At 73.9% G+C, this 55,441-nt stretch carries 55 protein-coding genes and 1 pseudogene (1 of these 56 cut by a window edge); 29 read left to right on the top strand and 27 right to left on the bottom strand.

From position 1 onward, the window contains the following. Positions 1-1,701, top strand: a 1,701-nt coding sequence (locus ABZ444_RS39685) for a response regulator (protein ID WP_358008782.1), incomplete at its 5' end; no start/stop codon positions are given. A gap of 19 nt (positions 1,702-1,720) precedes the next feature. Then, entirely contained in the window at positions 1,721-3,982 is a 2,262-nt protein-coding gene (locus ABZ444_RS39690; protein ID WP_358008784.1) for a SpoIIE family protein phosphatase, read from the top strand. A 32-nt stretch (positions 3,983-4,014) separates the two neighbouring features. Here the strand turns inward: ABZ444_RS39690 and ABZ444_RS39695 are convergent, their stop codons facing one another. Then, positions 4,015-4,608, bottom strand: a complete 594-nt coding sequence (locus ABZ444_RS39695) for a helix-turn-helix domain-containing protein (RefSeq protein WP_358008786.1) — start codon at positions 4,606-4,608, stop codon at positions 4,015-4,017. A 78-nt stretch (positions 4,609-4,686) separates the two neighbouring features. On the opposite strand from ABZ444_RS39695, the gene ABZ444_RS39700 reads away from it, so the two are divergent. Continuing rightward, the gene (locus ABZ444_RS39700) at positions 4,687-5,640 is read left to right on the top strand and encodes a zinc-binding dehydrogenase (RefSeq protein ID WP_358008788.1); all 954 of its coding nucleotides are present in this window, start codon (positions 4,687-4,689) and stop codon (positions 5,638-5,640) included. Between the two features lie 6 nt (positions 5,641-5,646). Here the strand turns inward: ABZ444_RS39700 and ABZ444_RS39705 are convergent, their stop codons facing one another. Both ABZ444_RS39705 and ABZ444_RS39710 read right to left on the bottom strand, forming a co-directional pair. Beyond that, a complete protein-coding gene (locus ABZ444_RS39705) occupies positions 5,647-6,822 on the bottom strand; it encodes an acyltransferase (RefSeq protein WP_358008790.1) in 1,176 nt (391 codons plus the stop codon). Between the two features lie 56 nt (positions 6,823-6,878). Further along, positions 6,879-7,712, bottom strand: coding sequence for a class I SAM-dependent methyltransferase (locus ABZ444_RS39710; protein WP_358008792.1), 834 nt, complete (start codon positions 7,710-7,712; stop codon positions 6,879-6,881). 47 nt (positions 7,713-7,759) lie between these two features. On the opposite strand from ABZ444_RS39710, the gene ABZ444_RS39715 reads away from it, so the two are divergent. From ABZ444_RS39715 to ABZ444_RS39725, 3 genes are all read left to right on the top strand, one after another. Beyond that, a complete protein-coding gene (locus ABZ444_RS39715; RefSeq protein ID WP_357969641.1) occupies positions 7,760-8,329 on the top strand; it encodes a helix-turn-helix transcriptional regulator in 570 nt (189 codons plus the stop codon). A gap of 113 nt (positions 8,330-8,442) precedes the next feature. Further along, the gene (locus ABZ444_RS39720) at positions 8,443-8,697 is read left to right on the top strand and encodes a hypothetical protein (RefSeq protein WP_358008794.1); all 255 of its coding nucleotides are present in this window, start codon (positions 8,443-8,445) and stop codon (positions 8,695-8,697) included. Beyond that, positions 8,687-9,004 carry a transcriptional regulator gene (locus ABZ444_RS39725; RefSeq protein ID WP_358008796.1) on the top strand — a complete coding sequence of 106 codons (318 nt, stop codon included), beginning with the start codon at positions 8,687-8,689 and terminating at the stop codon, positions 9,002-9,004. Before ABZ444_RS39720 ends, ABZ444_RS39725 begins: the two co-directional genes overlap by 11 nt. A 34-nt stretch (positions 9,005-9,038) precedes the next feature. On the opposite strand, the gene ABZ444_RS39730 is transcribed toward ABZ444_RS39725, so the two are convergent. Then, positions 9,039-9,380: a hypothetical protein gene (locus ABZ444_RS39730; RefSeq protein WP_358008798.1), complete on the bottom strand. Its 342-nt coding sequence runs from the start codon at positions 9,378-9,380 to the stop codon at positions 9,039-9,041. Between the two features lie 187 nt (positions 9,381-9,567). Here ABZ444_RS39730 and ABZ444_RS39735 point away from each other — a divergent pair, with 187 nt between their 5' ends. The 3 genes from ABZ444_RS39735 to ABZ444_RS39745 all read left to right on the top strand — a co-directional run bounded on the left by ABZ444_RS39735 (position 9,568) and on the right by ABZ444_RS39745 (position 11,641). Beyond that, a complete protein-coding gene (locus ABZ444_RS39735) occupies positions 9,568-9,996 on the top strand; it encodes an ATP-binding protein (protein WP_358008800.1) in 429 nt (142 codons plus the stop codon). Positions 9,997-10,061: 65 nt separating this feature from the next. Continuing rightward, the gene (locus ABZ444_RS39740; protein ID WP_358008802.1) at positions 10,062-10,430 is read left to right on the top strand and encodes a YciI family protein; all 369 of its coding nucleotides are present in this window, start codon (positions 10,062-10,064) and stop codon (positions 10,428-10,430) included. Beyond that, positions 10,427-11,641: a sigma-70 family RNA polymerase sigma factor gene (locus tag ABZ444_RS39745; protein WP_358008804.1), complete on the top strand. Its 1,215-nt coding sequence runs from the start codon at positions 10,427-10,429 to the stop codon at positions 11,639-11,641. The genes ABZ444_RS39740 and ABZ444_RS39745 overlap by 4 nt, the downstream gene beginning before the upstream one ends. A 103-nt stretch (positions 11,642-11,744) precedes the next feature. On the opposite strand, the gene ABZ444_RS39750 is transcribed toward ABZ444_RS39745, so the two are convergent. Continuing rightward, a complete protein-coding gene (locus ABZ444_RS39750) occupies positions 11,745-12,476 on the bottom strand; it encodes an ankyrin repeat domain-containing protein (protein ID WP_358008806.1) in 732 nt (243 codons plus the stop codon). 574 nt (positions 12,477-13,050) lie between these two features. Here ABZ444_RS39750 and ABZ444_RS39755 point away from each other — a divergent pair. Then, positions 13,051-13,392 (top strand): Lsr2 family protein, encoded by a 342-nt coding sequence (locus tag ABZ444_RS39755; RefSeq protein WP_358008808.1) that lies wholly within the window; start codon positions 13,051-13,053, stop codon positions 13,390-13,392. Between the two features lie 167 nt (positions 13,393-13,559). Here the strand turns inward: ABZ444_RS39755 and ABZ444_RS39760 are convergent. Both ABZ444_RS39760 and ABZ444_RS39765 read right to left on the bottom strand, forming a co-directional pair. Continuing rightward, positions 13,560-13,760 (bottom strand): annotated as a pseudogene (locus ABZ444_RS39760) (IS701 family transposase); the annotation flags it as partial. Between the two features lie 381 nt (positions 13,761-14,141). Further along, positions 14,142-15,791 (bottom strand): hypothetical protein, encoded by a 1,650-nt coding sequence (locus tag ABZ444_RS39765; RefSeq protein WP_358008810.1) that lies wholly within the window; start codon positions 15,789-15,791, stop codon positions 14,142-14,144. A gap of 175 nt (positions 15,792-15,966) precedes the next feature. On the opposite strand from ABZ444_RS39765, the gene ABZ444_RS39770 reads away from it, so the two are divergent. Further along, positions 15,967-16,158, top strand: coding sequence for a hypothetical protein (locus ABZ444_RS39770; RefSeq protein ID WP_358008812.1), 192 nt, complete (start codon positions 15,967-15,969; stop codon positions 16,156-16,158). Positions 16,159-16,686: 528 nt separating this feature from the next. Here the strand turns inward: ABZ444_RS39770 and ABZ444_RS39775 are convergent. Next, entirely contained in the window at positions 16,687-19,980 is a 3,294-nt protein-coding gene (locus ABZ444_RS39775; RefSeq protein WP_358008814.1) for a S8 family serine peptidase, read from the bottom strand. A 423-nt stretch (positions 19,981-20,403) separates the two neighbouring features. Between ABZ444_RS39775 and ABZ444_RS39780 the strand changes: the two genes are divergently transcribed. Then, positions 20,404-22,527: a SpoIIE family protein phosphatase gene (locus ABZ444_RS39780; RefSeq protein ID WP_358008816.1), complete on the top strand. Its 2,124-nt coding sequence runs from the start codon at positions 20,404-20,406 to the stop codon at positions 22,525-22,527. A 7-nt stretch (positions 22,528-22,534) separates the two neighbouring features. Here the strand turns inward: ABZ444_RS39780 and ABZ444_RS39785 are convergent, their stop codons facing one another. Next, positions 22,535-22,684 carry a hypothetical protein gene (locus tag ABZ444_RS39785; RefSeq protein WP_357969608.1) on the bottom strand — a complete coding sequence of 50 codons (150 nt, stop codon included), beginning with the start codon at positions 22,682-22,684 and terminating at the stop codon, positions 22,535-22,537. A gap of 76 nt (positions 22,685-22,760) precedes the next feature. Between ABZ444_RS39785 and ABZ444_RS39790 the strand changes: the two genes are divergently transcribed. From ABZ444_RS39790 to ABZ444_RS39800, 3 genes are all read left to right on the top strand, one after another. Beyond that, positions 22,761-23,630, top strand: a complete 870-nt coding sequence (locus ABZ444_RS39790; RefSeq protein WP_358008818.1) for a LysR family transcriptional regulator — start codon at positions 22,761-22,763, stop codon at positions 23,628-23,630. A 164-nt stretch (positions 23,631-23,794) separates the two neighbouring features. Then, on the top strand, positions 23,795-24,544 hold the full coding sequence (locus ABZ444_RS39795; protein WP_358008820.1) for a methyltransferase domain-containing protein: 750 nt from the start codon (positions 23,795-23,797) through the stop codon (positions 24,542-24,544). Between the two features lie 138 nt (positions 24,545-24,682). After that, on the top strand, positions 24,683-25,183 hold the full coding sequence (locus tag ABZ444_RS39800) for an anthrone oxygenase family protein (protein ID WP_358008822.1): 501 nt from the start codon (positions 24,683-24,685) through the stop codon (positions 25,181-25,183). Here ABZ444_RS39800 and ABZ444_RS39805 read toward each other — a convergent pair. Then, complete coding sequence (locus tag ABZ444_RS39805) at positions 25,161-25,712, bottom strand: AAA family ATPase (protein WP_358008824.1); 552 nt, start codon at positions 25,710-25,712, stop codon at positions 25,161-25,163. The genes ABZ444_RS39800 and ABZ444_RS39805 overlap by 23 nt on opposite strands. A 173-nt stretch (positions 25,713-25,885) precedes the next feature. On the opposite strand from ABZ444_RS39805, the gene ABZ444_RS39810 reads away from it, so the two are divergent. The 7 genes from ABZ444_RS39810 (at position 25,886) to ABZ444_RS39840 (ending at position 33,086) form a co-directional block, all read left to right on the top strand. Further along, positions 25,886-26,683, top strand: a complete 798-nt coding sequence (locus ABZ444_RS39810; RefSeq protein WP_358008826.1) for a hypothetical protein — start codon at positions 25,886-25,888, stop codon at positions 26,681-26,683. After that, positions 26,683-28,398, top strand: coding sequence for a peptidoglycan-binding domain-containing protein (locus ABZ444_RS39815; protein WP_358008828.1), 1,716 nt, complete (start codon positions 26,683-26,685; stop codon positions 28,396-28,398). Before ABZ444_RS39810 ends, ABZ444_RS39815 begins: the two co-directional genes overlap by 1 nt. Further along, on the top strand, positions 28,391-29,065 hold the full coding sequence (locus ABZ444_RS39820; RefSeq protein WP_358008830.1) for an ABC transporter ATP-binding protein: 675 nt from the start codon (positions 28,391-28,393) through the stop codon (positions 29,063-29,065). Before ABZ444_RS39815 ends, ABZ444_RS39820 begins: the two co-directional genes overlap by 8 nt. A gap of 2 nt (positions 29,066-29,067) precedes the next feature. Further along, positions 29,068-30,243, top strand: coding sequence for an ABC transporter permease (locus tag ABZ444_RS39825; RefSeq protein ID WP_358008832.1), 1,176 nt, complete (start codon positions 29,068-29,070; stop codon positions 30,241-30,243). 15 nt (positions 30,244-30,258) lie between these two features. Beyond that, entirely contained in the window at positions 30,259-30,945 is a 687-nt protein-coding gene (gene cseB, locus ABZ444_RS39830; protein ID WP_358008834.1) for a two-component system response regulator CseB, read from the top strand. Beyond that, a complete protein-coding gene (locus tag ABZ444_RS39835; protein ID WP_358008836.1) occupies positions 30,942-32,141 on the top strand; it encodes a HAMP domain-containing sensor histidine kinase in 1,200 nt (399 codons plus the stop codon). Before cseB ends, ABZ444_RS39835 begins: the two co-directional genes overlap by 4 nt. 81 nt (positions 32,142-32,222) lie before the next feature. Continuing rightward, positions 32,223-33,086 carry a serine hydrolase gene (locus ABZ444_RS39840; RefSeq protein WP_358008838.1) on the top strand — a complete coding sequence of 288 codons (864 nt, stop codon included), beginning with the start codon at positions 32,223-32,225 and terminating at the stop codon, positions 33,084-33,086. Positions 33,087-33,102: 16 nt separating this feature from the next. On the opposite strand, the gene ABZ444_RS39845 is transcribed toward ABZ444_RS39840, so the two are convergent. Continuing rightward, positions 33,103-33,378, bottom strand: a complete 276-nt coding sequence (locus tag ABZ444_RS39845) for a hypothetical protein (protein ID WP_358008839.1) — start codon at positions 33,376-33,378, stop codon at positions 33,103-33,105. A 214-nt stretch (positions 33,379-33,592) separates the two neighbouring features. Beyond that, positions 33,593-33,982, bottom strand: coding sequence for a RidA family protein (locus tag ABZ444_RS39850; RefSeq protein WP_358008841.1), 390 nt, complete (start codon positions 33,980-33,982; stop codon positions 33,593-33,595). A gap of 67 nt (positions 33,983-34,049) precedes the next feature. On the opposite strand from ABZ444_RS39850, the gene ABZ444_RS39855 reads away from it, so the two are divergent. Further along, positions 34,050-34,652, top strand: a complete 603-nt coding sequence (locus ABZ444_RS39855) for a CGNR zinc finger domain-containing protein (RefSeq protein WP_358008843.1) — start codon at positions 34,050-34,052, stop codon at positions 34,650-34,652. A gap of 36 nt (positions 34,653-34,688) precedes the next feature. On the opposite strand, the gene ABZ444_RS39860 is transcribed toward ABZ444_RS39855, so the two are convergent. Next, positions 34,689-35,297 (bottom strand): helix-turn-helix domain-containing protein, encoded by a 609-nt coding sequence (locus ABZ444_RS39860; RefSeq protein WP_358008845.1) that lies wholly within the window; start codon positions 35,295-35,297, stop codon positions 34,689-34,691. Positions 35,298-35,371: 74 nt separating this feature from the next. Between ABZ444_RS39860 and ABZ444_RS39865 the strand changes: the two genes are divergently transcribed. Together ABZ444_RS39865 and ABZ444_RS39870 are read left to right on the top strand one after the other, a co-directional pair. After that, positions 35,372-36,559 carry a cytochrome P450 gene (locus ABZ444_RS39865; RefSeq protein ID WP_358008847.1) on the top strand — a complete coding sequence of 396 codons (1,188 nt, stop codon included), beginning with the start codon at positions 35,372-35,374 and terminating at the stop codon, positions 36,557-36,559. 40 nt (positions 36,560-36,599) lie between these two features. Continuing rightward, positions 36,600-37,070: a VOC family protein gene (locus ABZ444_RS39870; protein ID WP_358008849.1), complete on the top strand. Its 471-nt coding sequence runs from the start codon at positions 36,600-36,602 to the stop codon at positions 37,068-37,070. A 17-nt stretch (positions 37,071-37,087) separates the two neighbouring features. On the opposite strand, the gene ABZ444_RS39875 is transcribed toward ABZ444_RS39870, so the two are convergent. From ABZ444_RS39875 to ABZ444_RS39900, 6 genes are all read right to left on the bottom strand, one after another. Beyond that, complete coding sequence (locus ABZ444_RS39875; protein ID WP_358008851.1) at positions 37,088-38,311, bottom strand: beta-ketoacyl-[acyl-carrier-protein] synthase family protein; 1,224 nt, start codon at positions 38,309-38,311, stop codon at positions 37,088-37,090. Continuing rightward, positions 38,311-38,562 (bottom strand): acyl carrier protein, encoded by a 252-nt coding sequence (locus tag ABZ444_RS39880; RefSeq protein ID WP_358008853.1) that lies wholly within the window; start codon positions 38,560-38,562, stop codon positions 38,311-38,313. Before ABZ444_RS39880 ends, ABZ444_RS39875 begins: the two co-directional genes overlap by 1 nt. A 91-nt stretch (positions 38,563-38,653) precedes the next feature. Then, positions 38,654-39,511, bottom strand: coding sequence for a lysophospholipid acyltransferase family protein (locus ABZ444_RS39885; RefSeq protein ID WP_358008855.1), 858 nt, complete (start codon positions 39,509-39,511; stop codon positions 38,654-38,656). After that, positions 39,508-41,733, bottom strand: coding sequence for an MMPL family transporter (locus ABZ444_RS39890; RefSeq protein WP_358008857.1), 2,226 nt, complete (start codon positions 41,731-41,733; stop codon positions 39,508-39,510). The genes ABZ444_RS39885 and ABZ444_RS39890 overlap by 4 nt, the downstream gene beginning before the upstream one ends. Positions 41,734-41,947: 214 nt before the next feature. Further along, positions 41,948-42,838 (bottom strand): lysophospholipid acyltransferase family protein, encoded by an 891-nt coding sequence (locus ABZ444_RS39895; RefSeq protein ID WP_358008897.1) that lies wholly within the window; start codon positions 42,836-42,838, stop codon positions 41,948-41,950. A gap of 199 nt (positions 42,839-43,037) precedes the next feature. Further along, on the bottom strand, positions 43,038-43,346 hold the full coding sequence (locus tag ABZ444_RS39900; RefSeq protein WP_358008859.1) for a hypothetical protein: 309 nt from the start codon (positions 43,344-43,346) through the stop codon (positions 43,038-43,040). 200 nt (positions 43,347-43,546) lie between these two features. Here ABZ444_RS39900 and ABZ444_RS39905 point away from each other — a divergent pair, with 200 nt between their 5' ends. Continuing rightward, the gene (locus ABZ444_RS39905; RefSeq protein WP_358008861.1) at positions 43,547-44,431 is read left to right on the top strand and encodes a phosphotransferase; all 885 of its coding nucleotides are present in this window, start codon (positions 43,547-43,549) and stop codon (positions 44,429-44,431) included. A gap of 15 nt (positions 44,432-44,446) precedes the next feature. Here ABZ444_RS39905 and ABZ444_RS39910 read toward each other — a convergent pair whose 3' ends face one another. Beyond that, complete coding sequence (locus ABZ444_RS39910) at positions 44,447-45,730, bottom strand: ArsB/NhaD family transporter (RefSeq protein WP_358008863.1); 1,284 nt, start codon at positions 45,728-45,730, stop codon at positions 44,447-44,449. A gap of 5 nt (positions 45,731-45,735) precedes the next feature. Beyond that, complete coding sequence (locus ABZ444_RS39915) at positions 45,736-46,194, bottom strand: CBS domain-containing protein (RefSeq protein WP_352351467.1); 459 nt, start codon at positions 46,192-46,194, stop codon at positions 45,736-45,738. 447 nt (positions 46,195-46,641) lie between these two features. On the opposite strand from ABZ444_RS39915, the gene ABZ444_RS39920 reads away from it, so the two are divergent. From ABZ444_RS39920 to ABZ444_RS39930, 3 genes are all read left to right on the top strand, one after another. Beyond that, the gene (locus ABZ444_RS39920; RefSeq protein WP_358008865.1) at positions 46,642-47,646 is read left to right on the top strand and encodes a histidine kinase; all 1,005 of its coding nucleotides are present in this window, start codon (positions 46,642-46,644) and stop codon (positions 47,644-47,646) included. After that, on the top strand, positions 47,643-48,287 hold the full coding sequence (locus tag ABZ444_RS39925; protein WP_357969538.1) for a response regulator transcription factor: 645 nt from the start codon (positions 47,643-47,645) through the stop codon (positions 48,285-48,287). Before ABZ444_RS39920 ends, ABZ444_RS39925 begins: the two co-directional genes overlap by 4 nt. 217 nt (positions 48,288-48,504) lie before the next feature. Continuing rightward, positions 48,505-49,416: a hypothetical protein gene (locus tag ABZ444_RS39930; protein ID WP_358008867.1), complete on the top strand. Its 912-nt coding sequence runs from the start codon at positions 48,505-48,507 to the stop codon at positions 49,414-49,416. A 29-nt stretch (positions 49,417-49,445) separates the two neighbouring features. On the opposite strand, the gene ABZ444_RS39935 is transcribed toward ABZ444_RS39930, so the two are convergent. The 6 genes in view from ABZ444_RS39935 to ABZ444_RS39960 are tightly spaced (at most 32 nt apart) and all read right to left on the bottom strand, a layout consistent with a single transcriptional unit that may run on beyond the window. Beyond that, the gene (locus tag ABZ444_RS39935; RefSeq protein ID WP_358008869.1) at positions 49,446-50,978 is read right to left on the bottom strand and encodes a family 20 glycosylhydrolase; all 1,533 of its coding nucleotides are present in this window, start codon (positions 50,976-50,978) and stop codon (positions 49,446-49,448) included. After that, the gene (locus tag ABZ444_RS39940) at positions 50,975-52,147 is read right to left on the bottom strand and encodes a GDSL-type esterase/lipase family protein (protein ID WP_358008871.1); all 1,173 of its coding nucleotides are present in this window, start codon (positions 52,145-52,147) and stop codon (positions 50,975-50,977) included. Before ABZ444_RS39940 ends, ABZ444_RS39935 begins: the two co-directional genes overlap by 4 nt. Next, complete coding sequence (locus tag ABZ444_RS39945; protein WP_358008873.1) at positions 52,144-53,349, bottom strand: family 1 glycosylhydrolase; 1,206 nt, start codon at positions 53,347-53,349, stop codon at positions 52,144-52,146. The genes ABZ444_RS39940 and ABZ444_RS39945 overlap by 4 nt, the downstream gene beginning before the upstream one ends. A gap of 32 nt (positions 53,350-53,381) precedes the next feature. After that, positions 53,382-54,212, bottom strand: coding sequence for a carbohydrate ABC transporter permease (locus ABZ444_RS39950; RefSeq protein ID WP_358008875.1), 831 nt, complete (start codon positions 54,210-54,212; stop codon positions 53,382-53,384). Continuing rightward, positions 54,209-55,171, bottom strand: a complete 963-nt coding sequence (locus ABZ444_RS39955; RefSeq protein ID WP_358008877.1) for a sugar ABC transporter permease — start codon at positions 55,169-55,171, stop codon at positions 54,209-54,211. Before ABZ444_RS39955 ends, ABZ444_RS39950 begins: the two co-directional genes overlap by 4 nt. A 3-nt stretch (positions 55,172-55,174) precedes the next feature. Then, positions 55,175-55,441, bottom strand: the end of a protein-coding gene (locus tag ABZ444_RS39960; protein ID WP_358008879.1) for an extracellular solute-binding protein. It continues 996 nt past the right edge of the window; the window shows 267 of its 1,263 coding nt (coding positions 997-1,263); the start codon falls outside the window, past its right edge; the stop codon is at positions 55,175-55,177.

The raw sequence follows: 55,441 nt of genomic DNA on the forward strand, positions 1-55,441 counted from the left end.
ACCAAGAACCTGGAGATCGAGCAGGCCAGGCAGGAGCTGGAGGACCGCGCCCACCAGCTGACGCTGGCCTCGACGTACAAGAGCGAGTTCCTGGCCAACATGAGCCACGAGCTGCGCACGCCGCTCAACTCGCTGCTCATCCTGGCCCAGCTGCTGGCCCAGAACCACACGCGCAACCTGACGCCCAAGCAGGTCGAGTACGCCGGGATCATCCATTCCGCGGGCTCGGACCTGCTCCAGCTGATCAACGACATCCTCGACCTGTCCAAGGTCGAGGCGGGCAAGATGGACATCAACCCCGAATGGGTGCCGTTGCGGCAGCTTCTCGACTACGTCGAGGCCACGTTCCGGCCGATGACGTCGCAGAAGAACCTCGACTTCCGGATCACCACCGGGCCGGGCGTGCCCGCCGACCTGCTCACCGACGACTCGCGGCTGCGCCAGGTGCTGCGCAACCTGCTGTCGAACGCGGTCAAGTTCACCGAGACCGGAGGCGTCGAACTGCGCATCGAGCCGGCCGCGCACGGCGAACTGCCCGCCTCGGTGCGCCCGCACGCCCCCGCCATCGCCGTGCGCGTCATGGACACCGGCATCGGCATCCCCGAGCAGCAGCTCGAAGTGATCTTCGGCGCGTTCCAGCAGGCCGACGGCACGACCAGCCGCAAGTACGGCGGCACCGGCCTCGGCCTGTCCATCAGCCGCGAGATCGCCTACCTGCTCGGCGGCGCGATCATCGTCCAGAGCACGCCGGGCCAGGGCAGCGTGTTCACCCTCTACCTGCCGGTCGCCCAGCCCGGCGCCGAGGGGCACGCGACCGGCGGCGCGCCCGCGGCCGTCGCGCTGCCGGTGGCCGGTCGGCCCCGGCGGCTGCTGGTGATCGAGGAACGCCCGCACGGGCTGCTGTCGCTGGTGACCGAGAGCGTGGTGAGCGGCCTGGCCGGGTCGCCCGACCCGCTGGGCGGGACCGTCCAGGTGGTCGAGGCGACGGGCGCGGAGGAGGCGGCGAGCCTGCTGTCCGCCGAGCCGTGCCACTGCGTCGTGCTCGACCTCGACCTGCCCGACCGGGCCGCCTACGGCCTGCTGGAGGCCATGGACGGCGATCCGGGGCTGCACGGCGTCCCGGTGCTGGCCTACAACAACTGGCGCTCCGGCCCGTCGCAGGAGGCGCGCATCGGCGACCGGCCGCTGGAGCTGCTGTCCAGCCTCGACGAGCTGCGCGAGCGCATCGCCCTGCACCTGACCGCCGACCAGCCCGGCGACGTGCTGCCGCTGGTCAGGTCCCGGACGGTGGGCGCGGCGTCGGGCCGGGAGATCGACGACACGCTGTCCGGGCGCACGGTCCTGGTGGTGGACGACGACGCGCGCAACCTGTTCGCGCTGACCAGCATGCTGGAGATCCACGGCATCGACGTGCTGCACGCCGAGAACGGCCGCAAGGGCATCGACACGCTGACGGCCCACCCCGAGACGGACCTGATCCTGATGGACGTGATGATGCCCGAGATGGATGGCTACACGGCGATCGAGACGATCCGCGAGATGCCCGGCTACGCCGACCTGCCGATCATCGCGGTCACGGCCAAGGCCATGCCGGGCGACCAGGAGAAGTCGCTGGCGGCCGGAGCCAGCGACTACGTCACCAAACCGGTCGACGCCGACCAGCTGATCGGACGCATCCAGCGCTGGATGGATCCGGCCTGACCCGATGAGGATTCGCGCCATGGGGAGTTCAGCCGAGGAGACGGGCCTGGCCAGGCTGGCCGCAACCGTCGAACGCCTGCGCGCCGAGCTGCACGAGGTCCGCCGCGCCGCCGACGACCGCGCGCTGGTCGAGCTGGCGAAGGGCATCCTGGTCGAACGCCTGCGCTGCGCCCCGGCGCAGGCCGCCGACCAGCTCGCCACGCTCGCGGCCAGGACCGGGCGGTCGCAGGCCGAGCTGGCGGCCGACGTCGTGAACCGGGCCGCCGACGACTCCATCGCCGACGCGTCCCTGACCGACGCCGCCGGGCTCGACGGCGGTCCCGAGCCGCTTGCCGGGCACGCGGAGGCGGCGGTGCGGCTGCGGACGGCCGAGAGCGCCGCGCTCGGCGCCACGGACGTGCAGGCGGCGGCCCACGCCGTGCTGGAGACGGCCCTGCTGCCCATCGGCGCGACGGCGGTCGCGGTGTGGGCGGCCGGGCCGGACACGTCGCTGACGCTGGCCGGGCACGCGGGCTTCAGCGCCGAGGAGGCCGGGCTCTGGCGGCAGGTCCCGCCGGGCCTGGTCACGCCCGCCACCAGCACGCTGATCGAACGCCGCACGCTGTGGCACACCACGCAGGGGCCGCCCTCGATCGGCCGCCACCAGCTGACCGGCGGCCGCGTCACCGCGCTGGCCCGGCTGGGCGGACGGGTGCTCGGCGTCCTGGAGATCTGCTGGCCGGGCGGCTGTCCCGAGCCCACGCCCAGGATGGAACGCCAGATCGAGGCGCTGGCCGACCTGTGCGCCCTCACCCTGAACTTCCCCGGCCCGCCCGCGCGCGCCGGCGCCGCCCTGGCCGAGCTGGCCGCCCTGGCCGACTCCATGTCCGACCCGGCGCTCGTCCTGGTGCCGCACCTCGATCCGCAGGGCCACATCGCCGACTTCCGCGTCCACCACGCCAACGGGTCGGCGGCGGTGCGGGCGGGCGGGCTGCTGCTGGAGGCGTACCCGTTCGCGGCCGGGGAGCTGCTGGCCAGGATCGAGCACGTGCACGCCACCGGCGAGCCGTTCCGCGCCACCGACATGCCCTTCACCGCGGCCGCCACGGCCGAGGTGAGCATCACCCGCCACGGTGGGAGCGTGCTGCTCGTCCGGCGCGACCACGACGACCAGGCCCGCCTGCTCGAGCACGCCCAGCGTCTGGGCCGCATCGGCGGCTTCGAGGAGAACGCGCTCACCGGCCAGATCATGTGGAACGCCCAGATGTTCTCCCTGTACGGCCTGCCGCCGGACGCCCGGCCGGTCCCGCTGGAACGCCTGCGCGACCACGTGCACCGCGACGACGAGGTGGCCGTGGGCCTCTTCCTGCGCACGGTGCTGCATCACCGGCGGCCGGCGGCGACGGCGTTCCGGCTCGAACGCCCCGACGGGGTGGCCCGCCATCTGCGCGTGGTGGCCGAGCCGGTGTTCGCCCCGGACGGCCGGCTGACCGCGCTGCGGGGGGCCTACCAGGACGTCTCGCCCCAGCACTGGACGGAGGTCGCGCTGGCGGTGACCCGCGACAGGCTGGCCCACACCGAACGGCAGTCCGCCGCCCGCAACCGCCTGGCCCTCCAGCTCCAGCACGCCATCATGCCGCCCTCGCACGGCCGCATGGACTCCTTCGGGCTGCGCATCTCGGTCCGCTACCGTCCGGCGCAGAAGGAGGACCTGGTCGGCGGCGACTGGTACGACGCGGTCGTCCTGCCGTCGGAGTGCATCCTGCTGTCGGTGGGCGACGTGGCCGGGCACGGCGTCGAGGCCGCCACGGGCATGGTGGTGCTGCGCAACGCGCTGCGCGGGCTGGCCACCACCGGCGCGGGCCCGGCCCGGCTGCTGAGCTGGCTCAACCTGGTCGCCCGCCACCTCGCCGACCGCATGACGGCGACCGCGATCTGCGGCCTGTACGACCCCGCCACCCGCGTCCTGCGCTGGGCCAGGGCCGGGCACCTGCCGCCGATCCTGCTGCGCGGCGCGCAGGGCACGGAGCTGCCGATGGTCAAGGGGCCGCTGCTCGGCGCGTTCGCCGACGCCGTCTACGAGGAGGGCCGGCTGCAGCTGGAGGCCGACGACACGCTGCTGCTCTACACCGACGGCCTGATCGAGCGGCGCGACCACAACCTGCGCCACGCCCAGGACCGCCTGCTGGCCGTCGCCTCGCGTACGGCCGCGACCCTCGACCACCGGCTCGACGACCTGCTCACCCACTGCAACTCCGACACCGACGACGACACCTGCCTGATCGGCGTGCACGTGCGCTGAGCCGGGCACGCGAAGGGGCCGATGGCGGCGGGTCAGGCGGCGGGCGGGAGGAGGCCGAGCCGGTCGAAGGCCGCGGCCACGCTCGGGGCCAGCGCCGCCGGGTCGTCACCGGCGACGGCGCGGCCGGCGGTGTAGCAGGCCAGCGCGAGCTGCGGGGCCAGGGCCGCCGTCTCGGGGGTGGCGCCGTGCTCGCGCAGGATCTCGGTCATCGTCTCGGCGAAGCGGCGCTGCTTGCGCGCCGTACGGTCGCCGAGCTCGGGATGGTCGGCGACCAGCCGTTCGCGCAGGACGTAGCGGCCGGGGTCGAGGGTGGCCCTGGCGCACAGCGCGAGGGTGAGCTCGCGCACCTGGGCGAGCGCCTCGGGCAGGCCGGGCGGGCGGTCGCCGCGCAGCTCGCGGTGGTGGGCGGCCAGGCCGTCGAGCCAGTCGTGCTCCCCTGCGAAGACGACCTCCTGCTTGTCGCCGAAGTAGCGGAAGAACGTGGTGCGGCCCACCTCGGCGCGCTCGGCGATGTCGGCGACCGTCACCTCGTCGTAGCCGCGCTCGGCGAAGAGCCGGTAGGCCGCCTCGATGATCTCGTCGCGGGCTCGCCGCCGCTTGCGGGCGCGCAGGGAGGACTCGGTCACGGGCCCAGTCTAGCGCTTGCGGACGGCGTCCCTTATGGTACTCAGTACCATCTGGAACTGGATCCCTCTGGAGTTGTCATGCGAGCCGTGCAGATCACCGAGTTCGGCGGTCCCGAGGTCGTGCGGGTACGGGAGGTGGACGACCCCATGCCCGGCCCCGGCCAGGTCGTCGTGGACGTCTCGCGCTGCGGCGTGAACTTCGCCGACACGCTGATGCGCGAGAACGCCTACCTGGCCGCGACCACGCTGCCGGTCGTCCCGGGTGGCGAGGTCGTCGGCAGGACCGCCGACGGCCGCCGCCTGGCCGCCATGCTGGAGCGCGGCGGGTACGCCGAGAAGGCCGCGATCCCGCGGGCGTCCGCCTTCCCGGTGCCCGAGGAGCTCGACGACGTCGCGGCGGTGGCCCTGCTGGCCCAGGGGCTGACCGCGTGGTGGCTGGTCCGCCACACCGGCCGGGTGCAGGCCGGGGAGAGCGTGGTCGTGCACGCGGCGGCGGGCGGCGTCGGCTCGCTGGCGGTGCAGCTCGCCAGGGCGGCGGGCGCGGGCCGGGTGATCGCCACGGCGAGCACGCCCGCCAAGCGGGAGCTCGCCCTGTCGCTGGGCGCGGACGCCGCCGTCGACCCGGCCGCCGACGACCTCACCGCGGCGCTGCGCGCGGCCAACGGCGGCGAGCCCGTGGACGTGGTCCTGGAGATGACCGGCGGCCGGGTCACCGACCAGAGCCTGGCGGCGCTGGCGCCGTTCGGCCGGCTCGCCTTCTACGGGATGGCGGGCGGGGTGGAGCCGCAGCCGGTCTCACCGCGCGCGCTCCAGCCCCGTTCGGCGACCGTCAGCGGCTTCTGGTTGCTCAACGCCTTCCAGCGGCCCGCCGTCCTGGCCGGGGCGTACGCGGAGATGGCGGCGCAGGTGATCGCGGGCGGGCTGCGGGTGGTCGCGGGCGGGGACCGTCCGATGTCGGAGGTGCGGCAGGTGCACGCGGAGCTCAGGGAACGGCGTACGATCGGCAAGCTCGTGCTCGACCCGCGCCGGTAGGAGCCGCTAGGAGGCGGTCAGGCGGCGGCCGAGCCGTTGCATCGGGCGTTCGAGGAACCGGTAGGTCAGCCGGCTGCCCGGCAGCACGAGGGCGAGGAAGAGCACGCTGACGCCGATCTGCAGGGGCAGCGGCGACCAGCGCATCTCCCCCGCCACCTCCATCACCACGAGGAGCACCGGCAGGTGCACCAGGTAGAGGGAGTAGCTCATCAGCCCGAGCCAGGTGAGCACGGCGGGCACCCGGCGGGCCCGCCAGGCCAGACCGGCCGCGAACGTGAGCCCGGCCAGGGCGACGGTCGTCCCCCACACGTCCGGCTGCACCCACCACCACCCGGCGCTGAGCGCCCGGACGGGGGCGACCGTCACCAGCGAGGCGGCCAGGGCCACCGGCCACAGGGAGCCCTGGCCGCTCTCCCACCGGCGGATCGCCGTGCCGGTGAACATGACCGCGAGGATCGCCGCCCCGAACCACGGGACGCGGCTGCTCAGCAGCAGCAGGGCCAGGGCCATGACGCCGAGCGCGGACGCCGCCACGTTGCGCAGCCGCCCGGAGACGACGCAGGCCAGCCCGGCGGCGAACACCGCGAACGACGCCCACGCCAGCCAGCCGCCGGTCAGCGGCGCCGCGCTCAGCGCGAGGCCGGCCACGACCGCGGTCACCCCGAACGCGACGGCGACCAGGCCGCGCCGGTCCCTGACGCCGGTCACGAACAGGGCGGTGACCATCAGGTAGAAGACCATCTCGTAGGAGAGCGTCCACATCGTGTTCATCACCCCGGCGACGCCGACGACGTCCAGCAGCATCGTGGCGTGCGCCGCGGCCGAGGAGATGTCCCTGGGCACCTCCGCGCGTACCGGGATCCACCAGGACAGGGCCAGGACCACGGCGATGACGGCGAGGTAGAGCGGGTAGAGGCGGAAGGCGCGGCCGATCCAGAAGGCGCGCACGTCGCCGTGCCGCTCCAGTGACGACGGGATGATGTAGCCGCTGACCAGGAAGAACACCAGGACGCCGTACACGCCCAGGTTGAAGAAGGTCGGGCGCAGCCACGGCATGGCCCAGGTGGTCAGGTGCTCGCCCACGACGGCGAGCGCGCCGATGCCGCGCAGGGCGTCCAGCCAGGCGAGCCTGGACGCCTTTGGATGAACGACCTGGGGGGTGCCCATGGGAGCAGTCGTCACGCACCCCAACGTATCGGTCCCGCGGGCAGCATCCGGGCTCCTCACCCCCCGGCGGGTCAGGGGCGGCGGGCCGCCCAGGCGGTCCGGGTGCCGCGCACGACGAGCTCACGACGGCGGAGCGACTCCGGCGAGTCGCCGGAGAGCAGCCGGTCCAGGGCGGCGAGGTCGTCGGCGGCCAGGCGCCCGGCGAGCCGCGACCGGTAGCCGCTCAGCACGGCCCGCGCGTAGCGGACGGCGCCCGGCGGCGCCGGGCGCACCTCGATCGGGAAGTCGCGCCGCGCGGCCACCTCGAACCCGGCCGCCGCCAGGAACGGCCCCCAGTCCGGGTACGGGTTCGGGCCGGTGCCCGCCAGCGCCTCCCGGCAGCGCGCCTCCAGCGCCGCCCCGGCCGCGTCGGGCAGGAAGCGCGGCATGCCGTCCATCTCGACGACCGCCAGCAGCCCGCCGGGGCGCAGCGCGGCGTGCACCTCGCGGAGCAGCCGCGCCGGCTCCTCGACGTGGTGCAGCGACGCCGCCGCCCACACCAGGTCGGGCCTGCCGAGCGGCGGCAGGGCCGCGTCCAGGTCGGCCTGGAGCACCCGCACCCGCTCCCCCAGCCCCTGGCCGAGCGCCGCCGCGCGCAGCCGGTCGAGCATGACCGGCGACCGGTCGACCGCGACGATCTCGGCGGCGGCGAACCGCCGGGCCAGGGCCAGCGTGCCGGTTCCGGTGCCGGCGCCCAGGTCGGCGACCGTCCGCGGGGGCCGGGCGGCCTGCTCGCCGACCCAGGCGGTCAGCTCGTCCAGGAACGGGCCGAGCACTTCGGCGTCCAGGTCGAGCAGGTCGGCCACGGCTGAGACGTCGCCATGGTGATGTCCGTGCGGATGTCCGTGGTGGGGATGTGCTTCCATGCCTTCACCGTAGGGGGCTCCTGCGCCTGCGACATACACTCTTGCCTATGACGCAAGAAGTCGACCTGGACGCAGTGGTCCGCCGGCGCATCCGCGGTCTGCGGCTGGCCCGGGGCTGGTCGCTCGACGCCCTGGCCGCGCGGTGCCGGCTGAGCCCGTCCAACCTGAGCCGCATCGAGACCGGCCACCGCCGGATCGCCCTCGACCAGCTCGTCCCCATCGCGCGGGCCCTCGGCACGACGCTCGACCAGCTGGTCGAGTCCACCGAGGACGACGACGTGGTGATCCGGCCGCTCCCCTGCGACCATCCGGGGATGACCGTGTGGTTGTTGTCCCGGGAACGTTCGCTGCACGGCGTCACGGTGGCCAAGCTGCGCATCACCCCCGACCGGCCGCTCGAACCGCAGGCGCATCCCGGCCGCGAATGGTTCACCGTCCTGTCCGGGACGGCCCGCCTGCTGCTGGGCGAGCGGACCGTCCTGGTGCCGGCGGGCGACGCGGCCGAGTTCTCGACCATGACCCCGCACGCCGTCGGCGCCCACGACGGGCCCGTGGAGCTGCTCACCATCTTCGACCACGACGGCGAGCGCTCCCACCTGCACGCGGGCCAGGCGTAGCCGCGGCTCGTTCGCGGCCAGCCGCTCCCGGCTGGTTCGCACCGGCGCGCGGGCTGCTGTTCGCGGCCGGTTTCGGTCTACTGACCGGTCCCTGGGCACAGCGGGTCCCGGTGATGGCGGCGGGAATAGTGGCCCTGGTGGCCTTCCTGGCCGTGCACGCGGCGGTGATCAGCCGCGGCGGGGTCGTCACCATGCCGGGCGGCCCGCTCCCCCGCCGGCTGATGAACCAGCTCGGCCCCGCCGCCGCCTATGGCCTGGGCTGGCTCGCCGCCGTCCCGTTCGGGCAGGGCGCGGGCGCGGCGTGCGCCGCCGTGCTGGGCGGGGTCGCGCTGTGGGCGGTCACGGCACGGGACGGACATGACCGCTGACCCCCGGCTGGACGAGGTCATCCAGCACCCCACCCGGCTGACCGTCATGGCGTTCCTGTCGGGCGCGCTGGAGGCGGAGTTCGCCGCGGTCCGCGACTACGCCGAGATCTCCGACGCCAGCGTCAGCCGGATCGTCTCCGCCCTTCAGGAGGCCGGCTACGTGCACGTGCGCAAGGGTTACGTCGGCAAGCGCCCCCGCACGTGGCTCTCCCTGACCCAGGAGGGCCGCCGCGCGCTGGCCGGGCACCTCGACGCGCTCCGGGCGATCGCCGAGACGGCCCGCCGGAGCGCCGCGGGCCCCGCCTGACCCGGGCGTCCTCGGACCCTACGGGGGCGCCGGGTCAGCCGCCGCCGGTCCCGGCCGGGCCCACGCGGCCGCTGGACCACGGGGTCTCCGGATGGGCCTGGCGCCAGGTCAGCAACTGGCGGTCCAGCCGCTCCCGGTCGGTGAGGCGCGGCCTGGCGGGGCGCACACCCGTACGTTCGAGCAGCCCGGTCGCGGCCTCCGCCAGCCGCAGCCGGGCCGGCGCGAACCGGCGCCGCAGCAGGTCGGCGGTCACCGCCGCGGTCAGCACCGAGGCCGGCCACAACGCGGCCCTGCCCAGCCCGCCGCTTCCCGTGATCTGCCCGTTCCCCTTGCGATGGTCGATGCCCGTGCTCTGGTCGCCGTCGCCATGCCGCATTCGTCAGCCTCCGGGTTCGTCTCGGGACCGTGGGAGTGCCGGAAGTTTCTGCACTTATGGCGCTACCCGGTCCTGCGCCCCTCATGCCGCCGACTCGCGAACGGGACGGTACACGTTTGAGTGGCCGCCGGTGGGAAAGCTGGAGACCGGCCCGCCACCCCATCCGACCCCGCCACGCGAGACGATCATGACCCTTCAGTTCGAGCTGCAGTGCCCCATCAGCACTGACCTTGCCCTCCTCCGGGACCTGATCCGCGTCCACGGCCGCCACTGCGGGCTGCCCGGCGACCGGCTGGAGGACCTGGTGGTGGCGGTCAACGAGGCGGTCACCAACGTGCTGGACCACGGCGGCCGGACGGGCATGGTGACCTCCCGCGGCAGCGCCGACGGCGTGGTCGTCGAGATCCTCGACGTCGCCGGCCGGCTCACCCACGAGCACCTGGCTTCGGCCCGCCTCGACCCGACCGCCTCCCACGGGTACGGCCTGTGGGTCATCCAGCAGCTCTGCGACGAGGTCCTGCTGGAGCAGACCGGGCTCGGCTCGCTGCTGACCCTCGACCTGCGGACCCGTCGCCGGGCCGGCCGCCTGGACGCGCGCCGCGCCGTGCCGGCCTGACCCTCCTTCTCTCTCCGCGAAAATCTCGGGGACGTCGTCCGGTTCCGTCGGTCCCGTTCGTCACCATGGTGAGACGCCGTCCGACCGAGGAGCGCGAGATGAAGTACATGATGTTCGTCTGCACCGACACCGAGCCCGACACCGACCAGGAGAACCTGCCCGACGTCGAGGCGTGGGTGGCCGAGAACGACGCCCGCGGGCGGCGGGTGCGCGGCGCGGTGCTGGCGCCGGAGTCGGCCGCGACCACCGTGCGCGTGCGCCGCGGCGAGCTGGTCCTGTCCGACGGGCCGTTCGCCGAGACCAAGGAGGTGATCGTGGGCTTCGACCTGCTCGAATGCGCCGACCTCGACGAGGCCGTCGAAGTCGCCCGCAGCCACCCGATGGCCAGGCACGGACGGCTGGAGCTGCGGCCGTTCGCCGATTTCGAGCAGTGAGACGACACCTGGAGGAGGCGGCGGCGGAGGCGTACCCGCGGATCGTCGCCGCCCTCATCCGGGTCACCGGCGACTGGACCCTCGCCGAGGACTGCGCCCAGGAGGCGCTGGCGCTGGCCGTGCGGCGGTGGCCGGAGGAGGGCGTGCCGTCCAACCCGGGCGGCTGGCTCATGACGGTGGCGCGCAACCGCGCGATCGACGCGCTGCGCCGCGTCTCGATCGAGCGCCGCAAGCTGGCCGAGCTGGCGGCGCTCGCCCTGACCGTCCAGGACGGGCCCGGCGACGGGCGGGAGGAGGAGGTCGTGGACGACCGGCTGCGGCTCGTCTTCACGTGCTGCCATCCGGCGCTGGCGCTGGAGTCGCGGGTGGCGCTGACGCTGCGGACGATCTGCGGCGTGCCCACCGCCGACCTCGCCCGCGCCTTCCTGGTCACCGAGTCGGCGATGACCCGGCGGCTGACCAGGGCCAAGCGGAAGATCGCCGAGGCGGGCATCCCGTACCGGGTGCCGCGGGGGGCGGCGCTGGCCGAGCGGCTGCCCGGGGTGCTGGCCGTCCTCTACCTGCTGTTCACGCAGGGCTACGACGCCGGCGGCGAGCCCGCGTTCGCCGAGGAGGCGATCCGGCTGGCGCGGCTGCTGCGGCGGCTCATGCCGGAGCAGGAGGAGGTGACGGCGCTGCTGGCGCTGTTCCTCCTGCAGCACTCCCGCCGGGACGCCCGCCGCGACGCCGCCGGCGACCTGGTGCCCCTCGACCGGCAGGACCGCTCCCGCTGGGACCGGGCCGCGATCGGCGAGGGGCTCGCCCTGCTGGCCGCCGTCGAGGGCGGCGGCCCGTACGGGCTCCAGGCCCGCATCGCCGCCTGCCACGCCACGGCGTCCTCGCTGCCCGGCACCGACTGGTCGCGGATCGCCCGCTGCTACGACGAGCTGGCCCTGCTCCACCCCACTCCCGTGGTGGAGCTCAACCGGGCCGTCGCGCACGGGTACGCCCACGGGCCGCGGGCCGGGCTCGCGCTGCTGGAGCGCTCCCGCGCCGAGCTCGACGGCCATCCGCTGGCCATCGCCGCCGAGGCCGACCTCACCGCCCGCGACGGCGACCCGGCCCGCGCGGCGGCGCTGTTCCGGCGGGCCGCCGCCGTCGCCCACAGCGACCAGGAACGCCGCGCCCTCCTCACCCGCGCCACCGAGTCCGCGCGCGACGCGGGGGCCTGAACCGGGGCCGGCCGACGGTGCCGGGCCTGAGCGGAGGTCAGCGGGCGGGGTGGCGGGGCCTGAGCGAGGGCCGGCCGGCGGGGGGTGCCGGGGCCTGAGCGGGTCAGCCGGCGGGGTTTCGGGGTCCCGGGCGGGCGCCGCGTGCGGTGAGCCAGGACGCCAGGTCGTCGGCGCCGGCGCGGCGGGCGGCGTCCAGCGGGGTGAGCTCGTCGTAGCCCACCCAGCCGAGGTCGCCGCCGCGCTCCAGGAGGAACGCCGCGGCCTGCGACCGCCCGCCGTGGCAAGCCGCCCACAATCCCTGCGTCACCTCCGCCCGCGACGGCGTCCCGGCCTCGAACGCCGCCGCGACCCGGTCCATGAGCCCGAGGGCGGCGGCCTCCCACAACCGCGTGGACGCGCCGCGCTCGACGAGGCGGCGGGCGGCCTCCCACTGAGCGAACGCGCACGCGTCCGACAGCGCCGTGCCGCCGCCGATCACCGCGCCGGTGGCCTCGACGTCGGCTCCGGCGTCCAGCAGGGCGTCGAGCACGGGGACGTCGTCGCAGCTCGCGGCCCACATCAGCGGCGTCTCGGCGTGCGGGCCGGCGAAGCGGGCGTCCACCTCGGCCCCGGCCGTGACCAGCTCGCGTACGACGGCGGGACCGCGCGGCACGTGGCCCGGCCAGTCGGTGAGGACGTGCAGGAGGGTCCGGGACACCCCGTCCGCCTCGCCCAGCCGGACGCGGGCCAGCTCGGGATGCCCGGCCAGCAGCCGCCGTACGCCGTCGAGGTCACCGAGCCGGACGGCCTCCGCCGCCGACACCGCCAGCGGGTCCGCCGCATCCAGGTAGCGCATGGGCCCATTGTCACGCGCCCCGGCCCGTCCCGGCGCCGATAAATCGGCCGGAAATAAACGGACAGAAGGCGGCCGGGGCCCGTCCCATTCGCACTTGCACTTCTGCGGCTTGCCCGGAGTTGACGCCATAGGGGCCGGCCGGCGCACAGCTCGCGGGGCGCCGGAAAACCGTGTGCCGAAGCCGGGAACCGACGGCGACACGCACGCCGGAGCGGCGCGGACACATTGAAGCACACCTTTGAATTCATCTTCGATAAGATGCGCGCCACCGCAGCTGCCGCCTTCCCGCGCCTGCCCCGTCCGCGTGCGCGCACCGGGCGACCGGGTGTCCACCGCGGCCACCCGCCCGCCCTGCGACCAGGATCCTGACATGGGCATTCGCAGGTGGGATACGCAAGGAAGCCGCCGTGACACCCTGGGCACGCGCGGTTCCGGCCGCGTTTGAAATGCCTTTGACAGGCGGTGTGCCCGGCGAGTTCTCCTCGTTCACCGGCGCCGGGCCGAGGTAAGTTGCCCGCACGCTACTGAAGGGCGCTACAGTACGCAACAACCGTATCGAGCATGGAGTGCCACCATGGCTAAGCAGATTCAAGAGATTCTCATCGACGATGTAGACGGTGGGGAGGCTCATGAGACCGTCGTCTTTGCACTCGATGGCAGCAGCTACGAGATTGACCTTCATGAGGAGAAGGCGGACGCGCTGCGGAAAGCACTGGCGCCCTTCATCGTGAAGGCCCGTCCTGTTCGCGTGGATCGCGGTGCGCGCGGGCGCCGGGCGGCCGTCACCGGCAGCCGCGCGTTGAGCCGGGAGAAGTCTTCGGAGATCCGGCAGTGGGCCAAGGCCAACGGTCTGCCCGTCAGCGAGCGCGGCCGCATCGCCGCCTCGGTGGTCGAGAAGTACGAGGCCGCCCACTAGTACTCCAGCGACACTTCGCGATCGTTGCTCGGATCTGCGCTGGTAGTGGCAGTGTCGGGCAGTGGCCTGGTGTCGGCGGCGCCAATCCGACCAGCGCAGAATGTCCGTGATGGAGCGGTGCTTGGTCAGTACGAGTGCCGTCAGCAGCCGGCGGATCTCGGGCAAGGTCAAGGGATGCGGTCGTCGGTGACGCTGGGCGGTTGGGCGGCGGCGATGGCTGTCAGGAGGGCCAGGGCGAGCATGGCCAGGGTGATGTGCCGCTGCCAGGCCGTCCAGCCGCGGACCTGGTAGTGGTCCAGCCCGACCTGGCCCTTGGCGGCTTGGAAGGACTCCTCGACCGCCCAGCGGATACCGGCGATCTCGACCAAGGCCATGAGCGGCTGCCATTCGGGGGCGGCCGGGTTTCAGCAGTTCTTGCGGTCGATGTCGGCCAGCAGGGCACGTACGTAGGCGGTGGCGGCGCGGTGTGGTTCGACGCGGCCGAAGTGGCGGGCAACCCGGGCCATCAGCTCGTTTGGTGACCATCCAGCCGTCAGGGTCTACGCTTTGGCGCGCGGCCACCGCCCGATCTTTGGTCGTCTTCACGAACTCCGAATGATCATGCGGTGGCCGTTGCCACGTGACCCGATCCCACAAGATCGCGAACTGTCACCGAAGTAGCAGTCATGGGCTACCGGAACCGTCAGGGCCTGGTGAGTCACCACCGGATCCCGGCCGAGGTGCCCGGCGGCCGGGCACCGGTCGTCGGGTTACTTGACGATGATCTGATGGGTGGCCTGGGCCGGTCCGGTGCCGCCGTCCCCCGCATAGCTTGCGAGGTAGCTGTACCTGCCGACGTTGGCGGGCGTGTCGGTGAACGTGTACGTGCCGTCGGCGTTCACCCTCACCGGCGGGAGCTTGACGGTCTTACCGCTGGTGCCCTTGATGTACAGGGTGCGCTGCACGGTGAGCGTGGCCCCCGGAGAGGGCTGCCTGCCGCCCTCCGTCAGGACACCGCTCAGCTCCACGGCCGTGCCGGCGACGCCGGACTGTGGCCCTGTCAGGGTGAGCGTGGCTTCGCGCTTGACCGTCACGAGGCCGGAGACGCTGCTGCGGCGATGGCCGTCGTCGCCGTCCCAGAACACCCAGTAGATCACCTCGCCGACGTACGGCGGCAGCTCGAAGACGGGCGTGTCCTGGAAGGTGAACGTGCCGTCCTGCCGCGTCGTCACGCCGGTGATCGGCACTTTCGTCCAGCCGGGCAGGTACTGGATCACCGTGAGCGGCTTGAGCCCGAGCGCCTCGCCATCGGCGCCGGTGAGCCGCCCCTCGACGGTGATCGGCGAGCCGACGTACGCGACTGCGGGGGCCGTCACCGTGAGCTTGGTGGCCGGTAGCGCGACGCCCGTCACCCGCCACAGCAGCAGCCGGTCCGCGGAGCTGCGCAGCAGCGCGAAGACGTCCGTGCCGGAGAACGCGACGCCGTCCGGGAGCAGTTCGGCGTCGGGCTGGTCGACGGCGAACAGCTCCGCGCCCGTCGCGGCGTCGTAGAGGGTGAGGTCGGTGCTGCCCCACGGGCCTCCGGCCGCGACGTACGCGCCGTCCGAGCCGAGCGCAACGGCGGACAGGTACCCGTTCCAGCCGTCGCCGTAGGTGCCGGTCGCCGCCAGGGTCCTGGTGTCGTACCTGGAGAGGTGACCGGGGGCGTCGGCCGCGCTGAACAGGGTGCCGCCGTCGGAGCTCAGGGTGAGATCGCGCAGGGAGTCGATGTGCGACTCCTCGCCGTCGATCGTGCCGCGCAGCGCGGGAGCGCCCTCGCCGAGGTCATAGACCAGCATGTCGGCGTGGTGCAGGGCGGTCTGGCCGACCACGAGCGTGTCGCCGGCGGCCGCAAGCACGGGCGGCCGCAGGTGCTCGCCCCCGACAGCCACGGGCGCCGGGGCGCTAGCGCTGAGATCCAGACCGACGACGCCGCCGGGGCCGTTGTCGCATCCGTGCCCCACCCACAACCGCTCGCCCAGCAACGCCAGGGTGGACGGGCAGGGGTGGGCCGACAGGTCGATCCGGCGGGTGACGGCGAGGCTCGCGGTGTCGATCTCGGCGACCTCGTTCGAGGCGGTGAGAGCGGCGTACAGGCGGGTGCCGTCCGCGTTCAGGGCCAGCTGCTGGACGCCGGGCAGGCCGGTGACGACGCCACCGGTGAGGTTTCCGTCAGTGTCGGCCACGATGATGCGGTCACCGGCGGGAACGAACACCCGGCCGCCGCCGACGGCCAAGTCCGCGGCGTAGGAGTCGGCGACCCCGAGGTCGGTGGTGGTGCCAGCCGCCGAGGCGGCGGGGGCCGTGACAGTAAGCAGGCCGGTGATCAGGCCGGCGGCGCCGCAGTAAGCGGCTAATCGGCGAACCAGGGATGGGGACACGAGAGCCTCCTGCCAAGACGGGAACATGTGTTCTAATAACGTCTCATGGGTGCTTCCGCGTCAAGATCATCCGGTCGCGCGACACCAAACCGTGATCAAGCACCCTCCGGCGTTCGAGATTGGAACGATTGTCGGTGCTCGCTGACCTAGTCGCCGCCATGACGATTCCCCTCACGTGGCTCCGCGCCGCCGCGGCCACGAGCTGATGCTGGACGGCATGCCCCTGCGCTGCAGGAAGACCGGCGGCCGGCTGCTGGCGTCCGCGCCCAGGGCCGTGCGGTCCAGTCGGGCCGGTGAGCAGTTCGCGGCGCTGCTTGAGCACCTGGACGGGCACGAGAAGGAGTGCCGCGCCACCGTGGAGTCATGAATGCTGAACGGGCTGCCGGTACCTGCCGGGCTCCTCGCCGGGGTGTGGCCCGCCCCCTGGTGGCGGGCCCGCCTGCGGCACCTGGTGGGCCGCACGGAGGGGCGGACCGACCGAGCTGCTGGAGGAGGTGTCCGAGGACGGGGGGTGAGCGTCAGGACGGCGGCCGGCGTCCCGCACGAGTCGCCGCCCGGCGCCCCGGCGACTGCGGCGCACCCCCTCCTGCTGGACGACCCGGGGCCGTGGCGGCGGCTCCGGGTCGCCCCCACGGCCGGCACGACCTGCGCAATCATCATCTGGAGCGGCGCCGGCAGCCGTGCCCTGGGGGCCGAGGGCGTCCAGGAACGTCGGATCGAGCCCGGCGGCGACCGCCATGAGGGCGCCGATCACGCCCAGCACGCCGACCCCGCCGTCCTGCCCGAGCCGGACGGCCTGTGCGCCCTGCGAAAACGGCGCGGCGACCGCGGCCCTCGGCCGGCAACCGTGCCGCGGTGGCCGCGGGCGGGTGCGCCGCCCGCGGCCACCGGCGGGTCACTGGACGGTGATCTTGTCCACTTCGACGGTGATCCCCTTGACCTGCGGGGTCGAGGTGACGGTCGTGATCTTACCGACCCCCGCGCTGACCCCCTTGACCTTCATCGAGTACGTCAGGCTGCCGCCGGGCGCCCCCGGCGTGCTGGTGACGACCAGATCCTGGGTGGGCGGCCCGGAGATCTGGGCGCCGCCGGTGCCCTCGGCGTTCTCGGCGCCGACCGTCAGGCCGTAACCGGCGGGCGGCGAGCCGGGCAGGTTGCCCGGGTCGTAGGCGTAGCTGACGTCCTCCACGCCGTTGAGCCCGATCCACTGCTGGAAGACCTTCAGGTCGGTGGTGCCGTAGAGGTTCAGCCGCCACTCCACCACCAGCCAGTCGTTGACCCCGTCGGTCAGGATCGTGGCCAGGACGCCCGGCGCGGCGGTGCCGTCCAGGTCGGTCCAGTACGGGGCGAGCACGCCGTTGGGCCGCGCCGGGTCGGGCAGCGTCTGCGGCGTCGGTGAGACGTCGTCGCCGGTGGCCCCGCCCGCGACGCTGTAGCCGTCGGAGGTCACGCCGAGCCGGGTGTAGCTGCGTCCGGCGAACTGGAAGGCGGGCACGGTGAAGTTGAGCGCCTGCTCGTCGCCGATCGGGGTGGGCGTGACGCCGAAGGCGTCCAGCGGGATGTAGCCGGCCGGTCCGGCGCCGGGCGCGATCGCCGGCCGGGCGGGCTGGGTGGCGGCCAGCGTCGCCTTGGTGGTGGCGACCTGGGTGCCGACCTTGGTCGCGCCCGTGACGCTGTTGAGGCGCAGGCGGGCGTCCAGGGTGCTGAGCGCGGTCACCTCGGCGTCCTCGTACGTGGTGTTGCGTACGGTGACCGTGCAGGTGGACTCGCCGGTGTTCCTGGCGATGGTGTCCGGGGCGCAGGTCTGCTCGACCGGCACCGCGCCCTGCTTGCGGTAGAACGCCACCGGCAGGTGCAGCGCGCGCGAGCCGCCGACCTGCTTGAGGTTGACCTGGCCGAAGTACTGGCCGTCGGGCAGTTCCGGCGCGGTGACGACGATGCTCAGCTTGGCGCTCTTGCCGGGCGCGACGGTGAACAGCGGCGGCAGCACGGCGACGGTGGCTCCGCTCACGGTGGTGCCGGAGGCGGTGAAGGTGAGCGACGAGCCGGTGGTGTTGGTGACGGTGCGCTTGGCGGTGATGACGCCGGGCATGGTGGGCGCGTTCACCGAGGGCAGGTTGAGGTCGATCCGGTTGAGCGGGTCGGTGGCCGCGGCGACGAAGCCGGCGGCGTCCTGGTCCAGGGTCAGTCCGGGGTCACCGGCCTTGGTCAGGTCGATGCGCCCGCCGCCCATGTCGAACGGGTCGGCCTGGGTGGTCCTGTCCTGCTTGGTGACCGCCGTCCTGGCCGTGGTCTCCAGGGCCGACTTGACCTGGCCGGGCGTCCAGGTGGGGTGCAGGGCGAACACCAGCGCCGCCGAGCCGGTCACGTGCGGGGCGGACATCGAGGTGCCGGAGATGACCTGGTAGAGGTTGCCGGGCGGGCCCTCCAGCGGCGACTCGGGGGTCGGCGTCATGCCCGCCATGATGTGCTGGCCGGGCGCGGTGACGTCCGGCTTGAGGAAGTCGCCGCCGGGGCCGCGCGAGGAGAAGTGCGCCATCGCGTCGCCCTGCCAGGTGGACTTGGCGCCCTGCGTGAAGGAGGCGGTGGCGCCGGGGTGGGCGGCGAGGAAGGCCAGCAGGGTGTCGGCCTCGGGCTTGTCCACCTGCACGGACGGCAGCCAGTGGGCGTCGGTGAAGACGTCGAACGGGAAGGTGTTGTAGAGGATCATCCCGGCCGCGCCGCCCTGCCTGACGTTGAAGCTCTTCAGCACGCGGTTGGGGGTGCGCTCACAGGCGACGATCTTCCCGGTGAACATCCCGGGAGGGGCCGGGACGTCGCACGCCGGGCGCGAGTACGGCGGCGCCGAGGCCAGGACGACGGGCAGCGGCGAGGCCAGGCCCGCGGTGATGGACGCGCCCTTGATCGTCGCCGTGGCGCCGCCGCCGGACAGCGTGACCGTGGACTGGAACGTCCTGGACTGCGAGGAGGCGGCCACCGTGGTCACCCAGGGGCCGCGGTGGTCGGTGGTGCCGGCGCCGGGCCCGGAGTTGCCGGCCGAGGCCGAGACCAGCACGCCGGCCGCGTAGGCGTCGAGGAAGGCCAGCTCGACCGGGTCGCTGTAGGGGTCGCTGCCGCCGGAGACCGAGAAGTTGATCACGCGTACGCCGTCCAGGACGGCCCGCGCCACGGCCTGCGCCGAGTCGGAGGGGAAGCAGCCCTGAGCGCCGCACACCTTGTAGACCGACACCTCGGCGGCCGGGGCGATGCCGTGGATCGGGCCGCGGCTGATGCCCAGCGGGTTCGCGTCGGCGACCGGGCCGCCCGCGGAGGTGCTGGCGGTGTGGGTGCCGTGCCCGTTGGAGTCGCGGGCGCTGTCGCCGTAGACCTCGCCGCCGTAGACGGCGTTGTAGGTCTCCATGAACGGCTGCCCGCCGATCAGCTTGTTGTTGCAGGTGAACGGGTCGCCGGCGGGGGTCAGTGGGTTGTCGCCGAAGTTGCACACGCGCGGCGTGCCGTCCTTGGTGGGCCCGGGGGCGGGCAGGCCGGGGGCGGCGGCGAAGGACGGGTGCTCGGGCCAGGCGCCGGTGTCGAGCACGCCGACGATCACGCCCTTGCCCGCGGAGGAGCTGCCGCCGAGCTTGCCGTAGATGGTGTCGGCGCCGATGAACTCGGGGCTGGAGTCGGTCAGCAGCTGCTGGGGCTTGTCCTCCTGGACGGCGACCGCGCCGGGCAGCCGCAGCACGTCGGCCACCTTGTTGCCCGGGACGCGCAGGGCGATGCCGCCGTAGACCGTCCTGACGCGCTGGCCGACGACGGCTCCGGGGACCTTCTTGGCCAGCTCGCCCAGGAAGGCGTTCTCGACGTCCTGGATGTGGGTGCCGTACTTCCTGGCCTCGGCGCTTCTGGTGTCGAGGGCCTTGCCGGTGACGGCGGGGCTGGTGGCCGGCAGCCCGGCCAGCCCGCCCTGGTAGGCGGCCAGTGAGTCGTAGTCCAGCTTGACCATGACGTTGACCGGCGCGGGCGAGGTGGCCTTCAGCAGCGCGGCGTCGCTCTTGGCGAGCTTGCCGGTGGGGGACTTGGCGCCCTCGACCACCTCGGCGCCGGTGAGCGGCACCGACCGCCATTTGTCGGGCGGGGCCGGCGTGGCCCGCGCCGCGGCCGGGCTCATGGTCAGCACGACACCGAGCCCGACGGCTAACGATGTCAACCGGCGTAAACGGGATGAGAACGAACGGGACAACACAAAGACCTCCTGGCCGAGGAGCTGCACGAACCGCCGGACCCGGCCGAGGACGTCATGTCACCCCCACGCGCGCATGCCGGAGAGATCGATGACCCTCCCCGGTGGGTGACGAGCTGGACCGCGCCCCCTCCCCGTCGGCGGGGTGGGTTGGCGTCCGAACCGGAGTGTAGACAGCGATCAACTGGCCGAGAACCCCGCCGGTTTGTCACGTTCCGGCCAATTGGCCCCACCAGACGGACCGCCACCGGAAAGCTCATATTCGTCCCACCTCTTCACCAGAATCCGGCAACGGTGAGCTTCACCCCCAATACGGATATCTACAGTTGTCCTATGGGCGATCAACGGGACGCGGCGCCGACGTCAGCGCAGGACGGAACGAGGTAGTCCGTGGGCGGCCACGCCGACGAGGGGACCCTGCCGTACACCTCGGCGCTGGACGAGCAGCTCGCCCAAGCCGCCCGTGACACCGGCGCGCACATCGGCGCGGTGTACCTGCTGACGGGCTCCCCGCAGGTCCTGGTGATGGAGGCGGAGATCGGGCTGCCCACGCAGCTCGTCAAGCCGTGGACCACCGTCAGGCTGGACGGTGGGGCGCCCGTGGCCGCCGCCGTCCGCCAGGGGCAGCTGGTGTGGGTGCCGACCGCGCACGAGCTGGCCCGCCGCTTCCCGGGCACGGCCCTGGCCTTCCCGTACGCCTTCGCCTCGGCCGCCGCGCCGCTGCACAGCGACTCCCGCATGTGGGGCTCGTGGATCCTGCTCTGGCCGGACGGGCGGCCGGCCGAGCTGAGCGGGCCGGAGCAGGACGTCATCGCCGCCACGAGCGAGCGCCTGGCGGCCGTCCTGGAGCAGGCCGCCGACAGCGGATGTCCGCTGCGGCCCGGCGGCGAGCCGCGGGTACTGACCCCGGTGCCGCCGCCGATGCCCGACCCGTACGAGGCCGTGGCCGCGGCCGGCTTCCTGGACCGGCTGCGGGACGGCTCCGTCGCGCTCGACCTGGACGGCGTCGTCACCTTCGCCAGCCCGGCCGCCGCCGGTCTGCTCGGCACCACCGTCTCGGAGTTGCTGGGCACGCCGCTGTGGGAGACGGCGACGTGGCTGAAGGACCCGGCGTTCCAGGACCGCTGCCGGGCGGCGGTGGTCGGCCAGCAGGTCGCCTCCTGCTCGGCCCGCCGGCCGGACGGCCACGAGCTGGAGTTCGTCCTGCACCCGGACCCCACGGGCCTGAGCCTGCGCATCACCCCCTCGGCGGCCGGCCTGTCCGCGCAGCGGCCCGCGCGCGCCTTCACGCCGGACGACTCCGGGCTGCCGCGGGCCGACGTCTTCTACAACTTCCTGCACATGGCCTCGGCGATGACCCGGGCGCTGAACGTCCGGGAGGTCGTCGATCTCATCGCCGACCACGTCATGCCGGTGTTCAAGGCCCAGGCCATGGCGATCATGAGGGCCGAGAGCGGCCGGCTGCGGATCGTCGGCTCCCACGGCTACGTCCCCGAGGTGCTGGAGCGGTTCGACGGCCAGACGCTGGCCACGCCCAGCCCCGCCGAGCAGGTCGTCCGCACGGGTGAGCCCGCCTTCTTCGCCGACCGGGCCGAGCTGCGCCGGGCCTTCCCCGAGACCGCGCAGGACGACGGGATGGCCGCCTGGGCCTTCCTGCCGCTGACCGTCTCCGACGACACCTTCGGTGTCTGCCTGCTGGCCTTCGACCATCCGCGGCCGTTCACCGCCGAGCAGTGCGCGACGCTGACCACGCTGGCCGGGCTGATGGGCCAGGCCCTGGACCGCGCGCTGCTCTACGACACCAAGGACCGGCTGGCCCACAGCCTGCAGACCTCGCTGCTGCCCGGCAGCCTGCCCGACATGCCGGGCCTGGAGGTGGCCGCCCGGTACGTGCCCGCGACCCGCGGCGTCGGCATCGGCGGCGACTTCTACGACCTGATCCGGCTCAACGAGACCACCGCCGCCGCCGTCATCGGGGACGTGCAGGGGCACAACATGACGGCCGCGGCGCTCATGGGCCAGGTGCGCACCGCCATCCACGCCCACGCCGCCGTCGGGGCCAGCCCCGGGGACGTGCTCCAGCACACCAACCGGCTGCTCATGGACCTGGACACCGACCTGTTCACGAGCTGCCTGCTCATCTACTTCGACCTGCGCCTGCGCACGCTGCGGGCGGCCAACGCCGGCCATCCCCTGCCGCTGCTGCGCCCGCCCAACATGCCGGCCGAGATCATCGACATCCCGGCGGGCCTGCTGCTCGGCATCGACGCCGACGCCGAGTACGCCACGGTGGAGGTGCCGTTCCCGCCGGGCGCCGTCCTGGCCCTCTACACCGACGGGCTGGTCGAGGCGCCGGGCGTGGACCTGGACGAGGCCATCGGAACGCTGGCGGCGTACCTGACCAGCGCCCCGCGCGAGCAGCTCCAGCAGGTCGCCGGGACGCTGCTCGACCACGCCCCGCACACCGACGACATCGCGCTGCTGCTCCTGCGGCACCGCGAGAACGCGGGCTGAGACCCGCTCAGTGCGAGACGAACGTGTGGTGGTCGGCCAGCGCGAGCGCCCGGACGAAGTCGAGGACCTTCAGCAGCCCCCGCCCGGCGAGCCGGACCGGGGCGGGACGGCGGGAGCAGTAGGCGGCCGACCACAGGGCGGGGACGTGTTGTTCCATGCCGACCAGGATGTCCTGGCGTGTACTGATCGATCCAACACATCGTCTCACTGACAGTCATCGCTATCGTAGATGGATGGAACTGCGTCAGCTCCGCCACTTCGTCGCCGTCACCACCCACGGCAGCTTCACCGCCGCCGCCCGGGCCGAGCTGATCGTGCAGTCGGCGCTCAGCACGTCCATCCGCAAGCTCGAACGCGAGCTCGGCGCCGACCTGTTCGAGCGCACCGGGCGGCGGCCGGTCCTCACCCCGGCCGGGCACGCCTTCCTCCCGGCCGCGCGGGCGCTGCTGGCCGACGCCGCGGCGGCCGCCGACGCCGTGTCCGCGGTGTCCGGGCTGGCCACCGGCCGGGTGGCGATCGGCACCATCCAGACGCTCACCAGCGTCGACCTGCCGGCTGAGCTGGCCGCCTTCCACCGCCTGCGGCCCGGCATCCAGATCTCGGTCCGCGACGCCCCGGTGGCGGGGCTGCTCGACGCGCTGCTGGCCCGCGAGCTCGACCTGGCCTACCTGGCGCTCGACGGCGCCGAGCTGCCGGCGGGGCTGGCCGTGTTCGACTCCTGGGAGGAGGAGCTGGTGCTGATGACCTCGCCCGACCACCGGCTGGCCGGGGCGGAGCGGGCCCTGCTGTCGGAGCTGACGGAGGAGCCGTTCGTGGACTTCAAGGCCGGCACCGGGCTGGAGACCGCGGTGCGCCGGCTGGCCGCCGGGTGCGGGCTGCACCGGCAGATCACCTGCGAGGTCACCCAGATCCGGCTGCTGGTCGACCTGGTGCGCGCCGGGATCGGGGTGGCGATCGTCCCCCGGCGGGTGGCCGAGTGGGAGGGGCTGCCGACCGTGCGCATCCGCCAGCCCGATCCGGCCAGGACGGTCGTGCTGGCCGGCCGCGCGCCCATCCCCGCCAACCCGGCCGCCGGCGCCCTGCTGGCGCACCTCACCAGGTGACCCGGATTGGACTTGTGGGTCCAATCTCTCCGCGCACAGCGGCAGGGCCGGCTTCGTGCGGGGGGACCTCGACGGCAGCGCCGCGGCCTCGCGGGCCCTGGCCCGGCCCCCGGCGGCACATAACCGGTTGAACGGGCGGGGGCTTCGTGGTGGGATGGCCCGCTGTGTCAGCGATCCAGGACCTCGTGCGCCCCGACGTCTATCCGCGTTCCTCCAGATACGACCCGGAATGGGTGCTCGGGCTGGACATGGGCCCCCATCCGCTGTGGCTGCTGGAGGACCTGGCCCGCGACCTCGACCTGCGGCCCGGCATGCGGGTGCTCGACCTGGGCTCGGGCCTGGGCGCGACCTCGGTCTTCCTGGCCCGTGAGTTCGGGGTGGAGGTGGTGGCCGCCGACCTGTGGGTCGCGCCCGAGAAGGCCGCGGCCGTCTTCGCCGAGGCGGGCGTCGCGGACCGGGTCCGGGCCGTACGGGCCGAGGCGCACGCGCTGCCGTTCGAGCGGGAGTCCTTCGACGCGATCGTCAGCGTGGACGCCTTCGAGTACTTCGGCACGGCCGACTCCTACCTGCCCTACCTGGTCCGCTTCCTGCGGCCCGGCGGGCAGCTCGGCGTCGCCACGCCCGGCATGACCCGCGAGGTCCGCGACCTCGGGCACATCCCCGCCCACGTCAAGGCGCTGGTCGGCTGGGAGGCCATCGCCTGGCACACCGCCGACTGGTGGCGCTTCCAGTGGGAGATCACCGAGCTGGTCACGGTGACGTCCGCGCGCCTGCAGGACGGCGGATGGCACGACTGGCTGCTGTGGGCCCGCGCCCGGCAGGAGACTGCGACGATCGCCATGCTCGAGGCAGACCAGGGGGAGTACCTGTCCTTCGCGCTGGTCACCGCCCGCCGGAACCCGCCCGCGCCCTGACCCCCGGCGCCGGGCGGCCCCTGGAGCCCGGCGTATGGGCGGGAGAGTCTCGGCCATGGCCGCGCTCCCCCGCTGTCGCGTTGACTTGTCCTCGCGCGTCCGGGACGTCGGGCGCCGAACTAGGAGGGAAACACACTGATGTCGGTTCTGCGCACCGTCGTGCTCATCATGGCGACCATGGCGACCGGGCTCGCGGCGGGCGTCTTCGGGCTGTACTCGCACACCATCATGCGGGGACTCGGCGCGACCGACGACCGCACGTTCGTCGGGGCCTTCCAGGCCGTCGACCGGGCGATCCTCAATCCCTGGTTCATGCTCAGCTTCATCGGCGCGCTGGCCTTCACGGGCCTGGCGGCGGCGCTGCACCTCGGCCAGAACGTGCGCGCGGTGCTGCCCTGGATCATCGTCGCGCTGGTGCTCTACCTGGTCGCCTTCGTGCTCACGGTGGCCGTGAACGTGCCGCTCAACGACGCCATCAAGGCGGCCGGCGACCCGGACCGGATCGCCGACCTGGCCGCGGTGCGCCGCGCGTTCGACGAGGCCAAGTGGGCCGGCTACAACCTCGTCCGGACGATCACCACCACGGGCGCGTTCGCCTCGCTGTGCTGGGCGCTGGTCAAGAGCGGCCGGGTGGGCTGACGGCCCGCTCGATCAGCGCGACGCGGTCGGCCAGCGGCGCGGCGGGCACCTCGACGAGTTCGAATCCGAGGTCGCGGTAGGTCCGCTCGTGCAGGCGCTCGAAGTCGAGCGAGTCCTCGTAGCCGATCCGCCTGGCGGAGGTGGCGCGGACGAATCCCTGGTTGCGGACGAAGAACACCTTCCCGTCGTACGTCCCCCGGCCCACCACCCGCTCGACCTCGCGGGCGAGCGGGCGTGAGGTGGGAAACCCGAGGAAGCGGCTCAGCGCCAGCGTGCAGACCGGCGAACGGTCGAAGAAGACGGTGGCCGCGCCGCCCGCGGGCGCGGCCTCCTGGCGCCGCCGCTGGAGCCTGACCACCTCCTCCACGAAGGCGGGCTCGCGCCAGGGCTCCGCGCGGCCGAGCGCCTCGCCGAGGGCGATGACGTCCGTCGCCGCCTCCTCGACGACGGTGTGCCCGTGGACCTCCAGCAGCCGCAGGACGGCCGTCTTCCCGGCGCCCGGGGTGCCGGTGAGAACGTGATTCGGCACGGCTCTCCTCCCTTTCTCGTGGGGGTTGATGGCTGGCTACGGGCGCTGATACACGGCCGATACACGGCCGAGCGCCCGGTGATACCCGGCCAAGGCCGGGCGGACGGAAAAGGGCTCAAGAGTGGCCGAGGCGTCGCGGAGGGCGGCGCGTCCCCACGGTGAAGGAGCCCTTGATGCGTGTGCTGGTGTGCGGTCTGCTCGGCCTGGCGGTGCTGACCGGCTGCGGAGGGGCTCCGGCGGGACAGGCCGCCCCGGCGTCCGGCGGGGGCGACGCCGGGGCGGACAAGCTCCGGGAGCGAGAGACCGTCATCGCCACCTGCATGAAGCAGAAGGGCTTCGCCTACACGCCTTCGGTCAGCCGGCCGGGGCCGCCCGACGCCGACCCGGCCGACTACGCGGCGATGAAGGCCGAGCGGAGCAGGAACGGCTTCGGCGTCTTCGCCGCGTTCGTCTACCCCAAGCCTACCGAGACCCGGGCCCCGGACCCCAACCAGGCCACGCTCGACGGGCTCTCCGGCCCCCGGCGGGACGCCTGGCTCAAGACCATGAACGAGTGCCGGGTCAGCGCCCTGCGCCAGGTCAACGGCCTGAAGGTCACCTCGCTCACCGACTACCAGGACCAGATGAGCACCGAGATCGAGAACATCGACAAGGCGCTCGACGGCGATCCGAAGCTGGTGGAGCTGGCCGGGCCGTTCGCGGAGTGCCTGAAGTCCAAGGGCGAGCGGGTGACCTCCGCCCGGCCGCTGGCGCTGGGCGCGCGGGGGCAGACGGTGTGGGGCGAGCAGGCCGACCGGCTCGGCAAGGCGGGCGAGGTCACGGCCGCCGCGGCCCGGCCGTACCTGGCCAAGGAGATCAGGTCGGCGCTGGTCGACCTGGAGTGCGGCAAGGACTTCTACGCGGCCTTCGTCCCGCTGCAACGGCGGCTCACCAACGAGGCCCGGGTGAAGTACGGGTTCCAAGAGCAGTGATGCGCACCCCTCGCGGCAAGTTGCTGCTCGTGCTGGCCGTGGTCCTGGCGGTCGCCGGGACCGGCTGGGGGGTGGGCACCCGGCTGCGCTCCCCGGCCGACGAGGCGGCGGCACGCAGGCCACCCGTGCCGTCGCTGGTCACCGTCGAGGTGGAGCGGCGCAGGCTGGTCGCCACCGTCGTCGTCAGCGGCACGCTGGAGTACGGCTCCCCGCGTCCGGTGTCGCTGGCCGGGGTGGTGGGCGGCGGCGAGACCGTCCAGCGGGCCACCCGTGCTCCACGGCGGGGGAAGCTCGTGGAGGGCGCGGTGCTGATGGAGGTGAACGGGCGCCCGGTGTTCGTCTTCGCGGGCAGGGTGCCGATGCACCGCGGCATCGTCCCCGGCGCCGAGGGGGACGACGTCCGGCAGGTGCAGAAGGCGCTGCGCCGGCTCGGGCACCGCGTGCCGGTGACCGGCGTGTTCGACGGGGCGACCGTCGCCGCGGTGTCGCGCTTCTACGCCCGGCGCGGCTACGAGGCCCAGCAGCCCACCCTGGAGCTGCGGCAGCGGCGCGACGAGCTGGCGCGGTCCGTACGGGCCGCGCGGGAAGTGCTGGCGACCGAGAGCAGGGCGCTCGACCAGGGCATGGACGTGCTTCCGTTGAAGCTCAGGGTGACCGGCGCCCGCCGCGACCTGAAGGCGGCCGAACAGGCGCTGAAGAGCGCGCGGGCCCAGGACCGCACCGCCGAGGACGCGGCCGGGGCCGAGGCCGCCGAGAGCGCCGTGCGGGCGGCCGAGGAGCGGCTGCTGGCGGCCGAGCAGGAGCTCGCCCAGGCCAGGGCGACGCCGACCGTCGCGCCGACCGTCGCGCCGTCCACGGCACCCGGCGCCGCCCCCGCGGCGACGCCGGCCGCCGACACCCGCCTGCTCGAACTCCGGGTCGCCAACGCCCGCGCGGACCTGGCCGCCGCCCGCTCGGCGCTGGAACGCGCGCGGGAGGAGGCCGGGGCCGCGCGGGCGAAACGGCTGGCCGAGCTGGAGAAGGCCGTCCGGGTGGCGCGGGAGGCCGTGGCCGTCGCCGAGCAGGCGCTCAGGCAGGCCAGGCAGCTCTCCCCCGCCAGGCTGAAGGTGGCCAACGCGCGCAGCGACCTGGCCGCGGCGCGGGCGTTGCTGGCCGAGTTCTCCCGCACCTACGGCACCACCGTGCCGCCCGGCGAGATCGTCTTCCTGCCCCGGCTGCCCGTCCGGCTGCACAAGCCGGCCGTCAAGGCGGGCGAGCCGGTGGACAAGGCGGTCGCCACGGTCACCGGCTCCGGCTTCGTGGTGTCCGGCTCGGTGGACGCGGCCGAGGCCGAACGGGTCAAGGCGGGGCTGGCGGCGAGCATCGAGACCGACTCCGGCACGACCGTCCCCGGCACGGTGACCGCCGTCGCGGGGCGCGACGCGAAGGGCGCCGTCCCGGTGACGGTCACGCCCGCCTCCGTGAAGGGGCTGCGCGAGCTCGCCGGCGCGCCCGTCACGGTCCGCGTGACCATCGGCGCCACCGGAGGGGAGGTGCTCGTGGTCCCGGTCGCGGCGGTCGTCACGGCGGCGGACGGCAGGGCCAGGGTCCGGGTGGAGACCGCGCCCGGCCGGACCGAGGAGGTGCAGGTGCGCACCGGCCTGTCCGCCGACGGCGCCGTGGAGGTGACCGGCGAGCTCGAACCGGGCGAGCGGGTGGTGGTCAACAGTGGCTGAGCCGGTCATCCACCTTCGCGAGCTGACCAAGGAGTTCCCCGGCGACCCGCCCGTCCGCGCGCTGTCGTCGGTCGACCTGCGGGTCGAGCGGGCGGACTACGTGGCGGTCGTCGGCCCGTCGGGGTCGGGGAAGTCCACCTTGCTCAACACCCTGGGCCTGCTCGACCGGCCGACCCGCGGCAGCTACCGGCTCGACGGCATCGAGACCACCACGCTGAGGGAAGGGGCGCGCACCGCCGTCCGCGGCGGCCGGATCGGCTTCGTCTTCCAGTCCTTCCACCTGCTGCCGCACCGGAGCGTCCTGGAGAACGTCATGCTGGCCGAGGTCTACGGCACGGCCCCGCGCGCGGGACGGCGGGACCGCGCCATGCGGGCCCTCGATCGGGTGCGCCTGTCGCACCGGGTGGACTTCCTGCCCGGCCGGCTGTCCGGCGGCGAGCGGCAGCGCGCCGCCATCGCCCGCGCCCTGCTGGGCGAGCCGTCGCTGCTGCTGTGCGACGAGCCCACCGGAAACCTCGACAGCAGGAACACCGGCGCCGTGCTCGACCTGTTCGACGAGCTGCGCGCCCAAGGGATGACCATCGTCGTCATCACCCACGAGACCGAGGTGAGCGACCGGGCCGGACGCCGGGTCCGCATCACCGACGGCGTCCTCACGGAGGAGTAGACGTGCACCCGCGCGACCTGCTGACCGAGGCCGTGGCGGGCCTGCTGGCCCGCCCGGTGCGCTCGGCCCTGACCACGCTGGGCACCGTGCTCGGCATCACCACGCTCGTGGTGACCCTGGGCGTCGCCGCGACGGCCGGCAACCAGATCGTCGGCCGTTTCGACGAGCTGACCGCCACCTCCGTCACGGTCGAGGTCCCGGCCCACCCGTTCCCGCTGGTCGGATGGGCCGACGTGAGCCGGGTGACCCGGCTGCGCGGGGTGGTCTCGGCCGCGGCGCTCGCCGAGTCCGACCGCAGCGCCAACCTCGTCGTCCGCTCCAACGACGTCGTGGACCCGGCCCGCGTCACCGACCAGACGCTGACCGTGGTCTCCAGCAGCCCCGGCCTGCCCGCGGCGGTCAAGGGCAGGATGATCGAGGGCCGCTACTTCGACGCCGGGCACGTCGCCCGGGGCGACCCGGTCGTCGTGCTGGGCCAGCAGGCGGCCCGGCTGCTCGGCATCACCGGGCTGGACCGGGCTCCGGCCGTGTTCATCGGCACCCGGGCGTACACCGTGATCGGGGTGCTCGGGGATCTCCGGCGGGAGAAGAGCCTGGCGAGCGCGGTCATCCTGCCGCCGACGGTCGGCCGGCCCTATGGCCTGGGCACCGTGACCCGCGTCCTGGTCGACACCGCGCTCGGGGCCGCCGAGCTGATCGCCCGGCAGGCGCCGTCCGCGCTCAGCCCCGGCAACGAGGCCCTGCTCCAGGTCATCTCGCCGCCCAGCCCCACCAGGGCCCGCGACGCGGTGGAGGGTGACGTCAACGCCCTGTTCCTGATCCTCGGGCTGGTCTCCCTGGTCGTCGGCGCGGTCGGCATCGCCAACGTCACGCTGGTGACCGTCATGGAACGCGTCGCCGAGATCGGGCTGCGCCGGGCGCTGGGCGCCGCCCGCCGCCACATCGCGGCGCAGTTCCTGCTGGAGTCCACGCTGACGGGGTTGATCGGCGGCGTGCTGGGCGCGTCCGCGGGGATCCTGGTGATCGTCGGGGTCTGCGCCGTCAAGCAGTGGACGCCCGTCCTCGACGTCGGACTGGCCGTCCTGGCCCCGGTGGCCGGGGCCGTGGTCGGGCTGCTGGCGGGCCTGTATCCGGCCCTGCGGGCCGCCCGGATGGAACCGGTCAATGCACTTCGCTAGGTATGGTGCGATTTCATGACATCCCTGCTGCTCGTCGAGGACGACACCGTGATCCGCACGTCGCTGGGCATGGCCCTGGAACGTTACGGCTATCGGGTGACCACCGCCGCCGACGGGCTCGACGGTCTGGAGGCCGCCCGTACGGGCGATCACGACCTGCTGCTGCTGGACGTGATGCTGCCCGGCCTCGACGGCATCAGCGTGTGCCGCAGCATCAGGGAGACCAGCCAGGTGCCGATCCTGATGATGTCGGCCCGCGGCGACGGGCTGGACATCGTGGCGGGGCTGGAGGGCGGCGCCGACGACTACGTGGTCAAGCCGGTGGACCTGCCGGTGCTGGTGGCCAGGATCCGGTCGCTGCTGCGCCGGGCCACCTTCGCCCGTACGCCGGCTGCCGGGCCCGAGGCGGGGCCGGCCGTGCTGGAGTTCGGTGACCTGAGCGTGGACACCGGCGCGCTGGAGGTGCGGCGGGGCGGCCGGCGCGTCGAACTGTCGCCGACCGAGCTGCGGCTGCTGCTGGAGTTCGCCGCCCATCCCGGCATCGTCCTGGAACGGGCGACGCTGCTGCGCAACGTGTGGGACTACGGATGGGACGGGGACAGCCGCGTGGTCGACCTGTGCGTGCAGCGGCTGCGCAGGAAGATCGGCGCCGAGCGCGTCGAGACCGTGCGCGGGTTCGGCTACAAGCTGGCCGTCACGTGAACCCGGCCTCGCTGCGCTGGAAGATCGCCGCTCTCGTCACGCTCGCCGCGACCGTCGTGGCCGCCGTGGTGGGGCTGCTGGTGCACCGGGCGACCTGGCAGCGGGCGCTCGACATCGGCCAGGCGCAGGCCGAGGCGGCCCTGGAGGAGTCGCTGGCCTCCGGGACCGCCGAGGACGTGGTGCCCGTCGACGCGCTCCCCGCCGCCCTGGCCGACCGGCTGCGGCCCGGCCGACGGGTGGTCTGGTACGGGCTCGACCACCGGGACGAGCCGTGGATGTGGGCGGTCCAGCCGTACGGCGGCGACGGCGGCGAGGCGGTGAGCGTGCAGATCGCGATGGGCTCCGAGCTGCTCGGCCTGCAGGCGCTCGACCGGAACATGGCCAAGGCCGGGCTGCTCGCCCTGGCCGGGGTGGTGCCGCTGTCGGTGCTGGCGGCCGAGCTGCCCAACCGGCGGCTGCGGCGGGTCGCGCGCACCGCCCGCAGCATCGCCGGGGGCGACCTGGCGGCCCGGACGAACGCCCGCGGCCGGGACGAGATCGCCCGCATCGCCGCCGCCGTGGACTCGATGGCGGCGAGCCTGCAGCACCGGCTGCTGGCCGAGCAGCGGTTCACCGCCGACGTCGCGCACGACCTGCGCACCCCGCTGATGGGCCTGGTCGCCGTGGTCGAGCTGCTGGACGAGGGCGAGGTCACCGACCTGGTGCGCGACCGGGTGCGGGTGCTGCGGACGCTGGTGGAGGACCTGCTGGAGGTGTCCCGGCTGGACGCCGGGGCCGAGGTCGCCGAGCGGGTGCGCGTGCCGCTGGCCGGGCTGGCCGCGGAGTCGGCGTCCCGGGTGGGGGTCGAGGCGCGGGTGCTGGCCGACGGGGACCCGGTGGCCGAGACCGATCCGCGGCGTCTGGACCGGATCCTGGCCAACCTCGTGCTCAACGCCCATCGGCACGGCGTGGCGCCGGTGGAGATCGCGGTCGGCGACCACATGATCGAGGTGCGCGACCGGGGGCCGGGGTTCCCGCCGGAGCTGCTGGCCGACGGGCCGCGCCGCTTCCGTACGGGCGCCGCCGAGCGGGGCCGCGGGCACGGCCTGGGGCTGACGATCGCGCTGGGCCAGGCCCGGGTCATCGGCGCCGAGCTGACCCTGGCCAACGCCCCGGACGGCGGCGCGGTCGCCGTCCTCCGCCTCCCGGCGGGTTGATGCCGGGCTGATACACGGCTGAGCGCGGGTGGATGCGCGGCCACGGCCGTACGGACACGCCGGTCGCGCAACCTGGCGGGTATGCGACGTTCCTTGATGTTTCTGCTGCTGGCGGGCGTTCTGTCGGGCTGTGCCGGCGCTCCCCCGGTCACCGGGGACGCGTCCCTGCCGTGGCCGCCGGAGGGGCAGGCGGCGGTCGAGGTGGCCGACGTGGGCAGCCTGGGCGTCAGCGGCGACCCGCGGCCGGTGCCGATCGCCAGCGTGACGAAGGTGATGACCGCCTACGTGATCCTGCGCCGCCACCCGCTCCGGCCCGGCGACGACGGCCCGCTGATCACCGTGGACCGCACGGCGGCCGAGGAGTCCTTGTCGCGGCTGGAGTCCACCGTGCCGCTCGTACAGGGCCGGACGGTCCGGCTGCGGCGGCTGCTGGAGCTGATGATGGTGCCCTCGGGCAACAACGTGGCCCGGCTCCTGGCCCGCTGGGACGCCGGCTCCCAGGAGCGTTTCGTGGCCCGGATGAACGCCGCCGCACGACGCCTCGGCATGACGGACAGCACGTACACGGGGGCCAGCGGCAACGAGGACACCACCGTCAGCACCGCCGCCGACCAGCTCAGGCTGGCCAGGGCGGCGATGGGCGACCCGGTGCTGCGGGCGGTGGTGGCGCAGACCGACACGTCCGTCCCGGGGGACGCCAGGCGGCTGCACAACACCAACACGCTGCTGAACAGGCACGGCGTCATCGGCATCAAGACCGGCTCGGGCACGGCCGCGGGCGGCAACCTGATGTGGGCCTCCCGCGTACGGGGGCATCTGGTGCTCGGTGTCATCCTCGGCCAGGCCGCGCACACCGACCCGGCCGCCGCCAAGGCGGCGGCGCTGGAGGCGGGCGGCCGGATGAGCGCGGCGGTCGAGCGGTGGCTGCTCGACCGGTCCCGCTGACGTGGCCGGGCGGGGATCAGCAGTTCAGCCCGCTGACGATGCCCAGCTGGGGTGTCGGGTTGACGACCGCGCAGCCGTAGGTGCCCGACGGGATGGTGATCGCCCCGGCTCCCGAACCCTGCCCGGTGCAGCCGGAGCCCAGGATGTGATAGCCCACGACGCTGCCCAGGTAGGTGCGGGAGCCGCCGGTGCAGACCCACGAGCCCATCGCGTACGCGGACGAAGCGGGCAGGGACGCCCCGGCAAGGGCGAAGGCCGAGATGACGGCGAGCCGTCTCACCAGCGTGATCATGAGGTTCCCTTTCCTCCGAAAGGACGGGGGCACCTCTTCTCTGCCCCGCGACCCGTCACGCCCCACCCGGGGACGATGTCCACTATCGGACGCGATCCCCCGTCGGCGACGTTCGTTCGAGGCCCCGGGCAGCACGGCGACCGCCCCGGCGGTCACGACGCCGGCGCAGGCCCAGAACGCCAGGGCGTGCCCGGAGGTCGGCCGCCCGGCCGCGTCACACGACCGCGACGGCGTCGACCTCGACGAGGCATCCCGGGTTCAGGCCGGCCACGACGTGCACCGTGATGGCGGGCGGCGGGTCGGCCCGGTTCCACACCTCCTGGAAGGCGGCCACTCCCTCGTCGAACGTGTGCCCGTCCAGCACGGCGATGCGCCAGTGCACGATGTCGGCCAGGCTCGCCCCCTCGCTCTCCAGGATCGTCCTCAGGTTGCGGAACACCTGCCTGGCCTGGTCCCCCACCGTGGGGCCGACGACCTTGCCGTCGGGGCCGACGCCGTTCTGGCCGCCGATGTAGATGGTCCTGGCCGGCTGCTCGACCACGACGGCCTGGCTGAAGGCCGGGCTGCGATGAAGCCCCTCGGGGTTGATGTGCCGTACGCCCATGTTCGCTCTCCCTGCGTTCTGAAACCAGTTAAAGGGGTTTCGTTACGACACCAGTTATAGTGGTGTCATGCGAGTGAACGCAACCGGACGAGTGCTGCACGACCCCAAGGGCGGATCGTTCCGGTTCGACGCCGGCGCCCTCTGCCTCGACTTCGCCCACACCGGCGGCGAGGGCCAGTACGCGATCTTCGAGACCCTCCACGAGCCGGCCGACCTGGCCCAATGGCTCGCCCAGCCACCACTGACGGCGGTCATGACGGTCCCCGTGACCGCCGGCGAGCTGACCGCCGCCAAGGCCCTGCGACAGGCGATCTGGGACGCCGCCCACGCCCAGGCGGCGCGCCGCCCCCTGCCCGCCGGAGCGATCACGGCCATCAACCGGGCCGCGGCCGCCGCGCCCCTGGTCCCCGAACTCGCCGCCGACGGCGTCACCGCCGGATGGGCGCCACCGGTGCGGGCCGCCCAGGTGCTGTCGACCCTGGCGCGGGAGATGATCGAACTGCTGTCCGGGCCGCTCGCCGAACGTATCCGCGAGTGCGCGAGCGACAACTGCCCGCTGGTGTTCGTCGACACCTCCCGCCCCGGCGCCCGCCGCTGGTGCGCGATGGAACGCTGCGGCAACCGCTCCAAACTCCGCGCCCTGCGCGCCCGTCAGGCCCTGGAGCCGTGACGAGCGGCATGTGGACGCCGGGCGGTCCCGCGCGGACTAAGGCCGGTCGAGGATCCCCAGGCCGCTGACCGCGACCTCGATCCCGCGCCGCCCGGCGGCAAGGACGTCGTCCTCGGAGCCGCCCTGCTCCTGGGCGACCATCCCGGCCGCGGCCAGCGCGCCCATGAAGCTCCCGATCGCCGCCCCCGCCGACACCGGGTCGAGCCCCGGACAGACCTCGCACAGCGCCCTGGCCAGCCGGGGCTGGGTCTCCATCATGAGCGTCAGGCCGCGGGCGCGCAGCGCGGGCTCGGCGACCATCAGCCGCGCCCGCAGCGGCGACAGCGCGAAATCGAGCTCGTCGTCCTCGGCCAGGCTGCGCACCATGGCCTCGAACATCCGGCTCAGCAGCTCCCCCAGCGGCTCCCCCGGCCGCCGCCCGGCGATCGCCTCCAGCATGACCCGCTCGCGATCACCGGCCTGGAGGAAGAGCACGTCCTCCTTGCTCGCGAAGTACGCGAAGAAGGTGCGGGGCGCGACGTCGGCCGCCGCGGCGATGTCGGCGACGGTGGTCTGCTCGTACCCCCGCTCGGCGAACAGCCGGACAGCGGCCTCCAGCAGCGCACGGCGGGTGCGGGCCTTCTTGCGTTCGCGATGACCTTCCACGGCGCCACCCTACTGCATGCCCTGCTTTTATGCACAGGTTGCAAATTCGCAGTCTCTGCGGTTTTCTGACTGGCATGGACATCCTTCAGAGCCTGCCGCTCGACCGCGAGGACCCGTTCGAGCCACCCGCCGAGCTCGCCCGGCTGCACGGTCCGTTGCACCGCATGGTCTACGCCGACGGCCGTCCCGGCTGGCTGGTCACCGGCCACGCCGAGGCCCGCGCGGTGCTCGACGACCCGCTCTTCAGCAACACCTCCCAGGGCGCCGCGCCGCCGATCAAGGAGCTGGCGCCGCCCGAGGGCCTGGCCGACCTGGTGGTACCGCCGGGCTTCTTCATCGCCATGGACGACCCCGAGCACTCCCGCTACCGGCGGCTGCTCACGGGCCGCTTCAGCATGCGCAGGATGCGGCTCCTGGAGCCCAGGATCCAGGAGATCGTCGACGGCCGGCTCGACGAGATGGCCCGTGCCGGAGCGCCTGCCGACCTGGTCGGCGCGTTCGCGCTGCCGATCCCGTCGCTGGTGATCTGCGAGCTGCTCGGCGTGCCGTACGACGAGCGCGCGCGCTTCCAGGACACCACCACGCGCGCGGTGAACCTGGACAACTCCGCCGAGGAGCGCGGCGCCGCGGGCGCCGAGCTGATGGGCTACCTGTCCGAGCTGGTCACCCGCAAGCGGGCCGAGCCCACCCAGGACCTGCTCGGCGAGCTGGTCTCCGGCGGTGAGCTGAACCACGAGGAGCTGACCGGGGTGGCCACCCTGCTGCTGGCCGCCGGTCACGAGACGACCGCGAACATGCTGGCCCTCGGCGCGTTCCTGCTGCTGAGCCGCCCGGAGCAGGCGGAGCTGGTGCGCACCGACCCCGGGGTCGCGGCGAGCGCCGTCGAGGAGCTGATGCGCTACCTCAGCATCGTGCACATCGGCCCCATCCGGGTCGCGCGGGCCGACGTGCCGCTCGCCGGGCGGACGATCAGGGCCGGGGAGACCGTGACGCTCTCCCTGCCGGCCGTGAACCGCGACCCGGCCCGCTTCCCCGACCCCCACCGCTTCGACGTCACCCGCGAGGCCGGGCCGCAGCTCGGCTTCGGCCACGGCATCCACCAGTGCCTGGGCCAGCAGCTCGCCCGCCTGGAGATGCGGCTGGCCTTCCCGGCGCTGCTGCGCCGCTTCCCCGGGCTGCGGCTGGCCGTGCCCGCCGAGGAGGTGCCGCTGCGCCCGCGCGCCACGATCTACGGCCTGGCGTCCCTGCCGGTCACCTGGTGAGGCCGCCGCGTTTGACGTGCCGCCCCGCCGTGCAGAGAGCATGACGGACGAAGGACGATCACGGGAGGCGCGCGTGGCCGGTACGGACGGCGGGATCAGGCTGTGTCAGGTGGTGCTCGACTGCACCGACGCCAGGGCGCTGGCGGAGTTCTACCGGTCCCTGCTGGACCTGGTCTACCGGCCCGGCGACGAGCCGCCGCGGGCGGGCGCCGACGACGAGCGCGGCCGCGACTGGCTCGTGCTGAGAACCAGGGACGGCGCGCCGCAGCTCGCCTTCCAGCAGGTCGAGACGCTCCACGAGGCGACCTGGCCGGAGCCCGGGGTGCCCCAGCAGCTCCACCTCGACCTGACCGTGTCGTCGGTCGAGAGCCTGCTGGAGCAGCACGAACGCGTCCTCCGCCTGGGCGGCCGGCTGCTGCTGGACCGGATCGACGACGACGAGGAGCCCCTGCGGGTCTACGCCGACCCGGCCGGGCACCCGTTCTGCGTGTTCGTCTCCCGGCGGGGCTGACCGTCCGGCGCGAGCGGTCAGCGCGCCGGTGAGAAGACCAGCGTGGCGTTGTGGCCGCCGAAGCCGAACGAGTTCGACATCACCGGCCCCCTCGCGATCGGGCGCGGCACCGGCGCCGCGTCGATGTCGCAGCGCGGGTCGAGCCGGTCCAGGTTGGCGGTGGGCGGGGCGGTGCACTCGGCCATCGCCAGCACGCACGCCACGGCCTCGATCGCCCCGGACGCGCCGAGTGCGTGCCCGGTCACCCCCTTGGTCGAGCTCACCGGCACGGCGGCGGGCCCGAAGACGCGGCCGATCGCCTGCGCCTCGGCCAGGTCGTTCAGCTCCGTCCCGGTGCCGTGGGCGTTGACGTGCACGATGTCCTCGGGCGCCAGGCCCGCGTCGGCGAGCGCGGCGTCCATGCACCGCCGGGCGCCCTCGCCGCCGGGCGCTGGGGCCGTCAGGTCGTGGGCGTCGCTGGTACGGCCGTAGCCGGACACCTCGGCGTGGACGCGCGCCCCGCGGCGCACGGCGTCGTCGAGGCGTTCCAGGACGAGGAACGCGGCCCCCTCGGCCAGCACGAACCCGTCGCGGTCGGCCTCGAAGGGGCGGCAGGCGGCCTCGGGATCGTCGTTGCGGGACGACAGGGCGCGGCACCGGCTGAAGCCGTGCAGCATGCCGGGGGTGACGTTGGCGTCCCCGGCCCCGGCCACGACCAGGTCGGCCGAGCCGTCGCGGATCAGCCGGACGCCCTCGCCGATGGCGTGCGCGCCGGAGGCGCAGGCGGTGACCACGGACATGCTCGGCCCGCGGATCTCGTACCGCATGCCGATGGCGGCGGCGCCGGCGTTGGGCATGATCTTCGGGATGAAGATCGGCGACAGCCGCAGCGCGGCGGGACCTGCCGTGTCGAGCAGCGCCGACTCGTAGGTCTCGGTGCCGCAGAACGAGCTGCCCGCCACCACGGCCCGCCGCTCGGGCGGCACCCGCGGATGACCGGCGTCGGCGAGCGCGTCGCCCGCCGCGCACACCGCCAGCAGCGACGCCCGGTCCAGCCGCCGGGCCTGCCGGTCGGTCAGGTACGCCGAGACGTCCAGTTCCGGCACCTGGCAGGCGAAGCGCACCGCGAGCGCGGAGGTGTCGAAGGACGTGATGGCCCGTGCCGTCGAGCGCCCGCCGAGCAGCGCGTTCCACAGCTCCTTGGGACCGGAGCCGGCGGGCGTGCGCAGGCCGAGCCCGGTCACCGCGACCCGGGGTCGCATCAGCCGCCCACCGCCGTCAGGTGGCGGCGGATGACGGCGGCCATGTCGGCGACGGTCCGCACCCGCTGGAGCCGGTCGTCGGCGAAGGTGCCCCATTCGTCCTCGACCACGGCGTACAGCTCGGCGAAGTCCAGGCTGTCGGCGTCCAGTTCCTCGCGCAGGTCGGTGTGCGGGCCGATCTGGGCCGGGCTGACGCCCAGGACCCGCGCGCAGTGGCCGCGGAGCACGTCTGTTATCTGGTCGTCGGTCATGGTGCCGTCCGTTCTCTCGGCGGATGGGGGGGCGTGTCCGAGTGTGCTCCAGGAGGGCGGGCGGGTCCGGGTATGACACATCAAATGTCCATCAAGCCGGGCCCAGAGCGTCCCTGACCCGCGACTCGGTCAGCGCGGCCAGCGCCGCCCGGTCCGCGCGCGGCCGTCCGGTGAGCTCAGGGCGTATCGGGGGCAGGAACGTCACCTCGGCCACCAGGTGCCGGGTCGCGACCACGCGCAGCAGCGAGACCGGCAGGGAGTCCGCGCCGATCCAGGCGGCACGGGTGGAGGGCGTGCCGGCTTCGCGGTAGCGCAGCGCCACCGGCCGGACGCTCGCGCCCGCCTCGACGGCGGCCTGGAACAGCGCCGGGTGGAAGGCTCCCATGGCCCGCCCGCACCAGGTGGTGCCCTCGGGGTAGGCCAGCACCGCGTCCCCGTCGCGCAGCGCGCCGGCGACCGCCGTGATCGCCTCGGGCAGCCCGGCCGGACGGTCCTTGTCGATGAACAGCGTGCGGTGGGCCGCGGCCAGCGACCGGACCAGCGGCCACCGTCCGATGTCCCGCTTGGCGAGCTGGCGGGCGGGGGTGAGGGCCGCCATGATCAGCGGGTCGGCCCACGAGATGTGGTTGCTCACCAGCAGGGTGCCGTGGCCGTCCAGGGCGGGGACGCCGCCGGGGATCCGTACCGTGATGCCGAGCGCGCGCACGATCAGTCCCATGGCCCTGCGGGTCAGGCGTCCGCGCAGGGCCCCGGCGCGGCGGGCGGGCATCGCCGACAGCGTCAGGGCCGCCCCCAGGGCCAGCGCGCAGCCCAGGAGGCGGGCGGCCCGGCGGACCGGCCCGGCGACCGCGACCGGCGGCCGTAGACAGGTGTCCGGCGTGCACGGCGACAGTCCTGGCCCGGACGGCGGCCGCTCGTGGCGGTGGTCCTGATCGCGGGTGGTGGTCATGGTGTGCTCGCCGGCGGTGCCGCGGGCTCCGTCCCGTCCGGCCCGCCCGCGGCCGCACCGACGGGGACGCGCGGCGGGTCGCCGGGAGAGCCGCCGCCGCTGCCCCGCCCGCCGCGCAGGAGCCGGGGCGCCCACCAGTTGACGGGTCCGGCCAGGCGCATCACGGCGGGCACGAGAAGCGTGCGGATCAGCGTGCAGTCGACCAGGACGGCCACCGCGATGCCCACCCCGATCATCTTGAGCACGGCCAGGCCGGAGGTCGCCACGGCGGCCATGACGACGGCGAAGATGACGGCGGCCGAGGTGAACAGCCGCCCGGTGTGCTGCAGCCCGGTGGCGACCGCGGTGGCGGTGTCGCCGCGGCTGCGGTACTCCTCGGTGATCCGGGACAGCAGGAAGATCTCGTAGTCCATGGACAGGCCGAAGGCGACGCAGAAGATCAGCGTGGGCATGAGGGCGTCGATGCTGCCGGTGGCGGTGAAGTCGCCGACCAGCCGGCGCAGGTGGCCGTCCTGGAAGACGTAAACCAGGGCGCCGAAGGTGGCGGTGAGGCTGAGCACGTTCATCACCAGGGCCTTGACGGCCAGCACGACGCTGCGGGTCAGCAGCGTCACCATGGCCAGGGTGGCCAGCGCGATCAGCGCCAGGGCCGTGGGCAGCGTGCCGGCGATGCTCCGCCTGATGTCGTCGAGCTCGGCGCCCGGCCCGGCGAACAGCGCCTGGCCCGGGGCCGGGATCGCGCGCAGGCGCCCGACGAGCTCGCTGTTGGCCACCGAGTACGGCTCGTGCGCGGTGGTGACGAGCAGCCAGGTGCCCGCCTCGCCGGTGAACCGGCGGCCCGGCCCGGGGACGGCGGCGGTCCGGCTGTAGGAGCCGCCGGCCGTGTCGACCCGGAGCACGCCGTCGGTGGCGGCCAGCCGCCTGGCGTAGCCGCCCAGCAGGTCGGCCGAGCTCTGCCCGGTCATCCGCAGGTCCGGCAGCACGATCATGGTGCCGCCGACGACCCGCTGCCCGCCGAACTCCGCGCGCAGCGCCTGCGCCGCCCGGGCGGCGGGCGCGTCGGGCGGCAGGATGCGGTCGTCCAGGGTGCCGAAGCGGGCGCCCAGGAACGGCGCGCCCATGGCCAGCAGCAGAGCGGTGGTGGGCACGGCCACCGCCAGCGGGCGGCGCATGACGGCGACCGCCAGGCGGTACCAGGGCCCGTCCTCCACCGGCGCCGCGGACCGGCGCGCGGCGTTCCACGGGCCGGGCACGGGAAGCCGGTTGACCCGGTCGCCGAGCAGGGTGAGCAGGGCCGGGAGCAGCACGAGGCTGGCCGCGGCCGCCGTGAGGCTGATCGTCATCCCGCCCACGGCCAGCGAGCGCAGGATGGTGAACGGGAACAGCAGCAGCGCCGACATGGACAGCGCCACGGTGGCCGCCGAGCAGGCCATGGCCCGGCCGGTGGTGCGCATGGTGACGGCGACGGCCTGGGCGGCGTCCTGGCCCAGGGCGAGCTGCTCGCGGAAGCGGGTGACGATGAACAGGCTGAAGTCGACGGCCAGGGCGAAGCCGAGCGCGCTGGAGATGCTCAGCGCGAACACCGAGATCTCCATGACCTCGGTGAGCAGGCGCAGCACGGCCATGGTGGCGATCACCGCCAGCGCGCCGATCAGCACCGGCAGCAGGGCGGCGACCAGGCTGCCGAACACCACGCACAGGATGGCCAGGGTCAGCGGCGCGGCGATCAGCTCGGCGGTGCGCAGGTCGGCCTCGCTGCGGTCCTGCGCCTCGACGCGTACCTGGGCCTCGCCCGTGGCGGTCAGCGACAGGGGGCCGTAGCGGTCGTGCAGGGAGTCCATGATCCGGCGGGCGGCGGCGTTGCGGGCGGCGTTGTCGCCGCTCAGGTGGGCCAGGACGACCGCCGCGCGCCCGTCGCCGCTGCGCAGCCTGGGCTCGTGGCCGCGCCAGTACGAGGTGACCCCCCACACGCCCGGGTCGGCCGAGACGCGTTCGGTGAGCCGTGTCCCGGCGGCGTCGATCTCCGGGTCGTCGACCGGGCGTGCCGCGCGGGCGATCACGACCAGGTCGGCGTTGCCCGCGTGGAAGGCGTCCTGAAGGATGTCGTCCGCACGCAGGGACTGCGATCCGAGCGGCACGATGTCGCCCAGCACGAGCCGGTCGTGCACGTCCAGGCCGGCCATGAGCGAGACGGCGAACGTGACGGCCGCGCCCCAGAGCACGACCCGTCGCGGCCACCTCCGTCCACGGCCGGACGGCGGCGAGTTGCCCCACATCGGTGAATCCTTACGTCGAGTAACGGTCAGTCGAGGCCGCCGCGCACGCGCTCCTCCGCGGCGCGGTCCTGTGTGGTCAGTCCTGTGTGGTCAGTCCTGTGTGGTCAGTCCTGTGTGGTCAGTCCTGTGTGGTCAGTCCTGTGTGGTCAGTCCTGTGTGGTCAGTCGAGGCCGGCGCGTACGCGCTCCTCGGCGGCGCAGGCCAGGGCGGCCCGTCCGCGCGGGCCGCGGCCGGGCGCGGGCGGCGGCAGGAGCGGGGTGAGCCGCACCTCGGCCCGCAGCCGCCGCGTCCCGGCCACCCGGACGACGGACCCGGTCACCGAGTCCTCGCCCACCCAGCTCCCCCGGCTCGACGGGCTCGGCCCCTCGTAGTAGCGCAGGACGGCCGGGCACACCGCCGCCCCTGCGTCGATGGCCGCCTGGAAGACCGCGGGCCGGAACGTGCCGACCTCGCGCCCGCAGGACGTGGTGCCCTCGGGGAAGACGGCGACCGTCTCCCCGGCCAGCAGGGCGTCGCGGATCAGGCCCACCGCGGCGGGCAGCGTGGACAGGCGTTCCCGGTCGATGAACAGCGCCCCGCAGGCCGCGCCGAGCGTCCCGATGAGCGGCCACCGGCGTACCTCCCGCTTGGCCAGCAGGCGGCAGGGCAGCGCGGCCAGCATGACCAGCGGGTCGAGCAGCGAGACGTGGTTGGCCACGACGAGCACCCCGGCCGCCTCCCCGGCGAGGCCCGCCGGACCGGCGACCTCGACCCGGACGCCGAGCGCGCGCAGCAGCAGCCGGGCCGCCGTCTGCACGGTCCTGGCCCGCCAGAGCCTCGGCCCGGCTCCCATGACGAGGAAGGCGGGCAGCGCGGCCAGCAGCACCAGCAGGGCGGCGCACAGCCGGGCCGCGCGGCGCGCCCGACCGGCGGCGACGGCCTCCTCCGGCAGGCACGCGCGCACCGAGCACGGCGCCCGCGCCAGCCACGGGTTGATCTCCACGCGCCGGCCGGAGCCGGCGACGTGCCGCCACGTCGCACGCGCCCGCCCCGGCCTTCCGACGGAAGGCATCACGGACGGCGCCGCCGACGCTATGCCGGGCGGTACCACGCGCGACGTGGCGGACGGCACTGCGGACGGCACTGCGGACGGCACTGCGGGTGGCACTGCGGACGGCACTGCGGGTGGCACTGCGGACGGCACTGCGGGTGGAGTCGGATGGGACACGCGGGACTCCCAGACGGTGATCGGCGAGCCGGCCCGAGCGGCGCTAACGGCAGCGCGAGACGGCGGCGGGCGGCAGGTCGTGCCGGACCGGCCCCGGAACGTGGACCGTTCCAAGGCTTGCGCGCACCTGGCGCGGGAAGGCCCGGCACAGGGACGCGGGCCGGACGGTGGTCTCGCCCTGGCGGAGCACGATGCCGCCGGCCACCCGGCCCACGGCTCGCGGGCCGGACGCGACGGCGACGGCCTGACGCGGGCCGCGCCGCGCCGTGCCGGGCGGCGTACGGGTGCCCCGTCGCCGGGACGGGCGGGTATCGGGCGGATGTGAGCTTTGTGCGATTTCTTGCGACTGCACGATCATGAGCGTCCCGAATTCGGAGCGGGCTCGGCACCGGCGGCCCTGACGGCGGGGTGACAAGCGGATGATGATCCTGTTAGTGCAGGTTAAGCGCCATCCGGCGGAGAGCGCCGAATTTGCGCCACGTGTCGCCCGACCTTGGCAGAACACTCCACAAGCCGTCCCAGCTCATGACCTGAGCCCCATAACCTGACAAGGTGATCTACGCAAAGACGCCCCTCACCCCCGAGATCCGTGCCGCCGCCTCCCGGGCCTGGGGCGCCGAAGGAGAGGGTGAGCGGCTGTACGGCGGGGAGGAGTCGGCCGCCTACCGCCTCGGCGACCACGTCGTCCGGGTGGGCCCGGCCGCGCGCGGGGTGGCCGAGTCGGAGTGGTGCCACGCCGTCGCCCGGCACGCCGCCGCCACGCTCCCCGAGGCCGTCGCCCCGCTGGCCACCACGGGTGGCGCGACGGTCGTCGTCGTGGACGGGCGGCCGATCTCCTGCTGGCCCTACGTCGAGGGCTCCTGGCCCGACTCCGACGTCCCGGCGCAGCGGGAGGCGGGCGCGCGGCTGCTGGCCAGGCTCCACCGCGCGCTGGCCGGTCTGCGTCCCGGGCCGCGTCCCGTGCCCGCCTTCCAGGAGTCCGGCCTGTACGGCGACCCGCCCCCGGACGCCACCGACCTGCACGACCCGGTCCTCGACCGCTGGCTGGCGGCCTTCCACGCCGGGCATCCCGTACGCCACCCGCTGCACGGCGACTACTACACCGGCAACACCCTGGCCAGGGACGGCCGCATCGTCGCCGTCCTGGACTGGGACGAGACCTTCGTCGGCGCCCCCGAGCTGGAGCTGGCCGCCGCCGCGCTGGAGTGGGGCGACGACCTGACCGGGCCCAGCAAGGAGTTCGTGGCCGCCTATCTCGACGAGGGCGGCACGGCGGCCCCCCTCGACGACGAGTCGCTCGCCCAGCTCGTACGGCACAAGCTGCGCAGGGAGCACGCCTACTTCCGCAAGGCCGCCGCGGCGGGCGTGTCGCACGACGAGGAGGACCTCGACTACCACCGGGCCCGGGTCGAGCTGTTCCACCGGCTGCGCCCCTGACCCGGGCGGCCCGGGTCAGAAGTAGCGCAGCCAGACGTACACCCAGGCCAGGGCCGTGCTGCCCAGGGTGACGACGATGCCGTACCGGGTGAACTGCCAGAAGGAGATCGGGTTCCCGGTGCGGGCGGCGATCCCGAGGGCCACGACGTTGGCGCTGGCGGCGACCGCGGTGCCGTTGCCGCCGAAGTCGGCGCCGAACGCGAAGGCCCACCACAGCGCCTGCCCGGTGGACGCGTCCGGTGCGGCGGCGGCCAGTTCCTCCACCACCGGCGCCATCGTCGCCACGTACGGGATGTTGTCGAAGAACGCCCCCAGCACGCTGGAGCCGAACAGCAGCGAGGTGGCCGCGGCGAAGTAGTTGTCGCCGAACAGGTCGATGGTGGCGCGGCCGATGGTCTCCATCATGCCGGTGTGCACCAGGCCCGCGACCATGACGAACAGCCCGGCGAAGAACACCAGCGTGGGCCACTCGACCTCGCGCAGCACGTCCCCGAGCTCGACCCGGCAGACCAGCAGCATGACCCCCGCGCCGACCAGGGCGATGATCGAGGGCGCCAGGTGCAGGACGGAGTGCAGCGCGAACGCCGTCACCACCCCGGCCAGCACCGTCATCGACCGCGCCAGCAGCGCGGGGTCGGTGATGGCCCGCCGCTCCTGCAACGCCATCACCTTGGCGACGTGCTCGGCGTTGTAGTGGAACGACCGGCGGAACAGGGGGTAGGTGAGCAGCACGAACACCCCGAAGATCACCACGACCGCGGGCGCCATGTGGACGAGGAAGTCGTTGAACGTCAGCCCCGCCCGGCTGCCGATGATGATGTTCGGCGGGTCGCCGATCAGCGTCGCCGCCCCGCCGATGTTGGAGGCCAGCACCTCGGCGATCAGGTACGGCTGCGCCGGGATGCGCAGCCGCCCGCACACCATCACCGTCACCGGCGCGACCAGCATGATCGTCGTGACGTTGTCCAGGAACGGCGAGGCCACGGCGGTGATGGCCATCAGCATCGCCATCAGCCGGTACGGCCGCCCCCGCGAGCGTTTGGCCGCCCAGATCGCCAGGTAGTCGAACAGCCCGGTCTGCTTGATCACCCCCACGATGATCATCATGCCGAGCAGCAGGAAGATGACGTTCCAGTCGATGCCCGCGTGCCCTGAGGAGAACACCTCCTCCCCCGGTGTCAGCCCCAGCACGGTCATCAGGCCGGCCGCCACCAGGACGACCTTGACCTTGTCGGCCTTCTCGGTGGCGATGAAGAAGAACGCCACCACGAAGATGGATAGGGCCAGGATCGCGCTCATGCGGATCAGTCCGGAAGGCTCGTGATGGCCAGGCTGGTCAGCAGGCGTTCCAGAGTGATCGCCCCCGTGAGGGTGGCGTCCGGACCGAGGACGGCGACCAGCGGGCTACGCGTGCGGGCCATCAGCGCCGCCACCTCCAGCAGGGTCGCGTCCGGCGGCACGGTGACGGGCCGCGCGGGCGGCCTGGGCAGGCAGTCGCCGACCGTCAGGTGGGCGAGCTCCTGCCAGAACAGCTCGGCGTCGCTCTCGTCGAGGGTCCGGGCCAGGGCCTGGTCCTCCTGGTACGTGCCGGGGATGGCCAGCCGCAGCACCTGCGTGCCCGGCAGCACGGTCGCCGGCCGGCCCCGCTCGTCCACCACGATGAGTCCGGGAAGCCGGTTGACCACCATCAGGCGGACGGCCCGTCCTACGGAGTCGCGGGCCGTCACGGTCGGCAGGGCGACGGCGATGTCCTGTGCTCGCATGGCACCGTCCACGGTGGTCGGAGTGGTCGGAAGACGACGGTTCGCGCCGGTTCGGGGCACGGTCGTATGGCGGATCTTGATGGGGAGCCTCCAGCGGGGGCATGGGCGAAGGTCACAAAAGGCGGCGGGGGCGGCTCAGGCGCCCGGCCCCGGCCACGGGACGGCGGCCGGCCCCCGGCGCGGCCCGCGCGTCAGATGGCCCCGGGGGACGGACCGCGACCCGCGGGCGGGCAGGAGGAGAAGCGGTCCTGCCGCCGCGGCTCGGAGAAGGTCCGTGCCACGCATCGCCCACCTCCTTACGGTCCGTCCCTGTTCTCCGGGGAGACCATGCCATCACCGCGCGGGGGGCCGCGCCCATCGGGTCCGGCCCCCATATCGGGTGGGGGCGCGCCCGCATCCTGGCCGGGTCAGTGGACAGGGCGGGCGGCGAACGCCCAGGCTGGAGGCATGAAAGACGCCGTGGCCACCGCGCCGGAGCCGCCTGGCCGCACCCCGGCCCAGGCGTTGTTCCGCCGCCTGTTCGTCATCAACGCGCTGGTCTTCGCCGCGGGCACGTTCGTGCTGGCGCTGTCCCCCGCGACGGTCTCCTCACCGGTGCTGCTGACCGAGATCCCGGTGCTGCTCATCGGCCTGGCGCTGATCCTGGCGGCGAACGCGTTCCTGGTGCGGGCCAGCCTGGCCCCGCTGACCTCCCTGACCGCCCTCATGCGGCGGGTGGACCTGCTGCACACCCACGACCGGCTGCCCGCCGGCAACCGTGACCTGCGCAGCGTCACCGACACCTTCAACCAGATGCTCGACCGCCTGGAGGAGGAGCGTAGCGTGGCCAGCGCCCAGGCCCTGGCCGCCCAGGAGGCCGAACGCGGCCGCATCGCCCGCGAGCTGCACGACGAGATCGGCCAGAGCCTCACCGTCGCGCTCCTGGCGCTCAAGCGGGTGCGCGACCGGGCGCCCGCGGAGCTGGCCGACGAGCTCGGCCACGCCCAGGAGGCGATCAGGACGAGCCTGGACGAGGTGCGCCAGGTCGCCCACCGGCTGCGCCCCGGCGTCCTGGAGGACCTCGGGCTGACCAGCGCCCTCACCGCGCTGGCCACCGACCTGTCGCAGACCGGCACGGTCGAGGTCACGCGTAGACTGGCTCCGGGGCTGCCGCCGCTCACCTCCGAGGTCGAGCTGGTGCTCTACCGCATCGCCCAGGAGAGCCTGACCAACGTCGCCCGCCACGCCCAGGCCACCAGGGCGACGCTCACGCTGACACCCGACGACGGCGACCTGGTCCTGCGCGTCACCGACGACGGCCGGGGCGGCATCGGCGAGCCGGGCGCCGGCATCCGCGGCATGCACGAGCGCGCCCTGCTCATCGGGGCCCGCCTGAGCGTGCACTCGCCGCCCGGCGGCGGCACCGAGATCGTCCTCACCGTCCCCGGCGCGGCCAAGGAGAACGCCCGATGACCCGCATCCTGCTCGCCGACGACCACGCGCTCGTCCGCCAGGGCGTCCGCCTGATCCTCGACGCCGAGCCCGACCTGACCGTGGTCGCCGAGGCCGCCGACGGGGCCGAGGCGGTGGAGGCCGTCCGCACCCACGACATCGACCTGGTCGTCCTGGACATCGCCATGCCGCGCATGACCGGCCTGCAGGCCGCGCGGGAGATCTCCCGCCGCCGGCCCGGCATCCGCCTGCTGATGTTGTCCATGTACGACAACGAGCAGTACTTCTTCGCCGCGCTGAAGGCCGGGGCCTGCGGCTACGTGCTGAAGTCGGTGGCCGACCGCGACCTCATCGAGGCGTGCCGGGCGGCGATGCGCGGCGAGCCGTTCCTCTACCCCGGCGCGGTCACCGCGCTGATCCGCGACTACCTCCACCGCCACCGGCACGGCGAGCCGCTGCCCGACAGCCTGCTGACCGCCCGCGAGGAGGAGATCGTCAAGCTCATCGCCGAGGGCCATTCCACCAAGGCCATCGCCGACACCCTGGTCATCAGCCCCAAGACCGTCGACCGCCACCGCAGCAACATCCTGGCCAAGCTCGGCCTCAACGACCGGCTCGACCTGACCCGCTACGCCATCCGCGCCGGCCTGATCGAACCCTGACCTCGGCGGACGGCCGCGTCCCGGGCTCTCGCGGCCCCCGCGGCCCGGCCGGATGGAGCCCGCGGGCGTAGTTCCATGAGACGATCGAGATCATGATGGGTCCGTTGGGCGCGAGCAGCGACGTCCTCCACGCCTCCCTTTCGTCCTGTTGTGCCCCGGGACGAGCCGCCGCCGACCCAGCCGCCGATCCCGTCGCCGTGCCGGTCGTGTGCTGAGCATGGCCGAGGGCACCGTCGCGTCCTGGGGCGCGCTCACCGGTCAGGAGGCCCGCGGCCTCGTCTCCCGCATCGAGGGGCTGCGTCCGAGGCGCGGTCCCGGCGACGGGGGCGAGGTCCCCGCGGCCGACGTCGACGTCGTCGAGGGGCTGGGTCCGGCGGCGGCCGGCGTGGCGGCGGCCTGGCTGCGCGAGCGGCCGTCCCCGGCCCTGCGGCGGACGCGGCTGCGGGTGCTGGCCTCCTACCTGCGGTGGCTGCGCGGGCAGGAGCCCGGCGGCGACGTGCTGGGGGCCGGGTCGCAGGTCGACGCCTACTGCCTGGCCGCTCTCACCGCCGGCCTGGCGCCGTCCGGCCGGCCGCTGGCCCGCGCGACGGTGATCCGCAGGCGGGCCGTGCTGGCCTCGTTCTACGCCTTCGCCGGGCGGCACGGGCCGGCTCTCCCGGCGCCGGCCGCTCACCCGCCCACCCCGGCCGAGCGGCGGCTGCTGCGCGGCGGGGTCGCCCTGCTGGCCGAGGAAGGGCGCTTAGCCGAGGCCGTGGCGGTCGGGCTGCTGGAGTCCACCGGCGCGTCCGTCGACGCGCTGGCCCGGCTGACCCCGTGCGACGTGCATCTGGTGGGCGCCGGCGACCCCGTGCTGATCACCCTGCACGACGGGCGGGGCGACATCGTCGCCTTCCCGCTCGCCCCCTACCTGCGCCGCCCGCTGCGCCGCCTGTGCGGCGACCGGCCCGCCGACCACCCGCTGCTCACCGGCGAGGCGGGCCGGCGGGTCGACCTGGCCTGGACGCGGGCCGCGCTCACCGACGCCGCGCTCGCCGCCGGCCTGCCCCGGTCGCGGGCCGAGGGCCTGCACCCGCACCTGCTGCGCGCCCTGACGGTGACCGAGCTCGGCGGGTCGCCCGTGCGAGCCTGACCGCGACGGGCCCCGGGGCCGCGGCGGAGTCACGGCTCCGCCGCGGGCCGGTACGCCGCTCCCCATCCCGTCGCCTCCCACGTCGCGGCGTGCGGTCGCAGGCGTGCCCGGTGGTCCTCCCAGGTCGCCGGCTCACGCGTCCAGGATCGTTCGGCCGCGGCCGGGAGACGGGGGAGCAGCAGGAACGCCAGATCGTCGAAGGACGTGATCGTCTCCGACCAGATCGCGGCCTCCACGCCGGCGACGCGCACGTCGAGTCCCGACACCAGGGACCGCGGGGTCCAGTCGAACATCTGCCGGAGGGTCTTGGCCGGATAGTCGCGGAACCCGAGCCGGGCCCGTCGTGCCTCCCCTTCGGCGTCCGCGGCGGGCTCGGCGTACGGGCGGTCGAGGTACAGCACGTCGCTGGAGGACAGCAGCACCGGCAGCCCGGCCGCCGCCGCGGCGGGACCGTCGGACGGCGCGAGGGCGAACAACGCCACCATCTGGTCGACGAACGTGTGCGCGGACTCCGGCAGCTCCGCCTTCTTGGCGTCGGCGTCGATGCTCGTCTCCGCGCCGATCCACAGCTGCACGAGGTCGCCGTCGCCCAGCGCGCCGGCGCGTACCGTCTCCTGCCAGGCCACGACCCGGCTGCCGGCATCGTGCGCCGCGCGGACGGCCGCGCCGACCGCGCGCGTGTAGGCCGTGAAGGGCATCCCGAACGGCTCATCACCCCCGACGTGGACGAACCGGGCACCGGACGCCTGCGCGAACTCGGTGACGGTCTCGGCGATGAAGGACTCGGCCCCGGGCATGGCCGGATCCACGTAGCCCAGGCGGGCCGCGGTCCCGTCGCCGGCGAGCCCCGGGTAGGCGCGGATCGCGGCGTGGGCGTGGCCGGGGAGGTCGATCTCGGGCACGATCGTCACTCCGCGCGCTCCGGCGTACGCCGTCAGCTCCGCCAGCTCGCGCCGCGTGATCAGCTCGCCGGGCGAGGTCGCGTCCAGCGCGGGACGGGCCGCGGACTGCAGCCGCCAGCCGCCGGAGTCCGTGAGATGCAGGTGCAGCACGTTCAGCTTGTATCGCGTCAGCAGGTCGATGACGCGGCGGATCTCGTCCGGGTGGAACGGATGCCGGACGACGTCGAGCATCAGGCCCCGCCACGCCAGGGCGGGCCCGTCGGCGATGCGCCCCACCGGCAGCCGGCCCGCCGCGCACTCCGCCAGCTGCACCAGCGTCGCGGCGCCCCGCAGGACCGCGTGCGGGCTCGGCCCGGTGACCGTGATCTCCCCTGGGGCGATCGTCACGGTGTGCCGCTCGTCCGGAGGGAGCTGTTCCGGCGCGATGCCGCCGGCGGGCGGCACGTCGCCGGGAGCCTCGCCGATCAGCAGGACGACGCGCGACGGCGGCGGGTCGCCCGCCGAGGGGGCGGGGAGGCGGGCGAACTCGGCTTCGAGCCACGCGCGGGCGTCGCGCAGACGATCGTCCGCCCGGATCTCGACGCGACCGGGGTGCAGGACGGTCGTCGTCGCGTGGTCGAGCGCGACCGTGTGCGGCCAGGGCACCAGCGCGGCCCTCATCGCCGGCCGCCGAGCAGCCCCGCCAGGGCCGGCAGGCCGGCCACCGTGTCCTGGAAGCGCCGCGCGATGAGGCCCAGCCCCTCCTGCGTGGGGTGGAGCCCGTCGCCCAGCAGGCGCGCGTCCTGCTCGCCCAGCAAGGTACGGCCGTCCACCAGGTGCAGGTGGGGGTCGTCGGCGACGCGCCCGGCGTGGACGCGCTCGATGATCCGGCGCGTGGCGGCCAGCGTGAGGGCGCCGTCGTCGGCCTCCAGGGTCCGTTCCGCCCCGCCGGCCGTGCCGCCGCGATCGACGGTCGGTCCCGGCGTGTGCTCGTGCGCCGGGCAGGCGATCGCGGTGATGAGGACCACCGGCGTGTCCGGATGGCCCTCGCGGATCAGGTCGAGGAAGCCGTGCACCGCGGGCAGCATCGTCCTGGCCCGCATCGAGTCCGCGTTCACGAGGTTGATCCCCATCTTCAGGGTGATCAGGTCCGCGGGGGTGTCCCTGATCATGCGGGCGACGAACGGGTCGAGCTGCGCGTTCCCGCCGAAGGACAGGTTGCGCAGGCGCCAGCCGGTGCCCAGGGCGACCCGCGCCGGCCAGGTGCGGTCGGGGGTGGCGGCCTGCAGCCCATGGCTGATGGAGCTGCCGTGATGCGTCCAGCGCGGGAAGCCGCCGGCGGACGGCGGCGAGATCGGGGCGTCGGCCTCCAGGCCGATGACCTCGACCGCGCAGTCGTGCGGCAGCATGATCTCGACCTGCTTCTCCCCGCCGTCGGGGACGAGGGCCACCGTCACGGCGGACGGATCGCGGTGTTCCCGGCCGGCGACGTGCCGGCCGGCGCCGATGACGACGACGTCCCCTTCGGGGATCGCGACGTGTTCCGCCACCGCGCCGTCGACGACGACGGCGAGGCTGTGCGGCCTGGCGACCTCGGTGCCGGCCGGCCGGAGCGAGCGGGTGTGCAGGCGGAGCCGCAGCACGGTCGCGCTCGTGGCGAAGCGGAGTGAGACGCCGGCGGGCGCCTGTTCCATCAGGTCGAACCAGGGGTCGTCATGTTGTGCGCGCGCCCACGGCGGCAGCCGGCGCGGGCGCAGGCCGCCATGGGCTCCCGGGTCGAGGGCGGCCGCGCCGTCGACGAACCGGGCCAGGTCCGCGGCGTCCAGGAGCACGTCCAGGGTCTCCGTCACGACACGGCCGTTCCGCCCAGAGCGGCCGCCGGGCTCTGGGCGAGCCGCCCGAACCAGCGGGCGCTGGGCTTGACCGTGCGCCGGAACGTGGTCCGGTCGACCGCGACGAGGCCGAACGTGGGCGTCCACGATCCCCACTCGTAGTTGTCCAGCAATGACCAGTGCAGGTATCCGCGCACGTCGACGCCGTCGGCCATGGCGCGGGCCAGGCCCGTCACGGCCTCCGTCGTGTACGCGATCCGTTCGTCGTCGTCGCCGGTCGCGATGCCGTTCTCGGTCACGAGCAGCGGTGTCGATCCGCCGAGCCGGGCGGCTGTGTGCCGGACCGCGTCCTCCAGCGCGAGGGGGTAGTACTCCCAGCCGGTCATCGTGCGCCTGTCGGCCGGGCCGGGGGCGATGACGCCTTCCCCGCCCGCGCGCAGGCGGCTGTAGGCCTGCACGCCGATGAAGTCGTCGCCCTTCGCCAGGTCGATGTACTGGTCGTCGACCAGGTACGACAGCTCGGCGGCGCGGTCGGGGCCGGCGCCGTGGTCCTGCACGTTCTGGTTGGCCACCGTCCATCCCGATCGCAGTCCGGGCACGGAGGCGAGCAGGTCGCGGGCCGCCTCGTGCGCGCGTGCCAGCGCGGCGGTCACGTCGGGATCCGGCGGGACGAAGGAGGGCACCGGTTCGCCGGCGCCGTGCCTGCGGCGCGCGGCCATCAGGGCGACCATGTTGGGCTCGTTGATCGTGCAGACCCAGGGCACGCCGTCGAGGATCGGCAGCACCGCGCGGACGTAGTCGGCGAAGTGCGCGACCGCCTCCCCGGAGGTCCATCCGCCCCCGGCGCCCAGCCACGCGGGGCTGGTGAAGTGGTGGAGCGTGACGACCGGGGTCAGCCCGCGCCGCCCGCATCCTTCGATGATCCGGCGGTAGTGGTCCAGCATGGCCGGTGACGGGTGACCGGGGGCGGGGACCACGCGGGCCCATTCGACGCTGAACCGGTAGGCGTTGAGACCGAGGTCGCGCGCGATGTCCAGGTCTTCGGGCCACCGGTGGAAGCTGTCGCAGGCGTCCCCAGAACGCTCGGGCAGGCCCCAGCTCCCGTCCTGCTCGGCCTGCCAGAAGTCGCTTCCGACGTTGTTCCCCTCCACCTGGTGGGCCGCCGTCGACGCGCCCCACAGGAAACCGTCGGGAAAGGCCAGCGGCTGCGAAGTCGCCATGTTCGATCCTGTCTTGGGTGTCGGAGGTGTGGTCATTTGAGGCCCATGGTGGCGATGCCCTGCACGAAGTGGCGCTGCAGGGACACGAAGAGCGCGAGGATCGGCGTGATGATCAGCACGGCGCCGGCGAGCAGCGTGCCGTAGTCGGTCGCGTACTGGCCGGTGGAATAGAGCGAGAGCGCCACCGGCAGCGTGTACATCGACTCGGTCTGGCTCGCCACGAGCGGCCACAGGAAGTTGTTCCACGAGCCCAGGAAGGTGAGGATGCCGAGGGTGGCCAGCGCGGGGCCGCACAGCGGCAGCACGACCCGGGTGAAGATCCTCGTCTCGGAGGCGCCGTCGATGCGCGCGGCCTCCAGCAGCGAGTCGGGGATGTCCAGCATGAACTGGCGCATCAGGAAGACGCCCACGGGCTGCGTGAGGAACGGCAGCACCAGAGCCCCGTACGTGTCGAGGATGCCCATCTTCGCGACGATCACGAAGAGCGGGACGAACGTCACCACGCCGGGCACCATGATGGTCACCAGCACGACGCCGAGCAGGACGCGCTTCCCGGCGAAGTCCATCTTGGCCAGCGCGTAGCCGACCATCGAGCAGAACAGCAGGTTGCCGAGCACGGTGAGCACGGCGACGACGAGGCTGTTGCCGAAGAAGGTGCCGAAGTGCAGCTCGGTGAGCCAGCGGGCGAAGTTCCCGCCGGTGGGCGCGTGCGGCCACCACGTCGGGGGGTCGGCGAAGATCTCGTCCTGCGTCTTGAACGCGCCCAGCACCATCCAGGCGAACGGCGCGAGCCACAGCACCACGCCGGCGGTCAGCACCACGTAGGTGAGCGAACGCGCCGTCAGGGGTCCCGGCCGGCTCATGTGGCCCTCCTGAGCAGGCGGAACTGCAGGACGCCGACCGCCGCGATGACGACGAACATGATGTAGCTCGCCGCGGACGCCTTGGCGAAGTCGCCGAACCCGAAGGCGTTGAACGTGTAGTAGGTCATGGAGAGCGTGGAGCCGAGCGGCCCGCCCTGCGTCATCACGAAAGCCTCCTCGAAGAACTGCAGGTAGCCGACCGAGATGAGGACGCAGCCCAGCAGGATCGTGGGGCGCAGCAGCGGGAGCGTGATGCTGCGCAGGCGGCGCCAGGGCCCGGCGCCGTCCATCGCCGCCGCCTCCGCGACGTCGGCCGGGACGGCCTGCAGCCCGGCCAGGAAGATCACCATGAGGGTCCCGGTGTTGCGCCAGACGGCCATCAGGATCAACGAGGGCAGCGCCCAGGTGGTGCTGTTCAACCAGTCCGGCCCGTCCACGCCGACCAGGGCGAGGACCATGTTGAGCAGCCCGTCGCGGGCGAGGATGTGGCGCCAGATGACCGAGACCGCGACGACGCTCGTCACCACCGGCGCGTAGAAGGCGACGCGGTAGATCGGCCTGAGCCGGCGGATCCCGGAGTTGAGCGCCAGCGCCAGCCCCAGCCCGAGCGCCACCGTGGCGGGGATGCCGATGAGGACGAACAGCGCCGTCACCCCGGCGGCGTTCTGGAACTCCGGATCGGTGAGGACGTCCGCGTACTGCTGGAGACCCACGAAGTTCACGTTGAAGGGCGACTGGATGTCCCGCGCGGTCAGGTCCGTGAAGGAGAAGCCGATCGAACCGGCGATCGGCAGGACCATGAACACCGCGAAGACGACGACGAACGGCGCGGCGAACAGCCAGGCGACCGTCGTCTGCCGGCGCCGGCGTTCGGAGTTGGCCCCCGCGGCCCGGCGGGCGCGCACGTCACGGGGGGCGCGCGCCCGTCCGGGGGCGGTCGGCGACATGGGGTTCGACACCGCTCAGGACACCCCGATGCCGTCGGCCTGCTGCTGGAGCTTGCGCAGCGTGTCCGCCACCGGCCGGCCGCCCTTGATGATCTGTTCGATCGCGGCGTCGCCCGCCGCGCCGACCTTGTCGAAGCCGACCAGCTGCGGCGGCGCCTTGGCCGTCTTGAGCTGCTCGGCGAACGCCGCGAGCGTCGGGTCGGCGACCAGCGCCGGATCCTGCCACGCGCTCCGGGTCGCCGGCAGGTCGCCGCTGACCTTGTACCAGGCCGCCTGGGTCTG

Source organism: Nonomuraea sp. NPDC005730, assembly GCF_040630865.1.
Taxonomy (GTDB): Bacteria; Actinomycetota; Actinomycetes; order Streptosporangiales; family Streptosporangiaceae; genus Nonomuraea.

What these genes read in the sequence shown, in the direction of transcription:
- ABZ444_RS39710 (WP_358008792.1), bottom strand. Translation starts at nt 7,712, where the DNA reads ATGGAAGCACATCCCCACCACGGACATCCGCACGGACATCACCATGGC.
- ABZ444_RS39925 (WP_357969538.1), top strand. Translation starts at nt 47,643, where the DNA reads ATGACCCGCATCCTGCTCGCCGACGACCACGCGCTCGTCCGCCAGGGC.
- ABZ444_RS39885 (WP_358008855.1), bottom strand. Translation starts at nt 39,511, where the DNA reads ATGACCACCACCCGCGATCAGGACCACCGCCACGAGCGGCCGCCGTCC.
- ABZ444_RS39910 (WP_358008863.1), bottom strand. Translation starts at nt 45,730, where the DNA reads ATGAGCGCGATCCTGGCCCTATCCATCTTCGTGGTGGCGTTCTTCTTC.
- ABZ444_RS39750 (WP_358008806.1), bottom strand. Translation starts at nt 12,476, where the DNA reads ATGCGCTACCTGGATGCGGCGGACCCGCTGGCGGTGTCGGCGGCGGAG.
- cseB (WP_358008834.1), top strand. Translation starts at nt 30,259, where the DNA reads ATGACATCCCTGCTGCTCGTCGAGGACGACACCGTGATCCGCACGTCG.
- ABZ444_RS39725 (WP_358008796.1), top strand. Translation starts at nt 8,687, where the DNA reads ATGACCGCTGACCCCCGGCTGGACGAGGTCATCCAGCACCCCACCCGG.
- ABZ444_RS39930 (WP_358008867.1), top strand. Translation starts at nt 48,505, where the DNA reads ATGGCCGAGGGCACCGTCGCGTCCTGGGGCGCGCTCACCGGTCAGGAG.
- ABZ444_RS39720 (WP_358008794.1), top strand. Translation starts at nt 8,443, where the DNA reads ATGGCGGCGGGAATAGTGGCCCTGGTGGCCTTCCTGGCCGTGCACGCG.
- ABZ444_RS39915 (WP_352351467.1), bottom strand. Translation starts at nt 46,194, where the DNA reads ATGCGAGCACAGGACATCGCCGTCGCCCTGCCGACCGTGACGGCCCGC.
- ABZ444_RS39840 (WP_358008838.1), top strand. Translation starts at nt 32,223, where the DNA reads ATGCGACGTTCCTTGATGTTTCTGCTGCTGGCGGGCGTTCTGTCGGGC.
- ABZ444_RS39945 (WP_358008873.1), bottom strand. Translation starts at nt 53,349, where the DNA reads ATGGCGACTTCGCAGCCGCTGGCCTTTCCCGACGGTTTCCTGTGGGGC.
- ABZ444_RS39875 (WP_358008851.1), bottom strand. Translation starts at nt 38,311, where the DNA reads ATGCGACCCCGGGTCGCGGTGACCGGGCTCGGCCTGCGCACGCCCGCC.
- ABZ444_RS39815 (WP_358008828.1), top strand. Translation starts at nt 26,683, where the DNA reads ATGCGCACCCCTCGCGGCAAGTTGCTGCTCGTGCTGGCCGTGGTCCTG.
- ABZ444_RS39920 (WP_358008865.1), top strand. Translation starts at nt 46,642, where the DNA reads ATGAAAGACGCCGTGGCCACCGCGCCGGAGCCGCCTGGCCGCACCCCG.
- ABZ444_RS39870 (WP_358008849.1), top strand. Translation starts at nt 36,600, where the DNA reads ATGACGGACGAAGGACGATCACGGGAGGCGCGCGTGGCCGGTACGGAC.
- ABZ444_RS39690 (WP_358008784.1), top strand. Translation starts at nt 1,721, where the DNA reads ATGGGGAGTTCAGCCGAGGAGACGGGCCTGGCCAGGCTGGCCGCAACC.
- ABZ444_RS39845 (WP_358008839.1), bottom strand. Translation starts at nt 33,378, where the DNA reads ATGATCACGCTGGTGAGACGGCTCGCCGTCATCTCGGCCTTCGCCCTT.
- ABZ444_RS39740 (WP_358008802.1), top strand. Translation starts at nt 10,062, where the DNA reads ATGGTGAGACGCCGTCCGACCGAGGAGCGCGAGATGAAGTACATGATG.
- ABZ444_RS39785 (WP_357969608.1), bottom strand. Translation starts at nt 22,684, where the DNA reads ATGGAACAACACGTCCCCGCCCTGTGGTCGGCCGCCTACTGCTCCCGC.
- ABZ444_RS39700 (WP_358008788.1), top strand. Translation starts at nt 4,687, where the DNA reads ATGCGAGCCGTGCAGATCACCGAGTTCGGCGGTCCCGAGGTCGTGCGG.
- ABZ444_RS39790 (WP_358008818.1), top strand. Translation starts at nt 22,761, where the DNA reads ATGGAACTGCGTCAGCTCCGCCACTTCGTCGCCGTCACCACCCACGGC.
- ABZ444_RS39850 (WP_358008841.1), bottom strand. Translation starts at nt 33,982, where the DNA reads ATGGGCGTACGGCACATCAACCCCGAGGGGCTTCATCGCAGCCCGGCC.
- ABZ444_RS39950 (WP_358008875.1), bottom strand. Translation starts at nt 54,212, where the DNA reads ATGAGCCGGCCGGGACCCCTGACGGCGCGTTCGCTCACCTACGTGGTG.
- ABZ444_RS39800 (WP_358008822.1), top strand. Translation starts at nt 24,683, where the DNA reads ATGTCGGTTCTGCGCACCGTCGTGCTCATCATGGCGACCATGGCGACC.
- ABZ444_RS39735 (WP_358008800.1), top strand. Translation starts at nt 9,568, where the DNA reads ATGACCCTTCAGTTCGAGCTGCAGTGCCCCATCAGCACTGACCTTGCC.
- ABZ444_RS39880 (WP_358008853.1), bottom strand. Translation starts at nt 38,562, where the DNA reads ATGACCGACGACCAGATAACAGACGTGCTCCGCGGCCACTGCGCGCGG.
- ABZ444_RS39855 (WP_358008843.1), top strand. Translation starts at nt 34,050, where the DNA reads ATGCGAGTGAACGCAACCGGACGAGTGCTGCACGACCCCAAGGGCGGA.
- ABZ444_RS39865 (WP_358008847.1), top strand. Translation starts at nt 35,372, where the DNA reads ATGGACATCCTTCAGAGCCTGCCGCTCGACCGCGAGGACCCGTTCGAG.
- ABZ444_RS39755 (WP_358008808.1), top strand. Translation starts at nt 13,051, where the DNA reads ATGGCTAAGCAGATTCAAGAGATTCTCATCGACGATGTAGACGGTGGG.
- ABZ444_RS39895 (WP_358008897.1), bottom strand. Translation starts at nt 42,838, where the DNA reads ATGCCTTCCGTCGGAAGGCCGGGGCGGGCGCGTGCGACGTGGCGGCAC.
- ABZ444_RS39810 (WP_358008826.1), top strand. Translation starts at nt 25,886, where the DNA reads ATGCGTGTGCTGGTGTGCGGTCTGCTCGGCCTGGCGGTGCTGACCGGC.
- ABZ444_RS39715 (WP_357969641.1), top strand. Translation starts at nt 7,760, where the DNA reads ATGACGCAAGAAGTCGACCTGGACGCAGTGGTCCGCCGGCGCATCCGC.
- ABZ444_RS39935 (WP_358008869.1), bottom strand. Translation starts at nt 50,978, where the DNA reads ATGAGGGCCGCGCTGGTGCCCTGGCCGCACACGGTCGCGCTCGACCAC.
- ABZ444_RS39730 (WP_358008798.1), bottom strand. Translation starts at nt 9,380, where the DNA reads ATGCGGCATGGCGACGGCGACCAGAGCACGGGCATCGACCATCGCAAG.